Raw genomic sequence first — 55,629 nt, 5'->3', positions numbered from 1 at the left:
CGCTCGCACCTGCCGCTGGGCTGGCGCCTGAGCCCGCGCAAACACGCCGCCGGGCCCATAACCATAAAAGGAGAGATGCCATGGCGACTCTGATCGGCGAGCGTCACCGCCAGGCGATCTGGCGTGACTACCTGGAGCTGACCAAACCCAAGGTGGTGGTGCTGATGCTCATCACCTCGCTGGTGGGCATGTTCCTCGCCACTCGCGCCGGGGTGCCGTGGACGGTGCTGGTGTTCGGCAACCTGGGCATCGCCCTGTGCGCTGGCGCGGCGGCAGCGGTGAACCATGTGGTGGACCGGCGGATCGATGCAGTCATGGCGCGCACCCACAAACGGCCGCTGGCCGAAGGCCGGGTGTCGCCGGCGGCGGCGCTGGGTTTCGCCCTGCTGCTGGCCATCGCCGGGCAAGCCTTGCTGCTGGCGTTCACCAACCCGCTGACCGCCTGGCTGACCCTGGCGTCGTTGCTCGGTTATGCGGTGATCTACACCGGCTTCCTCAAGCGGGCGACCCCGCAGAACATCGTGATCGGCGGCCTGGCCGGGGCCGCGCCGCCGCTGTTGGGCTGGGTCGCGGCCACCGGCCATGTGACCGCCGAACCGCTGCTGCTGGTGCTGATCATCTTCGCCTGGACCCCGCCGCACTTCTGGGCGCTGGCCATTCACCGCAAGGAGGAATACGCCAAGGCCGACATCCCGATGCTGCCGGTGACCCACGGCGAGCACTACACCAAGGTGCATATCCTGCTCTACACCTGCGCCTTGCTGGCGGTCAGCCTGCTGCCTTATGCGATCCACATGAGCGGCATGCTCTACCTGATTTGTGCCCTGGGCCTGGGCGCGCGCTTTCTGCAATGGGCCTGGGTGCTGTACCGTGGCAGTCGGCCGCACGCGGCGATCAACACCTTCAAGTACTCTATTTATTACTTGTTCCTGCTGTTTATCGCGCTGCTCGTAGACCACTACCTATTGTTGAACCTATGACTCGAACTCAGAAAACCGTCTTTATTCTCGTGGCGCTGGTGGCCCTGGTGCTGGGGCTCACCGTCAACAAAGTGCTGACCGGCAAGAACCAGGGGGATCCGACCGCGTTGATCGACGCCGGGATCATCCTGCTGCCCCAGAGCCGCAACCTGCCGGATGTGAAGATGACCGACCAGGAAGGCCAGCCGGTGGTGCTCAATGAGCTCAAGGGCAAGTGGAGCCTGCTGTTCTTCGGCTACACCTTCTGCCCGGATATCTGCCCGACTACCCTGGCCCAGCTGCGCCAGATCAAGAGCGAGCTGCCCAAGGAGGCGGTGGATAACCTGCAGGTGGTGCTGGTCAGCGTCGACCCGAACCGCGACACGCCGCAGCAGCTGAAACAGTACCTGGGCTACTTCGACAAGGACTTCAAGGGCCTGACTGCGACCTCGGTGGCGGACGTGCAGAAGCTCGCCAACGCGGTGAGCATCCCGTTCATTCCAGCGGACACCAGCAAGCCCAACTACACCGTCGACCACAGCGGCAACCTGGCGGTGATCGGCCCGGACGGCACCCAGCGCGGCTTCATCCGCGCGCCGCTGAACAACCAGAAACTGGTGGCCCAGCTGCCGGTGATGTTGCAGCGCAAGTAACCCGGGACGCCTGAATCCTGTAGCCGCTGTCGCAGGCTGCGATAAGGCGCGTAGCGCCTTCCGAGGGCCTCAAGAGCACGTCTCCTGCGGAGCCGATTGCAGCCTGTGGCAGCGGCTACAGGGAACTCGGCAGGCAACTGAAACGAAACGGGGCGCCTCAAGGCGCCCCGTTTGTGTTTCTGCAACCGATCAGAACGCCGGTACCACGGCGCCTTTGTATTTCTCGAGAATGAATTGCTTCACCTCGGGGCTGTGCAGGGCGGCAACCAGTTTCTTCATGGCGTCCGAGTCCTTGTCGTCAGGACGGGCCACCAGGATGTTCACGTAAGGCGAGTCCTTGCCTTCGATCACCAGGGCGTCCTTGGATGGGTCCAGCTTGGCTTCCAGGGCGTAGTTGGTGTTGATCAGCGCCAGGTCGACCTGGGTCAGCACGCGCGGGATGGTCGCGGCTTCCAGCTCACGGAATTTCAGGTCCTTGCTGTTCTCGGTGATGTCTTTGACCGTGGACAGGATGTTGTTGGAGTCCTTGAGCTTGATCAGGCCGGCTTTGGCCAGCAGCAGCAAGGCACGGCCGCCGTTGGTGGCGTCGTTGGGGATCACCACGTTGGCGCCGCCCGGCAGTTCTTCGAGCTTCTTGAACTTGTTGGAGTAGGCGCCCAGCGGCTCCAGGTGCACGCCGGCAACGCTTACCAGGTGGGTGCCCTTGGCCTTGTTGAACTCATCCAGGTACGGCTGGTGCTGGAAGAAGTTGGCGTCCAGGCGCTTTTCCGCGACCTGCACGTTCGGCTGGATGTAGTCGGTGAAGACCTTGACCTTCAGGTCCACGCCTTCCTTGGCCAGCGCCGGCTTCACGAATTCGAGGATCTCGGCGTGAGGCACCGGAGTGGCGGCCACGGTCAGGGTGTCAGCGGCGTGCGCGGAGAACGCGGCAACGGCGGCGAAAGCGACGAGTAGTTTTTTCATCCAGCTAGCTCCTTGTGAGGCGCCCGGTGCCGGACGCCTGCCGGCCAGGGCCGACTTATTTTCGGGAAAAGTGCACCACCAGCTTGTCGCCGACGGTTTGCAGAACTTGAACCAGCACCAGCAACAGCACCACGGTGACCACCATCACATCGGTCTGGAAGCGCTGGTAACCGAAGCGGATCGCCAGGTCGCCGAGACCGCCCGCGCCTACCACGCCCGCCATGGCGGTGTAGGAAACAAGGGTAATCGCTGTCACGGTAATTGCCGCGAAAATACCCGGACGGGCTTCCGGCAGCAGGGCGTTGGTGATGATCTGCCGGGTGGTCGCGCCCATGGACTGGGTGGCTTCGATGATGCCGCGGTCCACTTCGCGCAGGGCGGTCTCCACCAGGCGAGCGAAGAACGGCGTGGCGCCGACCACCAGGGGCGGGATCGCGCCGGCGACACCCAGGGAAGTACCGGTGATCAGCACGGTGAACGGGATCATCACGATCAGCAGGATGATGAACGGCAGCGAGCGCAGGATGTTCACCAGCAGCGACAGCAGGGCGTAGAGGCTCTTCTGCTCCAGCAACTGGCGCGGGCTGCAGAGGAACAGCAGCACGCCCAGGGGCAGGCCCAGCAGCACGGTGAACAGCAGCGAGCCACCGAGCATCAGCAGGGTGTCGCCGGTGGCCAGCCAGATTTCGTACCAGTCGATATTGGCGAAGAAACTTGTCAGCAGTTCCATTAGCGCAGCACCTCCATGTGGACATCCGCCGCGGTGAAGTGGGCGAAGGCCGCCTCCATGTCACCGCCGGTGATAGCCAGGGTCAGTTGCCCGTAAGGGACGTCTTTGATGCGGTCGATACGGCCGGCGAGGATGCTGTAGTCCACCCCGGTTTCGCGGGCCACGGTGCCCAGCAGCGGCGCGTAGGTGGCATCGCCCTGGAAGGTCAGGCGCACGATGCGCCCTGGCACGTGGGCGAAGTCGTCGCGCTGTTCGCTTTCGTCGATCTGCTCGTCTTCCTGGACGAAACGCTTGGTGGTCGGGTGCTTGGGATGCAGGAACACCTCAGCCACCGACCCCTGCTCGACGATCACCCCGGCGTCCATCACTGCTACCTGGTCGCAGACGCGACGGATCACGTCCATTTCATGGGTGATCAGCACGATGGTCAGCTTCAGTTCACGGTTGATCTCGGCCAGCAGCTGCAGGACCGACGCGGTGGTCTGCGGGTCCAGGGCGCTGGTGGCTTCGTCGCACAGCAGGATCTTCGGCTTGGTCGCCAGGGCGCGGGCGATGCCGACGCGCTGCTTCTGCCCGCCGGACAGCTGGGCTGGGTATTTCTTGGCGTGATCGGAAAGACCGACGCGGGCCAGCAACTCGGCCACGCGCTGGTCGATCGCGCTGCGCGACAGCTCGCCGGCCAGGGTCAGCGGCAGCGCGACGTTGTCGGCCACGGTCTTGGAGGCCAGCAGGTTGAAGTGCTGGAAGATCATCCCGACCTGCTGGCGGAAGCGGCGCAGGCCGTTGGCGTCCAGGGCGGTGACTTCCTCGTCGTCGACGACGATCTTGCCACCACTGGGGTTTTCCAGGCGGTTGATCAGGCGCAGCAGGGTACTTTTGCCCGCGCCGGAATGGCCGATCAGGCCGAATACCTGGCCGTTCTCGACCTTCAGGCTGGTCGGATGCAGGGCGGGAATATCCTTACCGGCGACCCGGTAGGTTTTATGGACGTTTTGAAACTCGATCACGTAGCGAACCTTGTGGGGCGCGTTAGAAAAGGATCAGCGGTTAGCCGGGCGCGCATTTTAGCCTGTCCGTATAGAGGTTCTTAGCATTTATTTTGTATTCATCCTTCGATTTGGCAATAACGCGATCAAAGGTCATAAAAAAGGAACGGCGCCAAACCTCATCAGTCACTCAATAAGCCACTCGAAAAAAGCCAGGTGCCGTGCCTGGCGATTTTGACCGATGAAGCCCCGCCCCGCCGGGGCTTCGCCAACGAGGAGTTTTGCCTGATGAGCAGCAAGAAGCCAAGCGCACCGAAAAGCCAGATGGCCGGGACCGAGACCCTGGATCGCGGCAACACCAACAGCAAGCTGCACAGCCTGGAGACCTTCCGCTCCGACGCCACCGAACAGGCGTTGCGCACCAACCAGGGGGTCAAGGTCGCCGATAACCAGAACACCCTGAAGGCCGGCGCCCGCGGGCCCTCGCTGCTGGAAGACTTCATCATGCGGGAGAAGATCACGCACTTCGACCATGAGCGGATCCCGGAGCGTATCGTCCATGCCCGTGGCGTCGGTGCCCATGGCTACTTCCAGGCCTACGAGAATCATTCGGCCCTGACCAAGGCCGGCTTCCTGCGCGATCCGGGCAAGAAGACCCCGGTGTTCGTGCGTTTCTCCACGGTGCAGGGGCCGCGCGGCTCTGGCGACACCGTGCGCGACGTGCGCGGTTTTGCCGTGAAGTTCTTCACCGACGAAGGCAACTTCGACCTGGTGGGCAACAACATGCCGGTGTTCTTCATCCAGGACGCGATCAAGTTTCCCGACTTCGTCCATGCGGTCAAACCCGAGCCGCACAACGAGATCCCCACCGGTGGCTCGGCCCACGACACCTTCTGGGACTTCGTGTCGCTGCAGCCGGAATCGGCGCACATGGTGATCTGGGCCATGTCCGACCGGGCGATTCCGAAAAGCCTGCGCAGCATGCAGGGCTTTGGCGTGCACACCTTTCGTTTCATCAATGCCGAAGGCACCTCCAGCTTCGTCAAGTTCCACTGGCGGCCGACAGTGGGCACCTGTTCCCTGGTCTGGGACGAGGCGCAAAAGCTGGCGGGCAAGGACACCGACTTCCATCGCCGCGACCTGTGGGAGTCGATCGAGAGCGGCGATTACCCGGAGTGGGAACTGGGTGTGCAGGTGATCGTCGAGGAAAACGAGCACAAGTTCGATTTCGACATTCTCGACCCGACCAAGTTGATCCCCGAGGAGCTGGTGCCGATCACGCCCCTGGGCAAGATGGTGCTCAACCGCAACCCGGACAACTTCTTCGCCGAGACCGAGCAGGTTGCCTTCTGCCCGGGGCATATCGTGCCGGGCATCGACTTCTCCAACGACCCGCTGCTGCAGGGCCGGCTGTTCTCCTACACCGATACGCAAATCAGCCGCCTCGGCGGGCCGAACTTCCATGAGCTGCCGATCAACCGCCCGCTGGCGCCCTTCCACAACGGCCAGCGCGATGCCATGCACCGCACCACCATCGATAAGGGGCGGGCCTCCTACGAGCCCAATTCCATCGATGGTGGCTGGCCGAAAGAGACGCCGCCCGCGGCCGAGGATGGCGGTTTCGAGAGCTACAGCGAGCGCATCGACGCGCACAAGATCCGCCAGCGCAGCCCGTCCTTCAGCGACCACTTCTCCCAGGCGCGACTGTTCTTCAAGAGCATGAGCACGCATGAGCAGGAACACATCATCGCCGCCTACAGCTTCGAGCTGGGCAAGGTCGAGCGCGAGTGGATCCGTGCGCGCCAGGTCAACGAGATCCTGGCCAATATCGATCTCGAGCTGGCCAAGCGGGTCGCGCAGAACCTGGGCTTGCCGGTGCCCAAGCGCGGTACGGTCGACGTGCCTGAGCTGTCCCTCGATCACTCGCCGGCCCTGAGTCAGGCCAACCTGCTGTCGGGGGATATCAAGACCCGCAAAGTGGCGATCCTGGCGGCGAACGGGGTCGACGGCAAGGCGATCGACGCCTTGAAAAAGGCCCTGCAAGCCGAAGGCGCCCACGCCAGGTTGCTGGGCCCGACCTCCGCGCCCGTGACCACGGTGGATGGCAAGACCCTGCCGGTGGACGCTTCCATGGAAGGGCTACCGTCAGTGGCGTTCGACGCGGTGTTCGTGCCGGGTGGCGCCAAGTCGATACAGGCCTTGAGCGGCGATGGCGTGGCCCTGCATTACCTGCTCGAAGCCTACAAGCACCTCAAGGCGATTGCCTTGCAGGGCGAGGCCAAGCAGTTGCTGGATGTACTCAAGCTGGAAGTGGATGCGGGGTTGATCGTCGGCGGGGATGCCAAGGCGTTGAAGGCGTTCTTCAACGCGATTGCCCATCACCGGGTCTGGGAGCGGGAGCCGAAGGCCAAGGCGATTCCGGCCTGATGCTGCTGGCGCTTCTGTAGGAGCACAGCTTGCGTGCGAAAGGGTTTGGCACCGCGTTAGCGTTTATCGCGGGCAAGTCGGATCGCCGCCCGCTCGCTCCTACAGAGGTGGCGTTATTGGGGTTTGCGTGGCGTCAGCACCATCTGTGCCGGGATGTGGCGCAGGATCTGCCGCTCGATCTGCAGGTCGAACTCGCCGTCGAGCTTTTTCACCCGCTTGCTCAGCAGGGTCTTCAGCCAAGGGTAATCTTCGGTGCGTGGCGCCTGGATGCTCACGTCGCACTGGTAATTCACCACATCGGCGGCGATCGCATCGAGTTGCCGACGCAGTTGCTTGATATCGCTGAGGTTCAGCGCAATGGTGGTGCTCTCGGCGGCCGGGTCGATCAGCTTGGCTGGCGGCCGGGCTTCAGCGGCCTTGAGCGCGGCTTCGGCTTTTTCCAGCTCGGCTTTACGGGCCTGGGTGATGGCGCCATCGACGCCGCCGGTCAGGGCCGGTGCCTTGGGCATCAGCGCGCGGGCGCGGCTCAGGGCCGTAGCGGCGGCGTTGACATCACCCTTTTGCAACACGATCTGGCTGCGCTGCAGGTAGGCTTCGGCCAGCTGGCGCTGGTATTGCTCGAGCTGCGGGTCGTTGGGCGACTGGGCCTGCAAGGCGCTCAACTGGTCTTCGGCGGTGGCCAGTTCGCTGCTGGCGATATTTTGCTGCAGCTGTGCGATGGCCGTGGCCCGGGCGTCGGGCACTTCAGCCGGCGGCGTGCTCTGGCAGGCGCCCAGCAGCAGGGAAAATGCGACAAGGAGCAGATAACGGGAGGCGAACGGCTTCATTCCTGCGACTCTCTAATTGCGCAAAAAGCGAGCAAGTCTACACCCCTCGACGGGGCAGGACAAAACTCAGCAGAAACAATGCGGCCGCCGTGACCACGATCGACGGCCCCGCAGGGGTGTCCTTGAACCACGACAACGCCAGCCCGCCACAGACCGCGAGTATGCCCAGCAGGCTCGCGCCCAGCGCCATCTGCTCCGGGGAGCGGGCGTGACGTTGGGCCGCAGCCGCCGGGATGATCAGCAGCGAAGTGATCAGCAAGACCCCGACGATCTTCATCGCCACCGCGATCACCACCGCGATCAACAGCATCAGCGCCAGGCGCAGCGACGCCACCGGCAGGCCTTCGACCCTGGCCAGCTCCTCGTGCACGGTGATCGCCAGCAACGGTCGCCACAGGGCTACCAATAGCAGCAGGACCGCGGCGCTGCCGCCAAGAATCCACGCCAGGTCGCCGGGGCTGATCGCCAGCAGGTCGCCGAACAGATAGGCCATCAGGTCGATCCGCACGTCATGCATGAAGCTTAGTACCACCAGCCCGAGGGAGAGGGTGCTGGGGGCGAGAATCCCCAGCAACGTATCGGAAGCCAGCGGCTGGCGCTGTTGCAGGGTGACCAGCAGCACCGCCAGCAGCAGGCAGCCGACGGTCACCGCCACCGCCGGGCTGACATCCAGCAGAAAGCCCAGGGCCACGCCGAGCAAGGCGGCATGGGACAGGGTGTCGCCGAAATAGGCCATGCGCCGCCAGACCACGAACGATCCCAGGGGACCTGCCACCAGCGCCAGCGCCAGGCCTGCGAGCAGGGCGTACAACAGAAAATCAGCCATGCTTGCAGCTATCTCCGTGAACATGAACGTGGCCGGCCGCGGCCCCGGTGACTACCGAACCGTGCAGGTCGTGGGCGTGGTCGTGATGGTGGTGATAGATCGCCAGGCTTGGCGCGTTCTGGCCGAACAGCTCGACGAAGGCCGGGTCGCCGCTGACCTGTTCCGGGTGGCCGGAGCAGCACACGTGGCGATTGAGGCAGACCACCTGGTCGGTGGTGCTCATCACCAGGTGCAGGTCGTGGGAGACCATCAGCACGCCGCAACCGTGGCGGTCGCGCAAACGGGTGATCAGGCTGTACAGCTCGGCCTGGCCGGCGACGTCCACGCCTTGTACCGGCTCGTCCAGTACCAGCAATTCCGGCTCGCGCAGCAGGGCGCGGGCCAGCAGCACGCGCTGCATCTCGCCGCCGGAAATGCTCTGCACCGGGCTGTCGATCACCTGTTCGGCGCCAACTTCGTTCAGTGCGGCCAGGGCTGTCGCGCGGTCCACGCCGGGCACCAGGCGCAGGAAACGCAGCACCGACAGCGGTAATGTCGGGTCGACATGCAGCTTCTGCGGCATGTAGCCGACCCGCAGCTTCGGCTTGCGCCAGACGCTGCCGCTGTCCGGCTTGAGCAGGCCGAGCACGGCGCGCACCAGGGTGGTCTTGCCGGCGCCGTTGGGGCCGATCAGCGTGACGATCTGCCCAGGCTCGACGCTGAGCTGGATGTTGTCCAGCACGGTCTGCCCGGCAAAGGTCACCGCGACCTGGTCGAGGCGAATCAAGGCATTGCTCATCAAGCCCCCTGGCAACCCGAGCAGAGGCCGACCACTTCGACGGTCTGGCCTTCGACGACGAAGCCGACATCGCGCGCGCTGCTGATGATCGCGTCGCTGATGGATTTCTGTTCAAGCTCGATGGCGGCGTGGCAGGCGCGGCAGATCAGGAACTGGCCCTGGTGCGCGTGTTCCGGGTGATTGCAGCCGACGAAGGCGTTGAGCGAGGCGATGCGATGTACCAAGCCGTTTTCCAGGAGGAAATCCAGGGCGCGGTACACGGTTGGCGGCGCGGCGCGGCGACCGTCCTGTTCGCTGAGCACGGCGAGGATGTCGTAGGCACCCAGCGGCTTGTGGCTTTGCCAGACCAGTTCCAGCACCCGCCGACGCAGGGCGGTCAGGCGCAGGCCTTGGCGGGCGCACAGGGCATCGGCCTCGGACAGTGCGCTGTGTACGCAGTGAGAGTGGTCGTGGGGGCGACTGGCAAGGGGGGTTTTAGGCATGAGCGGCGACGATAATGGTGAGAGACGTTATTATGTTACCCGTTCTCGCCTCTTCGAGTGGTCATCGTGTCCCGACTTTTTGCCTTTTTTGTCGCTATTACCGCCAGTTTGTTCGTGATCAGCTCGGCCCAGGCCGAAGTCCGGGTCCTGACCAGCATCAAACCCCTGCAATTGATCGCCGCCGCCGTCCAGGACGGCATCGCCGTGCCCGAGGTCCTGCTGCCGCCGGGCGCATCGCCGCACAACTATGCGCTGCGTCCTTCCGATGTGCGCAAGGTGCAGTCGGTGGATTTGCTGTACTGGATCGGCCCGGACATGGAGAGCTTCCTGCCGCGGGTCCTCAAGGGCCGCACGCTGCCAGCGCTGGCGGTGCAGGACCTGCCAGGCCTGAAACTCCGCCATTTCGCCGAAGATAACCACTCGCACGCTGAAGAAGCCGACGAACATGACCACGATCATCGTCCAGGCAGCCTCGATGCGCACCTGTGGCTGTCGCCGGTCAACGCGCGGATCATCGCCGACCGCATGGCGCTCGACCTGAGTGCCGCGGACCCGGCCAACGCCGCGCGTTACCAGAGCAACGCCAAGGCCTTCGACCAGCGCCTGGATGCCCTGGACGCCCGTTTGAAAGCCCGCCTGGCCCCGATCTCCGGCAAGCCTTATTTCGTCTTCCATGAAGCCTTCGATTACTTCGAAGACGCTTATGGGCTCAAGCATGCGGGCGTGTTCAGCGTGGCGGCCGAAGTGCAGCCGGGCGCCCAGCACGTAGCGGCGATGCGCGCGCGCTTGCAGCAGGTCGGCAAGACCTGTGTCTTCAGCGAGCCGCCATTGCGCCCACGCCTGGCCGAAACCCTGGTGGCGGGTTTGCCGGTGAAGCTGGCGGAACTCGATGCGCTGGGCGGCTACACCCCGGCCACGGCGCAGGGTTATGAGCAGGTGCTGGAGAAGCTGGGCAACGATCTGGCGGGTTGCCTGGAATCGTTGTAAAGACGGCTGACGCTATCGCGGGCAAGCCGCGCTCCTACAAGAGAACGTAGGGGCGGGCTTGCCCGCGAGGCTTTCAGAGGGCGAACGGCAATGGCGCGCTGACCTGCTGACGCTGGGCCAGGCGCAGCTGGAACTCCATCGGATCGTGAATCAGCACGTCCTGTCCGGCAAAGGACTCGGCGGCGATCAGGCGCGACAGCCAGAAGCGCACGCAGGCCACCCGCAGCATGGTTGGCCACAGCTCGGCCTCGGCGGCGGTGAACGGACGCAGGGCCGCGTAGGCACCCAGCAGGGCCCGGGCGCGCGAGCCGTCGAGTAGGCCGTCGGCGTCGGAACACCAGTCGTTCAGGGCAATCGCCACGTCATACAGCATCGGCCCGGAGCAGGCGTTGTAGAAGTCGATCAGCCCGGTCAGGTGCGTGCCTTCGAACATCGCGTTGTCGCGGAACAGGTCGGCGTGGATGTTGGCCCGAGGCAGCGCGAGGATCTTCACCTTCTGCTCGTCGATTTCATCCAGGGCCCGCTGCAGCAGGTCCCGCGCCTGCGGGTCGAGATGGGACAGCATCTGCGAGCCTTCTTCCTGCATCCAGTCCAGGCCACGATCGGTCTTGCGCTTGATCATGTTGTCCTTGGTCGCCAGGTGTAGATGAGCCAGCAGCTCGCCGACCTGCGCGCAATGCTGGGCATTGGCTTCCTTGATGTGCTTGCCGGCCAGGCGCGGCTGCAGCAGCGCCGGCTTGCCGGCCAGCTCGCGCAGGGCCACGCCGTCGGTGGTGCGAAGGGCGTAAGGCACCGGCAGGTCGGCGTCGTGCAGCACGTCCAGCAGTTCGATGAAGAACGGCATTTCCTGGACCGGGCCTCGCTCGACCAGGGTCAGGACGAATTCGCCCTGTTCCAGGCTGATGAAGAAGTTGGTGTTTTCGCTACCAGCGGCAATCCCCTGGAAGTCAAGCAGGCGGCCGAGCCCGTAAGGGGCGAGAAAGGTTTCCAGCTCGGGCCGAGCCAGGGGAGTAAACACAGACATGGTTAAAAACTGCCAGTACGGGCGCCGCTGTCGAGCCAGCGCCGGTTGAAGTTAGGAGTGGTTTACCACTCGAAAATTTTCCATGCCGGAATCAGCATATCCGGCTGGTCAGAACGAATGAAATTGCCATCGGAACCGTCGGCGCGCACCAGAAAGTAGGGTTTGCCGACCTTCGGTGTGACCTTGATGGCGTACAGGAAACCGTTCTGGCGGTACTCCTGGATGGTCTTGTCGCCTTCCGTGCGAATGGTTACTTCCGGATCCGCCGATGGCGCATCCTCCGCCGCAATCACGGCCATCGGCGCGATTGCAATCAGGCTGGCCAGCAGCAAGCGATTTAGTGTGCGCATGATAACCTTGTCCCTTTGTCGTCAACGGTCCCGCTATTCTAGCGCCGGACCCGCCGAAAAGGTTGATCCTGCTCATGAGCCAAGCCCCCCTCGTCCTGGTGGACGGTTCGTCCTACCTGTACCGCGCCTTCCACGCGCTGCCCCCGCTGACCACTTCCAAAGGCATGCCGACCGGTGCGGTCAAGGGCGTGCTGAACATGCTCAAGAGTCTGCGCAAGCAGTACCCGGACAGCCCGTTCGCCGTGGTGTTCGACGCCAAGGGCGGGACCTTCCGCGATGACATGTACGCCGAGTACAAGGCCAATCGCCCGAGCATGCCCGACGACATGCGGGTGCAGATCGAACCGCTGCACGCCAGCGTGATCGCCCTGGGCTTTCCGCTGCTGTGCGTCGAGGGCGTCGAGGCGGACGACGTGATCGGCACCCTGGCCCGCAGCAGCGCGGCGGCCGACCGGCCGGTGGTGATCTCCACCGGCGACAAGGACATGGCGCAGTTGGTGGATGGGCACATTACGCTGGTCAACACCATGTCCGGTAGCAGCATGGACGTGGAGGGCGTGAAGGAGAAATTCGGCGTCGCTCCCGAGCAGATCATCGATTACCTGGCGCTGATGGGCGACTCCTCCGACAACATTCCGGGTGTGCCGGGCATCGGCCCGAAGACTGCTTCCGGCCTGTTGGTGGGGGTGAACGGTGGCCTGAACGAGCTGTATGCACAGCTCGATATCGTCCCGAGCCTGCCGATTCGCGGGGCCAAGACCCTGCCGGCCAAGCTCGAAGAGCACAAAGAGATGGCTTTCCTCTCCTATCAGCTGGCGACGATCAAGGTCGATGTGCCGCTGGATGTCGGCCTGGACGACCTGCACCTGGGCGAACCGGATCGCGACAAACTGGTCGAGCTGTACAGCCTGCTGGAGTTCAAGAGCTGGCTCGACGAGCTGCAGCGCGATGCCAAGCGCCTGGAGTTGAGTGTCGCCGCCTCTGAACCGGTGGCCGACTTGTTGACTCAGGCCGAGATCGAAGTGCCGGTGGTTGTCGAAGCCCGGTACGAAACCATCCTCGATCAGGCGCGTTTCGATGTCTGGCTGGAAAAACTGAAGAACGCCAAACTGTTCGCCTTCGATACCGAAACCACCGGCATCGACGCCCAGCAGGCGCAGCTCGTGGGGCTGTCCTTCGCCGCGCAGGCCAACGAAGCGGCTTATATTCCGCTGACTCACTCCTACCTTGACGTGCCGGAACAACTAGATCGCGACACCGTCCTGCGCGCCCTGAAGCCGATTCTCGAAGACCCGAACAAACTCAAGGTCGGCCAGCATGCCAAGTTCGACATGAATATCCTGGCCAACTGCGCCATAGGCGGCGATCAGGCCAACGGCATCACGGTGCGCGGGGTCGCCTTCGACACCATGCTCGAGTCCTACGTGCTCAACTCCACCGCCACCCGGCATGACATGGACAGCCTGGCGGAGAAATACCTGGGCCATACCACCGTGAGTTTCCAGGACATCGCCGGCAAGGGCGCCAAGCAGCTGACCTTCGACCAGATTGCTCTTGAGCAGGCCGGACCTTATGCGGCGGAAGACGCCGATGTGACCCTGCGCCTGCATCAGGTCTTGCATGAAAAACTGGCCGCGATCCCGAGCCTGGCCAGCGTGCTCAGCGATATTGAAATGCCCGTGGTGCCGGTGCTGGCGCGGATCGAGCGCCAGGGTGCCTTGGTGGACGCCGACCTGCTGGGCGTGCAGAGTATCGAACTGGGCGACAAGATGGTGGCGCTGGAGCGTGAAGCCTTCGAGATCGCTGGCGAAGAGTTCAACCTGGGTTCGCCCAAGCAACTGGGAGTCATCCTCTACGACAAGCTCGGCCTGCCGGTGCTGAAGAAGACTGCCAAAGGCCAGCCGTCCACCGCTGAAGAAGTGCTGGCCAAGTTGGCCGAGGACGACTACCCGCTGCCCAAGGTGCTGATGCAGTACCGCTCCATGAGCAAGCTCAAGAGCACCTACACCGACCGCCTGCCGGAGCAGATCAACCCGCGTACCGGGCGAATCCACACCTCCTATCACCAGGCAGTCGCGTCTACCGGGCGTTTGTCTTCCAGCGATCCGAACCTGCAGAACATCCCGGTGCGTACCGCCGAAGGCCGGCGCATCCGCCAGGCCTTCATCGCGCCGCCTGGCTACAAGCTGCTGGCGGCGGACTATTCGCAGATCGAACTGCGGATCATGGCGCACCTGTCCCGCGACGAAGGGCTGCTGAATGCCTTCCGCAACAACCTCGACGTGCACGCGGCCACCGCGGCCGAAGTGTTCAAGGTCGAGCTCAAGGACGTCAGTTCCGATCAGCGCCGCAGCGCCAAGGCGATCAACTTCGGCCTGATCTATGGCATGGGCGCGCAGAAGCTCGGCAAGGATATCGGCGTCGATACCAAGACTGCCAAGGCCTATATCGACACCTACTTCGCCCGCTACCCCGGCGTGCGCGAATACATGGACCGCACCCGCGCCCAGGCCGCGGAACAGGGTTATGTGGAAACCCTGTTCGGCCGCCGCCTGTACTTGCCGGAGATCAACTCCAACAAGCCGCAGGAACGCGCCGGCGCCGAACGTACGGCGATCAACGCACCGATGCAGGGCACGGCGGCCGACATCATCAAGAAGGCCATGGTGGCGGTAGACAACTGGCTGACGGCCTCAGGCCTGGATGCCAAGGTCATCCTGCAAGTGCACGACGAACTGGTGCTGGAAGTGCGCGAAGACCTGGTGGACAAGGTGAGCGAGGAGATTCGCGGCTACATGAGCAATGCCGCGACCCTGGATGTGCCGCTGCTGGTCGAAGTCGGGGTGGGCAGTAACTGGGATGAGGCGCACTGAGGCGAGAAGGCAGTACTTTGGCCGCGGCATAGTGCCGCGGCGAAGGCTAGCGAAGAGCTATTAGTGCGGAAAATTTCATCGACTATTGCCAATAGTTTTTGAAACCTCCCGGAACTTAATCAGTGAAAGCCCACTCAGAGTAACTGAATGGCTGGTGAAGCCCTTCGATGCTCCTATGTTGTGTTAAGTGTTGGCAGATATCTGGACCCCGCCCTAGCGGTCCGGAACTTGGACCCCGAACTTCCCCTCCCCATACGAAGTCCGGGGTTTTTTTTGCCCCAAAACTGCCTGTGGCGCGATCATGCTGCGTTAAAAACTGGCGGGAAATGCTCATTTAGGCCCCTAAAGTCGAATGCGACCCCAGCCGTTCCCGCCAGTTTTTGCCTTGCCTGATCACACCACAGGCAGTTTTGCGTATGTCTTTCAGGCCTCGGTTTCGGCGCCTTTGTCCGCCAGTTCCATCCAGCCCGCCAGTACAGTGTAGGCCTCTTCCAGGCCCATGCGTTTTGGTGCCGAAAACAGCTGGATGGTGACGTTATCGCCCCAGCCCTTACGGATTTGCGACTGCACCTTGAGCAGGGTGTTCTTGGCCGCGCCGTAGGTCAGTTTGTCGGCCTTGGTCAGCAGGATGTGCATCGGCATGCCGCTGGCAACGGCCCAGTCGAGCATCAGCAGGTCGAAGTCGGTCATCGGATGGCGGATGTCCATCATCAGAATCAACCCTTTCAGGCTCTCGCGGCTGCCCAGGTAGGCTTCCAGGTGACGCTGCCAGTGTTGCTTGAGCGGGATCGGTACTTTCGCGTAACCGTAACCCGGCAGGTCGACCAGACGGCGATCGTCGTCTAGCTTGAAGAAGTTCAACAGCTGCGTGCGGCCCGGAGTTTTCGAGGTGCGTGCCAGGCTGGCATGGGTCAGGGTATTCAGGGCGCTGGATTTGCCAGCGTTGGAACGCCCGGCGAAGGCCACTTCGAAGCCTTCGTCGTCGGGGCATTGATCGACTTTGGCGGCGCTGAGCATGAAAGTGGACTGTTGGCACAGACCAAGAATGGGATTTTTGAGTTGCATGGGATTTCCGATAGGGGCGGTGCCGAGAATGGACGCGGCGAGCGGTGTCGTTTCCGTTTCAGTAGCGCCAGTATATAATGCCGCAGATTTTGTGTGCGCTTTGTCCCAGCGTAGGATGAAGTTCACGAGAGCGATAGACCTTGATTGCGCATTAGAACGCAGCACGCTCTCAACCCTGAAAAGGTCGTTTTATGACGAAATGGCTGCTGGCTGCCGGCGTCCTGATACCGCTTTACAGCGCTCAGGCTACACAGGATCCGGAAGCTGTGTACAACCGTGTTTGTGGGGCTTGTCATTCCGGCCAACTACCAACGGCTCCCCGCAAGGGGGACCAGGGAGCTTGGGCGCCGAGGCTGGCGCAAGGTATGGAGACGCTGGTGCAACACGTGACCCAGGGTTTCAAGGCGATGCCGCCGCGTGGTTTGTGCATGGACTGCAGTGCCGAGGATTACCGAGCCATCATCCTTTGGATGAGCGAGTGATCCCGGTCCATAACTCTTAACCCTTAGCCGTAGTTGGATTAGCTGATGAACAAATTACTCGTGAGTCTGCTGTTGACCTTGGGCATCACAGGTGTCGCCCATGCTGCAGGCGACGCTGCTGCCGGTCAGGCGAAAGCCGCTGTATGTGGTGCTTGCCATGGTCCGGATGGGAACAGCATGGCGCCTAACTTTCCAAAGCTGGCGGGTCAGGGTGAGCGTTACCTGAACAAGCAGTTGCACGACATCAAGTCCGGCAAGCGCCAGGTGTTGGAAATGACCGGCCTGCTGACCAACCTGAGCGATCAGGACCTGGCCGACCTCTCCGCCTACTTCGCCAGCCAGAAAGGCAGCGTCGGCGCGGCAGACCCGAAAGTCGTGGCTCGCGGTGAAGAGTTGTTCCGTGGCGGCAAGCTGGATCAAGGCATGCCTTCCTGCACCGGTTGCCACTCGCCAAATGGCACGGGTAACGCCGCTGCCGGCTTCCCGCACCTGGGTGGCCAGCATGCTCAGTACGTAGCCAAGCAGTTGACCGACTTCCGCGAAGGCAACCGCACCAACGACGGCGACACCATGATCATGCGCAGCATCGCCGCCAAGCTGAGCAACAAGGACATCGAAGCGGTATCCAGCTACATCCAGGGCCTGCACTGAGGCCGGCGATCATGTTGCGAAAGGGTCTATCTTGCGCAACGTTAATGATCGATTAATCTGTCGATGAAAGCATAAAGGGTGGCTCAGGCCGCCCTTTTTTATGGCGTCTGCCGCTACACTAGCGAACTCAAGCCCTGCCATGACCTGTCTGCGAACAGGCCGCGCGAGGCGACCTTACTTGTTCAGGAGTAAAGCATGCGTAATCTGATTCTCAGCGCCGCTCTCGTCACCGCCAGCCTGTTTGGCATGACTGCTCAAGCCGCCGAGCCCCTTGAAGCCGGTAAACAATATGTAGAGCTGAGCAGCGCCGTTCCGGTTGCGGTGCCTGGCAAGATCGAAGTGGTCGAGCTGTTCTGGTATGGCTGCCCGCACTGCTACGCCTTCGAGCCGACCATCAACCCATGGGCTGAAAAACTGCCGGCCGACGTCAACTTCGTGCGCATCCCTGCCATGTTCGGCGGTATCTGGAACGTTCACGGCCAACTGTTCATCACCCTGGAAGCCATGGGTGTCGAGCACAAGGTCCACAAAGCAGTATTTGAAGCCATCCATGGCGGCAAGAAACTCGCCACTCCTGAAGAGATGGCCGAGTTCCTGGCCGGCGAAGGCGTCGACAAGGACAAATTCCTGAGCACCTACAATTCGTTCGCCGTCAAAGGCAAGGTCGAGGACGCGAAGAAGAAGGCCCAGGCCTATCAGATCTCTGGCGTACCGACCATGGTCGTCAACGGCAAGTACCGTTTCGACCTGGGCACCGCCGGTGGTCCTGAAGGTGCCCTGAGCGTCGCCGACCAGCTGATCGCCAAAGAGCGGGCGGCCAAGTAAGCGAGCCCCTGCCATGCGACGTTGGGGTACGGAACGTATCGTTGGCCTGCATGATCCGCGGGTCAACGAGCACCATGTGGCGTCCTCCGGCCTGCCGGCAGACAGCCGTCTGCGGCTGCTCAGTTTCAATATCCAGGTCGGTATCAGTACCGAACGTTATCGGCATTACCTGACCCGTGGCTGGCAGCACCTGCTGCCGCACAACGGGCGCGCCGACAACCTGCAAAAGATCGGCGATCTGCTGGGCGACTTCGATCTGGTCGCCCTGCAGGAAGCCGATGGCGGCAGCCTGCGCTCGGGCTACGTCAATCAGGTCGAGCATCTGGCCCAACTCGGCGCCTTCCCCTACTGGTACCAACAGCTCAATCGCAACCTTGGCCGCCTGGCCCAGCACAGCAATGGCGTGCTCAGCCGCCTGCGTCCCTGGGCGATCGAAGATCATCCGCTGCCCGGCCCCAAGGGGCGTGGTGCGATCCTCGTGCGCTTCGGCGATGGTCCCGAGGCGTTGGTGGTGGTGATGATGCACCTGGCCCTGGGCGCCCGTACGCGTACCCGACAACTGGCCTATATCCGCGAGATGATCGGCGGCTACAAGCATCAGGTGCTGATGGGCGACATGAATACCCACGCCAGCGATCTGCTGGAACATTCGCCGTTGCGCGACCTTGGTCTGCTGGCGCCGCAATTGGAAGCGACTTTCCCCAGCTGGCGCCCGCAACGCTGTCTTGATCATATTTTGCTCAGCCCCAGCCTGACGCTGGAGCGGGTCGAAGTCCTGGCCCAACCGATTTCCGATCACCTGCCGGTCGCGGTAGAGATTCGTCTGCCGGGTTCGCTCACGGCCGATGCATTGCCCGCGCTGAGTCCTGCCCCTCGCGGAACCCATGAATGAGCGACGACGCCCAGCGCTGGAAAGAGAAGTACCTCAAAAGTATCGAACAACAGGAAAAACTCGAGCGACGCTGGAATGCCCGCCTCGACCTGCTTCGCCGTGGCCTGGTGCGCAGCACGCTGGCGGCTGAAGGTACTGATCGCGCTGTCGATCAGTGCATGAAGGAAATGCGCGAGGTGGTACGCACCGACGATATGGACGCGGCCTTGGCGGCCCTGTTGCCGCGCCTGGAAAAAGCCGTGCTGGACTCCGAGCAGCGCCGCGAGACCCGCATCGAGCAAATGAGCACGGCCCTGACCTCGCTGGTCAGCCAGTTGCAGAAGCTGCCGTTGCCTCGCGAGGTGAGTCGTCCGCTGAAAAACTTCGCCAAGCAACTGGATGGTCGTGTCGGCCAAGCCCGGGAAATTCCACTGTTGCTGGGTGAGTTGAGCGGCCTGCAAGGCAAGGCGCTGAGCCAGCTGGAGAACCCCGCGGAGCCGTCCCGCCCAGGTTTGCTGCAGCGCCTGTTTGGTGGTCGTGACGCTGACGAAGCGCCTGGCCTGTCCACGGCCGAAATGCCTGCGGTGGTGGCGAGCCCGGTTGCGGTACAGCCACTGGCAACGGCTGAAAGCGCTGCGGTTGAAACGCCCCCGCTTCGTGTCGAAGTCGCGCCCGCACGGCCGTCCGAAGCCGCTGTGTCTGCGCCTGTGGTCGAGGAGCTCGCTGCTGTCAGCCAGCCGCCCGAGCCACAACCGCAAGCACTGCCCGAGGTAACCACGGCTGCCCAGGTCGAAGCCTTTGTACCGCCGGTGCTGGAGTCAGAGAAACCCATCGCCGTCGAGCCGGCCCCGCCGATGCTGGATTCACAGGAATCGCCGTCGCCAGCCGCGCCTGAACCCATTGAAGTGTCGCCGGCCGTGCAGCCTTCGACTGTCGAAGCTGCGGTTGCTCTTTCCAACCCGGATGAATTGATCGTTGCCGCACTCGCCGAGGCGGCCCCGGCGCCTGTGCTGCTCGATCGCTTGCCGTTGCCGGCGGCCATGGCCGAGGCACTGGCGGCGATCGACCCGCAGCAGGCCGAGCAGGATGTGCTGTATGCCCTGCCCGACACGCCGGAACCCTCCTACAGTTCGGTGGCCAAGCACATCGAACATACCCTGCTCGGCCTTCTGGATGACCTGAGCTTGCCAGAACGTCATCGGCCGCAAGCCGAGTCCATGCGCGATCGCTTGCAACATGGGTTGAACTGGTACGAATTGCTGCCGATCCTCGACGATCTGGCGGTATTGATGCTGGCGATCACCGACAGCGGCCAGCATGAGTTCGAGGCGTATCTCAAGCGACTCAACGAGCGCCTGGAATCCTTCCAGAGCAACCTGCAGGCCGCCAGCGAGGGCCATGCCGACAGCAGTTCGGCGGCGCGGGAGATGGACACGCAGATTCGCGAGCGGGTCGATGGCCTGCAAAGCAGCGTTCAGGAAGCGGCGGATCTGGACGATCTCAAGCAGGTGCTGGAAAGCCATCTGGAAGGCCTGCTTGGCACCATGGACCATCACCAGAAGCAGCGTGACGAACGCGAAAAGGAAGTGGCTGCGCGCCTGCAAAGCCTGGCCGAGCGGGTGTCGAGCATGGAGCAGGAAGCCCAGGGCTACCGCGAGCACCTGGAAGAACAGCGGCAGAAAGCGCTGATCGATCCCCTCACCGGCCTGCCCAATCGGGCGGCCTGGAGCGAGCGTCTGGAGCATGAAGTGGCGCAGTGGCAGCAGCACGGCAACACCTTGTTGCTGGCGATGCTCGACCTCGACCACTTCAAGCGGATCAACGACAATTACGGTCACCTGGCCGGCGACAAGGTGCTGAAGATCATCGCCGGCGTGCTGCGCAAGCGCCTGCGCGGCAACGATTTCATCGCCCGTTTCGGCGGTGAAGAGTTCGTCCTGCTGATACCCGATACCACCTGGCCGGTCGGGGCGCGCCTGGCGGAAACCTTGCGGGCGGCCATCGAAGCCTGTCCGTTTCACTTCAAGGGCGAGCGGGTGACCATCACCATGTCCATCGGCATGAGTGCTTTCAAACCGGGAGAACGCAGCGATCTGGTGCTCAAGAGAGCCGATCAGGCGCTCTATCGGGCCAAGGAGGCGGGGCGCAACCGGGTGGAACTGGGCTGACGCATAATTTGTTCCATTTTGTATAAACCGGTGTTTTCGCCGGTTTTCCGCAAAGGCAGTACGTTACACTGTTGCATTATTTTCTCCAGCGTACTGCCTTCCGCCATGAAAGTTCTTGTCCTCGCTTTGTCCCTTCTGTTGCTGGCCGGTTGCGCCAGCGGTCCGCGTTTCGATACCAGCCACCCTTCGGTCAACTTCGATGAGCGGGTGCAGTTCGTGGTGGTGCATTACACCTCGGCCTCGATGGAGCGCTCCCTGCAACTGCTGACCCATGGCCAGGTCAGCAGCCACTACCTGATCGGCGACGACAAGGCGGCGACCATCTACAAACTGGTGGACGAGCAATACCGCGCCTGGCACGCCGGCGAGAGCCAGTGGCAAGGCCGTACCTGGCTGAACTCCAGTTCCATCGGGATCGAGATCGTCAACCCGGGCTTTCGCGACCTGCCCACCGGGCGTGTCTGGTATCCCTACAGCGAAGCGCAGGTCCAGAGCCTGATCGTGCTGCTCAAGGACATCAGCAAGCGCAACAACATCGCGCCACAGCACATCATCGGCCACAGTGATATCGCTCCCCTGCGCAAGCTCGACCCGGGTCCGTTGTTCCCCTGGAAGCGTCTGGCCGAAGCCGGGTTGGGCCGGTGGCCGAACGCCCAGGCGGTGGCGCGCCAGCAGGCGTTCTTTGCCGCGCAGTTGCCGAGCATCGCCTGGTTCCAGCAAGGCCTGGCGCGCCTGGGTTATGAGACGCCGCAGACCGGCGAACTGGATGTGGCGACCCGTCATGTGCTGGCCGCGTTCCAGATGCATTACCGGCCGTCGCGTTTCGACGGCCAGCCGGATGCAGAAAGCGCTGCGATCCTGCAGGTGCTCAACCAGACAAAATAATGACGCCCGCCCGACGGTCAGGGTTTTTTCTCAATCAGTAGCTATAACTCATTGGTAACCCTCGGATATCCAATGATGCCGGCCGCTCGCGAACCCCTACGCAGTTGGTTCTATCGCCCCTGGCTGTTGGCGATGTGTGCGGCTGTGTTGAGTGCGGCCCTGCTGCTGGCGGCGAGCCTGGGCATTGCGATGCACGAGGCGCAACTGCGCGAAAGCGAGCAGATGAATGCCCAGGGCCAGCGTTTTCTCGAACGCCTGGAGCAATTGTTCGGTCAGTTGCGTGAAGGCCTGGATGTACTCGAGGCGCAGCCCCTGCGCGAATGCAGCCCCGAGATGGTCGTGACCCTGCAGCAGATCAGCTTCAGTTACCGCTTCATTTATGAAGCGGCCTATATCGATGCCGCCCAGGCCTGCACCAACTGGCCGCTCCAGGACAACCTGGCCGTGATGCGGCCGCCGGATATCCGCGGCCCGACCTACAGCTATTGGCTGAACACTTCTACCGAGCCCAATGAAAACCGCGCGGCGCTGATGCTCGGGCGCGGTAACTTTCGCGTGGCGACGTCTCGCGGGCACCTGACCGATATGGTCGACCTGCCCGCCAACAGCAGCCTGATGGTGGTTCTCGACCATGGCTTGCGGGCCATTCCGGTGCTGGGGCCGGCGCTGGACTGGCCGCCGACCGAACCGTGGCCGCCCATGGGACGCAGCCCGTTGCTGGTGACCCAGGACCAATTGATCTACCGGATGCCCACCAGCAATCCGGAGTATCAGATGGTGCTCGTCACCCCCCGCACCAACATGCGCCGAGAAGTCTTCGAGGGGTGGTGGTGGCTGCTGCCCAGCAGCCTGGTGCTGGCGGTCTTCATCGGCGGCCTGGCCTTTCAACTGGCCGGGCAGCGCCAATCCCTGGGCGCCGAATTGCAGGGGGCGCTGCGCCGCGGCGAGCTGCAGGTGCTGTATCAACCCATCTTCGATCTGCGAACGCGCCAGTGTGTCGGCGCCGAGGCCCTGCTGCGCTGGCGTCGTCCGGACGGCACCCTGACCAGCCCGGAGCTGTTCATTCCCATGGCGGAGAACACCGGGCAGATCCGCCCGATCACCGATTTTGTCCTGCAACGCCTGCTCGAACAGTTGGGGCATCTGTTGCGGGCCAACCCGCAGCTGTACATCTCGGTCAACCTGGCGGCCTGCGATGTCATGGTGCCGCGGATCGGCAAAGTGATGGCGCGCCTGTTGGCGCTGCATCGGGTGGCAGCGCGGCAGATCGCCTTCGAAGTCACCGAGCGCGGGCTGATCGATGTGGTGGTCGCCCGGCATAACCTGCAAGCCTTGCGGGACGTTGGCCATCAGGTGCTGATCGACGACTTCGGCACGGGTTATTGCAGCCTGGCATACCTGCAGACCCTGCCGGTGGATTACCTGAAGATCGACAAGGCGTTCATCGATGCCCTGGGGCATGACGCCGCCAGCAGCGGCGTCGCCCCGCACATCATTCGCATGGCCCATGCCCTGCAGCTCAAGGTGATTGCCGAGGGCATCGAGTTCGAGGATCAGGCGTTGCTGCTGAGCAGCGAGGGCGTGCGTTTTGGCCAGGGCTGGCTGTTCGCCCATGCGCTGAGCGCGGTGCAGTTCATCGACCTGATTACCCGCGGGCGCCGCCTGGGGCCGCGGCGCCTGGATGACGGGGCCTAGCCCCTAGAGGGGCAAGGCCAGATAGAACTGGGTTCCCTGCCCGGGCCGTGAATAGACGCCCATGCGCCCACCGTGCAGTTGCACGATTTCCTTGCACAGCGCCAGGCCCAGGCCGGCCCCGCCTTTCTTGCGTCCGACCTGGACGAAGGGTTCGAAAATCCGCCCCTGTTGCCCGTAGGCGATGCCTTCGCCGTTGTCTTCGACGCTGATGATCACCCGCTCGCCATGCCTACGGGCCTGCAAGCGGATCAAGCCACCCTTGGCGGTATGCCGCAGGGCATTGTCGATCAGGTTGTCCAGCACCCGCTCCAGTTGCATGCGGTCAGCGTGCAGCCGCGGCAACGGCGCCTGGAGCTCCACCCGCAGCTCGATGCCCTGCGCCGTGGCTGCGCCGATGAAGCGGTTGCGCGCCTGCTCCAGCAGCTCTTCCAGGGTGCAAGGCGCCAGGGTGAGTTTCTGCAGGCCGTTTTGATAACGCGAGAAGTTCAGCAGGTCGTTGATCAGTTGCATCAGGCGCTGCATTTCTTCGTTGACGGTGTTCAGCAGGTCGGCTTCGCGGGACTCTTCAGGGAAGCGCAGACGTTCCTGCAACAGGCCGAACGCCATGTGCATGCCGGTGACCGGGGTGCGCAATTCATGGGAGGCACGCAATACGAACTCGCTGCGCACACGCTCGAAGGCTCGCTGCTCGGTGACGTCGTGCAGCACCATCACCGCGCCGAGGATATGCCCCTGGGGATGGCTGACCGGGGTCAGGCTGTACGTCAGCAGGCGCGATTCGCCATCGACCTCGACGCTGAGGTCTTCCGGCGCCCGTTCCAGGGTGCCGCCGCGCAATACCAGTTGCAGTTGCTCGTCCAGTTCCGGTCGCTGCAGGGCACTGCCCAGCCCTTGTCCGAGGCGCTCCTCGTCCCAGCCCAGCTGACGTTGGGCTACCGGGTTGAGGTGTTCCAGGTGACCCTGGCGGTCGATCATCAGCAAACCGTCGTCGATGCTGTCGAGCACCGATTGCAGGCGCTGCTGGCCGGCGAGCAGTTCGTCGACATTGGTGGCCTGATGCTCGCGCAGGGCTTGGGCCATGATCCCGAAGCGCCGGGTCAGCAAGTTCATCTCGGCAGCCGCAGACAGGGGCAGGGTCACGTCGAAGTTGCCCTGGCCGATATTGTCGGCGGCCTTGGCCAGCGCTTCGATGGGGCCGCCAAAGCGCCGGGCGATGCCGTGGGCGGTGATGAAGCCGATGATCAGCACGGCCAGCCCGACCAGGCCAAGCAGTCCGGCGATCAGCAAGGCGCGATTGCGGGCCTGGTGTTCGATGTCATTGATGTTGTCCAGGGCCTGCTTGTGTTCGCCGATCAAGCCATTGCGCAGGGTATTGAAGCGGTGGGTCAGTTCGGTATTGCCATTGACCCCTGCCGAGCTCCCGTCGGCGCGCTCGAAGGCTTCGAAGAAACGCTGGTAATCGTCGCGTGCCTGGGTGAAGCCGTTACGCACATTGTTTTGCCGTTCATGCTCGATGCCCTGCTCGAGCAGGGCCAGGTATTCCTGCCTGGAGTCGTCCAGCGCCGTCCGGTCAGGGTTGTGGTTGAGCATGATGAGCAGTTGGTCGCCCAGGGTCTGTCGTAGCTTGAGCCCCAGGTCCAGGGTAATGAAGTTGTTGCGGATCAGCGCTTCCTGGGTCTTGGCCATCTGCATCACGCTGACCAGCCCGAGCAGCAGGCCAAGCAGCGCCACGGTGATCAGCGCCGAGATGCTCAGAAACAGTCTCGTGCGCAGTTTCATCGCTAACTTCATGAGGGGCGGCTCACAGGTTGTACTGTTTGCGTTTGCGGTACAGCGTCGAGGCGTCGATGCCGAGCGTCTTGGCGGCCTGGTCGAGGGTATCGCTGGTGGCCAGCACGGCGCCGATATGGGCTTTCTCCAGCTCGTCCAGGCTCAAGGCCGCGCCGATGCGCGGGGTGTTGTTGGTCGGTTGCTCGGCCATGCCCAGGTGGCTGATCTCCACCTTTTCCTGGGGACAGATGATGCTGGCGCGTTCCACCACGTTGCGCAGCTCGCGGATATTGCCCGGCCAGCGGTAATTGAGCAGCGCTTCGCGGGCATCAATGCTGAAGCCACGGGCGGGACGGGCGTATTCCTTGACGAAGCGCGCCAGGAAACGGTCGGCCAGGGTCAGGATATCTTCGCTGCGTTCGCGCAGCGGCGGCAGGTGCAGGGTGATCACGTTCAGGCGGTACAGCAGGTCTTCACGGAAGCGTCCGTCGCGCACCATGTCCTCGAGGTTGAGGTTGGTCGCGGCGAGGATGCGCACGTCGGCGCGGCGGGTCACCGGGTCGCCGACCCGCTCATATTCCTTGTCCTGGATGAACCGCAGCAACTTGGGTTGCAGGGTCAGCGGGAAGTCGCCGATCTCGTCGAGGAACAGCGTGCCGCCGTCAGCCTGGTTGACCCGGCCAAGGGTGCTTTCGCTGGCGCCGGTGAAGGCTCCGCGGCTGTGACCGAACAGCTCGCTCTCCATCAGCTCGGCGTTCAGCGAGGGGCAGTTGATGGTGACGCAGGATTTCCTGGCGCGCTTGCTCCAACCATGAATGGCCCGGGCCAGCTCGCCCTTGCCGGTACCGGACTCGCCGAGGATCAGGATGTTGGCGTCGGTGCCGGCGACCTGGCGGGCGGTTTCCAGCACCACTTTCATCGCCGGACTGTGCGAGTCCAGGCCGTCCTTGGGTTTGCGTACTTCGCCTTCGAGGGCCTCCAGGCGCGCCGAGAGCTGGCGGACTTCCAGCTGCTTGGCGGTCGCCAGGCGCAGTTGATCGGGGCTGCAGGGCTTGACCAGATAGTCGGCGGCGCCGGCCTGGATGGCGTCCACCGCGGTGTCGACGGCCGAATGGGCGGTGACGATGACCACCCGCATCCAGGGGGCCTGGATGCGCATCTGGGCCAGTACGTCCAGGCCGTTGTCCTCGCCCAGGCGCAGGTCGAGGAAACACAGGTCGAACACCTGGCGTTGCAGCAAGGCATCGGCCTGAGCGGCGCTATTGGCCGTGGCGACGGTGTAGCCCTCGTCTTCCAGGCAGTAACGGAAGGTACGAAGGATCGCGGACTCATCATCTACCAGAAGAATGCGGCCTTGATTTTCCGGTGCTGATTCCATGTCCGAGGCTCCTGAAGTGAGTGATCTTATTTAGTCCCGGAAAAATCGGGCAAGTTGCATGGTTAATTCTGATCGATTTCCAGGCGTGCAGATTAGTTATCTCCGGGGTCTATTGCTAATAGATTGAAAACAATAGGTTTTTTATTGATTTCAGGTCTTGCCCGCAGTCCTTTCCCGATTTCGCCACTGTACTCCATGCATTTTCAACTGCGCTTTTTTCCTCAAGTACCGGGCCGATCGTGCAATTCGCACGGCATCCAGGGCGGCATCGTGCAGGATGGCGTATGGCAAACCTCTCAATATGAATGCAAGTCATTGTTTTTATTTGGTTTGCTCTAATCGTGAAAGCTGGCATGCAGGCTGCAACAACCTGATCAGGCTCGGTTGAACAAGCCGCAGGCACAGCAACAAGCGTTGAGAACAATGACCCCCATGGGAGGAGCTTCCGGATGAAACGCCAACGTCTCGCCCCATTGTCTGTTTCGTCCCTGCATCTGCAGCAGGGATTGTTCGCCAGCCTGGCATTGCTGGTGACTTTGATTGGCGGTCAGCAGTTTTCACGTTGGGAGCAAAGCCAGCAGCAAGAAGCTGTGAGGTTGCCGGTTTCTCATCCCACTCAAACCCACTTCAGTGCAGTCAGCACTCGGTTTGCCGATTCCGCCCCGATACTTCTGATGGACGTCGACCAGGCTCAGCCTGCCACCGACACGGCTTATCAGGAGCGCTGGGTGTTCTAGGCAGGACAGTCGGTGCGCAACGGCGGGCCGGCTAGGCAGTACCTCTAAATAGAAGCGTAAGGAGAATGACCATGTTGAGCTGGGCAATCACATTCCTGATCATTGCCATCATCGCCGCGGTACTGGGCTTTGGTGGTATCGCGGGCACCGCCACGGGTATCGCCAAGATTCTCTTTGTCGTTTTCCTGGTGATGTTCATCGCTTCCTTCTTCTTTGGCCGTCGTGGTCGAGGTTGAACATGAGCGTTTCTTTGAAAACATTGGCCGCCGCCCTGTTGCTGGGCGGCGCGGCCACGGCGATGGCGGCCAACGACGGTCAGACCCGGGTCAACGAGTTGTTGAACAGTGACCCGCAATACCGTGAAACCTGGCAGGAAGTCGTCGAAAAGGAAGAGCGCCTGCCGGAATGGGTGATGAACCTGTCCGGTGACGCGCAGCAGATGAATGCGGTGGAAGAAGACGGCGACAAGTACCTGGTCGGTCCGCTTTGCGAAACCCGCGATACCTGTCGCAACCAGCGCCTGATCGTGGCGTTCAGTTTCGACAAGAAAGACGCCTACGCCATGTTGGTCGAAGTGCCGGCGGGCCTGCCCGCTGACAAGTCGCCGACCCGCCATGCCGAATACCGCTTTCTCGGCAAGCCGGACGCTGGCATGCAGGGCTTGCTCAAGGAACAGCTGAAAAAGGACCCGAACTGGTACTGAGTTGGCTGTTCGAAGGTTCGACCATGGAAAGCAAGCGCCCACCCGGGCCTTGCTTTCTGTTGCACCGCCCCGAGGAGGGGCCGCGCATGACCAGGGGCCGGGACGTTCTGATCGAAACCGGATCGGAGTGACCTAGGGGTACAGGGAGTGCCTCCGCGAGGGCCGGGTCAGGAAAAACTGCGGCGCAAGTTCGCCAGCCGCTCAGGCTTGACGACTTGCGTCGTGTTTGAATGCCACAAACCTTTGTGGCAGAGCGGTGGCCTGCTTTTTCAGACGGGGGACGCGGCAACCATTCCCAGATGTGTGGCCTAACCGTTTCACGGTGTTTCCTTGCGACCGTACATCGAGAAACTTTTGGCTTTTTCCAGATGAGATTTCTGGTTCTAACGTAAGAACTTTCCCTTCTTTCGAAGGTCATTTCGAACCCACTCAAAAACGCTGAATGCCGCCTGAAATGGCCGTTTCACGGCAGATGGTCAGGCCGAAATGTCGCATTCGAACCGGTTGGGACGCCCGTTTCGTTTAGAAAAACTCATGCCGATTCGGCATAGGGTAGGCGTTTACGGCATTAGACGCGCCCCCCTTGCGTCGGAATAGTTGCGCCTTTTTTCGCCTGCAGAGAGCCGTAAATGCTCGCTCGGGGTGACCTTATACGGGGGCCGATGCACAGACTTTTCCGCCATTGAGCGTTCCAGTTCGCGCATCAGCCCGAGTCCAACTGAAGTAAGGGTAATGATATGAAGAAGGCAAAACTAAGCCTCGCCTGGCAGATCCTCATCGGTCTGGTGCTGGGGATTGCAATTGGTGCGCTGCTCAACCATTTCAGTGCCGAAAAAGCCTGGTGGATCAGCAACGTCCTGCAACCTGCGGGCGATATCTTTATCCGCTTGATCAAGATGATCGTGATCCCGATCGTGATCTCCTCGCTGATCGTCGGTATCGCCGGCGTGGGCGACGCGAAGAAACTCGGGCGTATTGGCCTGAAGACCATCATCTACTTCGAAATCGTCACCACCATCGCGATCCTGGTCGGCCTGGTGCTGGCCAACGTGTTCCACCCGGGCGCCGGCATCGACATGAGCACCCTGGGTACCGTGGATATTTCCAAGTACCAGGCGACCGCCGCCGAGGTACAGCATGAACACGCGTTCATCGAAACCATCCTCAACCTGATCCCATCGAACATCTTCGCGGCCATGGCCCGCGGCGAGATGCTGCCGATCATCTTCTTCTCGGTGCTGTTCGGCCTCGGTCTGTCGAGCCTGCAGGCCGACCTGCGCGAGCCGCTGGTGAAGATGTTCCAGGGCGTCTCGGAAAGCATGTTCAAAGTCACCCACATGATCATGAACTACGCGCCGATCGGCGTATTCGCCCTGATCGCAGTGACCGTGGCCAACTTCGGTTTCGCCTCCCTGCTGCCGCTGGCCAAGCTGGTGATCCTGGTTTATGTGGCCATCGCCTTCTTCGCCTTCGTGGTCCTGGGCCTGATCGCTCGCCTGTTCGGCTTCTCGGTGATCAAGCTGATGCGCATCTTCAAGGATGAGCTGGTGCTGGCCTACTCCACCGCCAGTTCGGAAACCGTGCTGCCGCGGGTGATCGAGAAGATGGAAGCCTACGGTGCGCCGAAAGCCATCTGCAGCTTCGTGGTACCGACCGGTTACTCGTTCAACCTCGACGGTTCGACCCTGTACCAGAGCATCGCGGCGATCTTCATTGCCCAGCTGTACGGCATCGACCTGTCGATCAGCCAGCAACTGCTGCTGGTCCTGACCCTGATGGTCACCTCCAAAGGCATCGCCGGCGTACCGGGCGTGTCCTTCGTGGTGCTGCTGGCGACCCTGGGCAGCGTGGGCATTCCGCTGGAAGGCCTGGCCTTCATCGCCGGTGTCGACCGCATCATGGACATGGCCCGTACCGCGCTGAACGTGATCGGCAACGCCCTGGCGGTCCTGGTCATCGCGCGTTGGGAGGGCATGTACGACGACGCCAAGGGCCAGCGCTACTGGAATTCCCTGCCGCACTGGCGCAGCAAGGAGCCGCTGCCGGCCGGTGAAGTCACCAAAGGCTGACAGCTGTAGCCGTGATCATCGACAAACCCCGGTCAATCCGGGGTTTGTCGTTTCTGTCTGCACCGCTATCATTCGCCGCATCTTTTGGGGGAATAACTGATGCTCAATGGCCTGTGGCTTGGCTTCTTCATCGTGGCGGCCGTTTCAGCGCTGGCGCAGTGGCTGGTCGGCGGTAACGCCGGGATCTTCGCGGCGATGGTGGAAAGCATCTTCGCCATGGCCAAGCTGTCGGTGGAAGTGATGGTGCTGCTGTTCGGCACCCTGACCTTGTGGCTGGGCTTTTTGCGGATCGCCGAAAAGGCCGGGATCGTCGACTGGCTGGCCAAGGCCCTGGGCCCGCTGTTCACCCGCCTGATGCCGGAAGTGCCGCCCGGCCACCCGGCCATCGGCCTGATCACCCTGAACTTCGCGGCCAATGGCCTGGGGCTGGACAACGCCGCCACGCCGATCGGCCTCAAGGCCATGCGCGCCTTGCAGGACCTCAACCCCAACGCGACCACGGCGAGCAACGCGCAGATCCTGTTCCTGGTGCTGAACGCCTCGTCCCTGACCCTGCTGCCAGTGACCATCTTCATGTACCGCGCCCAGCAAGGCGCCGCCGACCCGACCCTGGTGTTCCTGCCGATCCTGCTGGCCACCAGCGCCTCGACCCTGGTCGGCCTGCTGTCGGTCGCGGTGATGCAGCGCTTGCGCCTGTGGGACCCAGTGGTGCTGGCCTACCTGATTCCCGGCGCCCTGGCCCTGGGTGGCTTCATGGCCTTGCTCGCCACGCTGTCGGCCACCGCGCTGGCGTCGCTGTCGTCGATCCTGGGCAACCTGACCCTGTTCGGCCTGATCATGTTGTTCCTGGTGATTGGCGCGCTGCGCAAGGTCAAGGTCTACGAGGCCTTCGTCGAGGGCGCCAAGGAAGGTTTCGACGTCGCCAAGAACCTGCTGCCGTATCTGGTGGCCATGCTCTGCGCGGTGGGCGTGCTGCGCGCCTCCGGCGCCCTGGACTTCGGCCTGGACGGCATCCGGTATCTGGTGGAATGGGCTGGCTGGGACACACGCTTCGTCGATGCCCTGCCGACGGCCCTGGTCAAACCCTTCTCCGGCAGCGCCGCGCGGGCCATGTTGATCGAAACTATGCAGACCCAGGGCGTGGACAGTTTCCCGGCGTTGGCCGCGGCGACGATCCAGGGCAGCACCGAGACCACTTTCTATGTGCTGGCGGTGTACTTCGGCTCGGTCGGTATCCAGCGGGCGCGCCATGCCGTCGGCTGCGCCCTGCTGGCCGAGCTGGCCGGCGTGGTGGCGGCGATTGCGGTGTGCTACTGGTTCTTCGGTTAAGGCTCGGAACGATTCTCGGATAAGCCTCGCGCCTACCAGGAGCATCCTGTAGGCGCGAGGCTTGCCCGCGATGAGGCCATCAACGCCTGACCAGCTGACTGCCCTGCTTCACCGTCCACTCCACCACCTGCCGGTTCAAGGCATCCCCGGCCTGGCCAAACCCGGCGACCACCGCCGGCACCTTGGTATCGTTCAGCGGCTGGCGCACTTCGAAGCGCTGGCTGGCCAGGATCTTCTGGTCGTAGCCGCGCACCAGGCGCGCATCCAGGCGGATCACCACCGCCACCGCCTTGCCCTGGTATTCGCTCTGGAATGCCTGCAGGTTGCCGCCCAGTTCGAGGTCGGTCTGCACATCGCTGTCGTCGGTGCCCAGCAACTGCACCCGGCCATCGGCGAGGAACCCATCCAGCAGCCGATTGCGCAGCAGCACCGGCGCCGGATCGCTCCAGCGCGCGTCCTTGTAGCTGCTGATCACATCGCCTTGGGGGATCACAGCGATTCTCGCGCTGTTCAAGGCGTCGCTCGCCAGGGGTTTGGTCAGGCGCAGGGACCAGGGCTGCACGTGGCCCTGAGGCCGGGCTGTGGCGCTCTGGGCCGTGGGCAGGCGATAGATATCCACCGGGTCGGCCTGGGGCAGGATCGAGCAGGCGCCGCTCAAGGCGAATCCGGCGGCCAGGGCCAGCCGGCCGAATGGGCGATAGGCACGCTTCATGGCGTGAACTCCTTGTTCTTGTCACTGCCCAGCAGGTAGCCGCTGGGGTTGGCTTCCAGGCGACGCGAAATGGCCCGCAGCGAGCTCAGGGTATCGCGCAGCTCGCGCACGGCCGGCGCCAGGCCATTGAGGCCCTGGATGCCGTTGTTCAGCGAGTCCTGGTTGTCGGTTAGCAGTTTGTTGAGGGTGGCGCTGCTCTGTTCCAGCGATTGCATGGCCAGCTCGGCGCTGCCGAACATCTGCTTGCCTTGCTCGTTGAGCAGGCCGTTGGCGTTGCGCATCAGCGCGGTGGTCTGTTCCAGGGTGGCGCTGGCCTGCTTGCCGATGGACGCCAGTTGCTGCATGGCCAGGCGCACGTCGCCGCGCTGTTCGGCGATGGCCCCGGTGGTCTGCTCCAGGTGTTCGAGGGTGTTGCCGATGCGCTCGACGTTCTCTGGCGAGAACATGCTGTTGGCGTTGTGCAGCAGCAGGTTGACGCTGGTCATCAGGTCTTCGCTGTTGTTCAGCAGGCGGGCGATCGGCGATGGCGAAGCGACGATCACCGGCAGTTTGCCGTCCTTGCCCAGAAGCGGCTGGCTTTGTGGAGTACCGCCACTGAGCTGAATGATCGAGGTCCCGGTGATGCCGGTCAGGGTCAGCTTGGCCTGGGTGTCTTCCTTGATCGGGGTTTCGCCGCTCAGGCGGATCCGCGCCAGGACCCGGCGCGGGTCGTTCGGGTCCAGGCGCAGGCTGACCACATCGCCGACCTTGATCCCGCTGTACTGCACGGCGCTGCCTTTGGACAGGCCGCTGACGGCCTCGTTGAAGATGATCTCGTAGTCCTTGAACTCCGTGTCGACGCTGGACTTGGCCAGCCACAGGCCGAACAGCAGGGCGCCGACCACCACAATCACGGTGAACAGGCCGATCAGGACATGATGGGCTCGGGTTTCCATGTCATACCTCGTTGAGCTGTGTAGCGGCCTGATACGCCGCGCGGCCGCGAGGGCCATGGAAGTACTCGTGAATCCAGGCGTCGTCGGTCTCGGCGACCTGGTCGATGGCATCCGCCACCAGCACCTTTTTCTGTGCCAGCACCGCCACCCGGTCGGTGATGGTGTACAGCGTGTCCAGGTCGTGGGTGACCAGGAACACGCTCAGGCCCAGGGCGTCACGCAGGGTCAGGATCAATTGGTCGAAAGCCGCGGCGCCGATCGGATCGAGACCGGCGGTGGGTTCGTCGAGAAACAGGATGTCCGGGTCCAGGGCCAGCGCCCGGGCCAGGGCGGCACGCTTGATCATGCCGCCGGACAGCGAGGCCGGGTATTTGTCGGCCGCCGACAACGGCAACCCGGCCAGCGCCAGTTTCACCGCCGCCAGGTGCTCGGCGTCGGCGCGGCTCAGGCCGGCATGCTCGATCAGCGGCAGGGCGACGTTTTCGGTCACGGTCAGCGACGAAAACAGCGCGCCCTTCTGGAACAGCACGCCGAAGCGCCGTTCGATCAGCGAGCGCTCATGTTCCGCCAGGCTCGGCAGGTTCTGGCCGAAGACCCGTACCGAACCTGCGCTGGGCTGGCGCAGGCCGATGATGCTGCGCAGCAGCACCGACTTGCCGCTGCCTGAACCGCCGACCACCGCGAGGATCTCGCCCTTGTACAGGTCCAGGTCGAGGTTTTCGTGCACGCTCTGCGGGCCGAAGCGATTGCACAGGCCGCGGACTTCGATCACCGCCTCGGCGGGCGGACGGGTTGAACGGTTCACCAGCCCATCTCCATGAAGAACAGCGCGGCGACGGCATCGAGGACGATCACCACGAAGATCGATTGCACCACGCTGGAGGTGGTGTGGGCGCCTACGGACTCGGCGCTGCCGCTGACCTTGAAGCCTTCCAGGCAGCCGATGGCGGCGATCAGGAAGGCGAAGATCGGCGCCTTGACCATGCCCACCAGGAAGTGCTGCACGCCGATGTCCGATTGCAGCAAGGCGAGGAACATCGCCGGCGAGATATCCAGCGACAGCGCACAGACCACCCCGCCGCCGACAATCCCCGAGAGCATCGCCAGGAAGGTCAGCATCGGCAGCGCCACCAGCAGCGCCAGGACCCGGGGCAGCACCAGCAGCTCCATCGGGTCCAGGCCCAGGGTGCGGATGGCGTCGATTTCCTCGTTGGCCTTCATCGAGCCGATTTGCGCGGTGAAGGCGCTCGCGGTCCGCCCGGCCATGAGGATCGCGGTGAGCAGCACACCGAACTCACGCAGGAAGGAGAACGCCACCAGGTCCACGGTAAAGATGCTGGCGCCGAAACTCTGCAGCACCGTGGCGCCGAGGAAGGCCACCACGGCGCCCACCAGAAAGGTCAGCAAGGCGACGATGGGCGCGGCGTCGAGGCCGGTCTGCTCGATATGCGCGACCATCGGCGTGATGCGCCAGCGCTTGGGGCGCAGCAGGCCGCGGGCCAGGGTTTCGAGGATCAGGCCGACAAAACCCAGCAGCTTCAGGGTGTCCTGCCAGATGGCGTCGACCGCCTTGCCGATCCGGGTCAGCAACTGGATACCGACTGATATTTCCGGCTCCTTGAGCGGTACGCAGAAGTCGGTCAGCGAGCAGTAGACAGTCTGCAGCAGCGCGCGGTCGGCCGAAGACAAGGTACAGTCGGGGTGTTCGGTGGACTGGCCGAGACGCTCGGAGCCCAGCAGTTCGACCAGCAGCGAGGCGCCCGCGGTATCCAGGGCGCCGAGGCCGTTGAGGTCGATGTGGGTGCTGGCGTCGTACTGTCCGGTGAGCTTTTCGCAGAGGTGCTTGAGCTCGGTGTAATGGACGAGCGTCCAGTCCCCCGCGACTCGCAACCGCGAGGGGGAACTCGACGTATCCAGTTGGGCACTGCCGGCCGTCGTGCTCTGGGTCATAAGCTCCGTGCTTGTATGGTTTTTACGCAGTGCTACGTAATACCACGATCGAGACGACTTTGCCTTGTACTAAGGTGCTGAGTCTTGCCCGTTGGTGCCGGTGATCTTGAAGCGCAGCACGCCGATCACCTGCCCGTCTTCGGTCAGCACCCGGACCTGCCAGCTGCCGGTCGGATCGCCGGGGAAGTTCTGCTTGTGCGACCAGGCGCGGTAGCCCTCCTTGCGCCCGCCGTGGATGTCCAGGGCCACTCGGTCGACCTCTTTACCGTTGAATTGCCAGACGTGATAAATGCGCTCGTCCAGCCCGCGCGGCGCATTGATCGCGGTGTAGGCATACAGCCCGGCGCTGCGCACGTCGTTGGCGCTGACCTCCTTGAGGCTGGCGCCGGGGGTGCGGTCCTGCAACTGGGTGCTGATGGCTTCCTCGGCGATCCACAAGGTCGCCGGCGGAACCCAGGAGCGCAGCAGCCAGCCAGTGCCGCCGATGGCCAGGGTCATGCCCAGCAGCATCAGCGCGCCGCGCAGGTTGCGGATCGGGAAGATCGACGCGAGGCTGGGGAACGACAACAGCATGGCGATGCCCAGGGCCAGCTTGAAGCTCTGCGCGGTGGTCAGGTGCAGGATGATCGGCAGCGCGGTCAGCAACGCGGCGAACAGCGTCAGGGTGTGCAGGGCGAGGAACAGCCAGCGGCGTGGGGCCAGCCATTTGTAGTACAGCGGGTCGATGATCGAGACCAGCGCCGAGGCGCCCAGCAGGCCGGTGAATACCAGCTGCCCGCTGTTCCAGGCGGTGGTGATGAAGAAGAACGGCAGGACGAAAAACAGGCTTTCCTGGTGAATCATCTGCGTTGCGTAACGCAGCAGCGGCTGGGGGATTTCCCGCTTGAAGATCTTGGTGAACAGCTGGGTCAGGCTGTTTTCCAGCATCAGCCAGATCCAGCTCACCAGCATGATCACGGCGATCCAGGTGGCCAGGCCCTGTTGGCGGTCCACCAGGATGAAACTGCCGACACCGGAAATGAAACCGCCGAGCGCAATGACCCCTGGGTAGCGCTTCATCAGTTCCAGGATGCGCTGCATGTAATGAGTCAGGTTTGGCATTCGGCGATCACACTAGAAAAAATCCCCGACAGAATAACGGTTTAGCATGACAAAAGACGCATCAGGCACGGATTCGTTTGCGATAAGCCCGCCAGCCGAACAGCGCCAGAACAATCAATAGCAGTGCGCCGAGGATCAGCCCGCTCAAGGCCGCATAGCTCAGCAGCGGTTTTTCGATCCGCAGGTAGCCGGGCTGTTCCAGCAGTTGGCGCATGGCCTGGTTGGCCTGCTTCAGGCTGACGGCTTGCAGGCGCTTGGCCGGGTCGCTGAAACGCCCGTCCGCATAGTCGCTCAAGGCGCCCCAGTAGTAGTCCGCCAGGGCGCTATTGCCCTGTACCGCCCAGGCCTGGCGAGCAATGGCGGCCTGTTGCAGACGGGCGAAGGTGGCCGGCTCCAGGCCGTCCTTGAGCAGTTGCGCCTTGAGCTCGTCGATCGCTTGCCGGGCCTCGGGGACGTCCGCGCGCTCCAGGTCGGCATTCAGGCTGAGAAAGCCGACGCCGCCGAACACCTCGCGTTCGCTGTTCGGCCCGTAGGACAGCTCATGCTGCAGGCGCAGTTTCTGGTACAGCGCCCAGTCCAGGTAATCCTTGAGCAGATCGAAGGTTTCATCGTGCTGCCGGTCGAGGGTCGGTTCGGGGAACAGCCAGTGCAGCTTGGCGCTGTCGCCGACCCAGCCGTGGATCAGGCTGCGCTCGGCGGCGGCCGTTTGTTGAATGTCCGGCAGGCCCTGGTGCTCGCTGGGCTCCACCGGCTCCAGCGCGCCGTAGCTGCGTTCCAGGTAGGCCGGCAACAGGCGGTCAAGGTCGCCGACGACGATCAGGGTCATGTTGTTCGGCGCGTACCAGTCCTTGCGCAACTGCTCCAGCTGTTCTAGGGTCAGCTGATCGACCTCGGCCCGTTCGGCGCACTTCAGGCCCAGCTCCACCGCCAGCTGGTTACTGGCGGTGTGGCCCAGGTCCTGGCGGTCCAGCCAGCGTTGCAGGTGCGAGTAGTGCCCGCCGTCCTCGCGCTCGACCACCCGTTTCGCCGTTTGCAAGGCAGTGTCGTCGAGTTCGGTGCGGGTCAAGAGGGCCAGCAGCAGGTCCAGCACCTTGCGCTGGTTTTTCGCTGGGGCCTCGATGACGAAGGTGGTGTCGGCATTGCTGGTGTAGGCATTCCACTCGCCGCCCAGGGCTTGCATGCGTTCCTCCAGCCCACCCTCGCCGCTGGCGTCGATGCCGCTGAACAGCAGGTGTTCGAGCACATGCGGCAGTTCCTTGTCGGCGCAGCCGAAGTCGTCCAGCCCTACCCCGACCACCAGGCGAATCGCCACGTGGCCGCGCACGTTGCCCGGCTTGAGCAGCAACTGCAGGCCGTTGGGCAGCATGTAGCCCTCGACCTGGAAGCGATCCAGGGCAAACGAATGGGCTGATCCGAGCAGCAGACAGGCGAATAACAGGCAACGCATAACGGGCTTCCTTACGACGGGCGTAAGTTCTACAGACTTCGGGTAACTGTGGACGTTCAGGGTGAATGGGTGATGTCAGCCATATCGTCCACGGCAAGCGCGCCGGTTTCGGAGGAACCCAGCACCACGTAGGCGCTGCCGCAGAACAGCGAATTCAAGCGCTTCATATCGGCGATCAGTTCCAGATGCAGCGAGCTGGTCTCGATGCTCTGGACGATTTTACGTTGCAGACGGCTGACATGGGCATGGGCCAGGCGACGTTCTTGAGCGCGAAAGCGGCGTTTTTCCCGCAGCAGCTGGCGCGCGCTTTCCGGATCGGCGCTGAGAAACACCGAAAGCCCCAGGCGCAGGTTGGCGATCAGCTGTTCATGCAGGCCGGCCAGTTCTTCCAGGCCGACTTCGGAAAAGGAGCGACGCTGCGCAGTCTTCTGCTGCTGGACCTTGCGCAGCATGCGTTCGATCAGGTCGCTGGCCAGTTTCAGGTTGATCGCCAGTTCGATGATCTCGGCCCAGCGCCGGCTGTCCTGTTCGCCCAGGTCTTCCCGGGGCATCTGCGCCAGGTAGAGTTTGATCGCGTTATAGAGCACTTCGACATCGTCGTTGAGGTTGCGCATTTCCTGGGTGATCGCGGTCTGCTTGCCGTGCAGCACATCGCGCACGGCTTCGAGCATGGTTTCGACCAGGTCGCCGATGCGCAGGGTTTCCCGCGCCGCGTTGGCCAGGGCCAGGCTAGGGGTGGCCAGGGCGGTCGGATCGAGGTGGCGAGGCTTGGCCCGGCCATTGGTTTCCGGGCGCTCCGGCAGCAACCAGGTGCAGACCTTGGCCATCGGCCCGACCGTCGGCAGCAGTACTAGGCAACGCAGGGTGTTGTAGAGCAAGTGGAAACCGATCACCACCTCTTGCGGGCTGAAGTCCAGGCTGTCCATCCAGTGGGCGAGCGGGTCGAGCACCGGAATGATCAGCACCAGGCCGATCAGCTTGTACAGCAGGCTGCCCAGCGCCACCTGGCGGCCGGCGGCGTTCTGCATGTTGGTGCTGAGGAAAGCCAGCACCCCGCTGCCGATGTTGGCGCCGATCACCAGGCCGATGGCCACCGGCAGGCTGATCACACCGGCGCCGGCCAGGGTCGCGGTGAGCAGCACGGCCGCCAGGCTGGAGTAGGAAATCATGGCGAACAGCGCGCCCATCAGGGCGTCGAGCAGGATGTCGCCGGTCAGCGAGGCGAACAGGACTTTCACGCCCTGGGCATGGGTGATGGGCGCGGCGGCTTCGACGATCAATTGCAGCGCCAGGATGATCAGCCCCAGGCCGATCCCTACCCGCCCGAGCTGGCCGGCGCGGGTCTGTTTGCGCGATAGGAAGAAGATCACCCCGAGAAAGATCAGCAGCGGCGACAGCCAGGACAGGTCGAAGGTCAGTACCCGGGCCATCAGCGCGGTGCCGACGTCGGCGCCGAGCATGGTCGCCAGGGCGGGTGTCAGGGCCATCAGCCCCTGGCCGACGAACGAGGTGACCAGCATCGCCGTGGCGTTGCTGCTCTGGACCATGGCGGTGACCAGGATCCCGGCGATGAAAGCCAACGGACGCTTGGCCATGTTCTGGCCGATCAGGTGGCGCAGGTTCGAGCCATAGACCCGCAGGATGCCGGTGCGGACGATATGCGTGCCCCAGATCAGCAAGGCCACGGCGGACAGCAAATTGAGCAGGGTGAGCATAACGGCCCCCTGTGGTGAATAGCGCCCCAGAGGGGCAAGTTAACGGTGCCGCGCGTTGTTCTACGTTCTGTACTTAAGCTGTAGTTGGCTAACGGTCTGTGCGCCAGCATCGCATAGCTGATGCGGCGATTGAAACAAAACTGCCATAAAGAAAACGACTTTCTGCAGGCGTGAAAAAGGGGCTCGAAAGCCCCTTTTCCTGCTGCGCTCTCGGGTTATTGACCCGGGATGTCCTTGCGCAGTTTCACCGGGTCCTGCTGCTTTTTCTTTTTCGCGATGGCGGTGCGCATCTTGATGTTGATCGCCTCCACCGCCAGCGAGAAGGCCATGGCGAAGTAGACGTAGCCTTTTGGCACGTGCACTTCGAACGCCTCGGCGATCAGTACGGTACCGACCACCAGCAGGAACGACAGCGCCAGCATTTTCAACGACGGGTGCTTGTCGATGAACTCGCTGATGGTGCCCGAAGCCAGCATCATCACCAGCACCGCGACGATGATCGCCGCGACCATGACCGGTACATGGGAGACCATGCCGACGGCGGTGATCACCGAGTCCAGGGAGAACACGATGTCGATGATCGCGATCTGGATGATGGTGTAGAGGAAGTTGCCGCCCTTGCCGCCTGGCTCTTCCGCGGTTTCGTCCTCGCCTTCCAGGGAGTGGTACATCTCCTGGGAGCTCTTCCAGAGCAGGAACAGGCCACCGAAGAACAGGATCAGGTCACGCCCGGAAATACCCTGGCCGAAGACCACGAACAGGTCGGCGGTCAGGCGCATGACCCAGGTGATCGACAGCAACAGGAGGATCCGCGTGATCATGGCCAGCGCCAGACCGAAAATCCGGGTCCGTGCCTGCATGTGCTTGGGCATGCGGCTGACCAGGATCGAGATCATGATGATGTTATCGATACCCAGGACGATTTCCAGGGCGGTCAGGGTAAAGAAGGCAACCCAGATTTCCGGGTTGGTCAGCCATTCCATGTGTATTCCTTTGAGCGAGTGTTGTACCGCGCCAGTCGAGATTTCCGAGAACGAAGTCTAGCGGCCGGCGCGGTGAGTCAATTGCTTTTTATAGAGTGCTGAACAGCGGAAAAATCCCCATCAGCAAGGCGGCGAACATTATGCACAGGCAAACCAGCACTGCCCACTTGAGGGTGAAGCGCTGGTGATCGCCGAACTCGATACCGGCCAGGGCTACCAGCAGGTAGGTGGATGGTACCAGCGGGCTCAGCAAGTGCACGGGTTGGCCGACGATCGAGGCACGTGCCATTTCCACCGCGGTGATGCCGTAGTGACTGGCGGCCTCGGCGAGGACTGGCAACACACCGTAATAGAAGGCGTCGTTGGACATGAAGAAGGTGAACGGCATGCTCACCAGCGCGGTGATTACCGCCAGGTACGGGCCCAGTGCATCCGGAATCACCGCCAGCAGGCTCTTGGACATGGCATCGACCATGCCGGTACCGGACAGGATGCCGGTGAAGATACCGGCGGCGAAGATCAGCCCGACCACCGCCAGCACGCTGCCGGCATGGGCCGCGACGCGATCCTTCTGCTGTTGCAGGCACGGGTAGTTGACGATCATCGCGATACTGAAGGCCACCATGAACAGCACAGGCAGCGGCAACAGGCCGGCGATCAGTGCGCACATCAGGGCGAAGGTCAGGGCGCCGTTGAACCAGATCAGCTTCGGACGACGAGCATCCGGGAACTGCGAAACGCTGATTTCGCTGTGGTCGATCTCGTCGCCCTGCAGGTGCAGTTCACCCAGGCGCGCACGTTCGCGCTTGCCGTACATGTAGGCGATCGCCAGGATCGCCACAACGCCGGCCAGCATTGCCGGGATCATCGGCACGAAGATGTCCGACGGGTCGACATGCAGCGCACTGGCGGCACGGGCGGTCGGGCCGCCCCAGGGGGTCATGTTCATCACGCCGCCGGCCAGGATGATCAGGCCGGCCATGATCCGCGGGCTCATGCCGATGCGGCTGTACAGCGGCAGCATGGCCGCCACGCAGATCATGTAGGTGGTGGCGCCGTCGCCGTCCAGGGACACCACCAGCGCGAGCACGGCGGTACCGACCGAGACTTTGAGCGGGTCACCCTTGACCAGCTTGAGGATCTTGCGCACGGCCGGGTCGAACAGGCCGGAGTCGATCATCAGGGCGAAATACAGGATGGCGAACATCAGCATCACGCCGGTCGGCGCCAGCTTGGTGATGCCTTCGAGCATCATCGGGCCGATCTTCGGGGCGAAGCCGCCGAACAGCGCGAACAGGATAGGAACGATGATCAGGGCGATCAGCGCGGACAGGCGCTTGGTCATGATCAGGAACATGAAGGTGATGACCATGGCGAAGCCAAGGAAAGTCAGCATGGGAATACTCCAGGCGTAGCGCGGCTAGGGAATGGCGAACCGGATGGGGTCAGCGCAGAGCGGGAAGCGCGGGACGGGCTGGAGGAAGCGGGACGAAAAGGCGGGTACGAACGGACATCAGAATCACCATTGTTGTTGTTAATTGGGCCTGGAGGCGCAAAAACGCCCATTGGCCAACCGGTCTGTTGCCGGTAGTGGAGGCGATCCTAATCGCGGAAGCTTTCAGCTACCTTTCGTTGTAGAAAGCAATGAGTGGATGCGTCGCGAGCCGACGTGCGGTCAAAAAACAACCAGATCGGCCCGTTGGCCGAGTTTTCCGGAACAGTCGCTGGGAGGTCCTCGTATGAGCCTGTTGCACACCGGCGGTTGCCACTGCGGCCAGCTGCGTTATCAGTTCAGCGGGCCATTGTGCGATATCGCCCATTGCCATTGTTCGATCTGCCGGCGGGTCAGCGGCGGCCTGGTGACTACCTGGATCACCCTGCCCCGCCAGGCTTTCCAATGGCTGGCCGGGACGCCGGCCCGCTACGACTCTTCGCCCGGTTGTGCGCGGTATTTCTGCCCGAACTGCGGAGCGCATCTGGCGCTGGTCACCCAATTGAGCCCGGACAGCATCGATGTGACCATCGCCACCCTGGACCATCCGGAGCTGGCGCCGGCCGAGCGGCATATCTGGACCGACAGCCGTTTGCCCTGGTTGCATCTGGATGAGCAGTTGCCGGGAGAGGCCGAGGAGACGTTGTAAGGTTGTGGGATCGCTTCGCAGGCAAGCCTCGTTCCTGCGCATTCTCGTAGGAGCGAGGCTTGCCCGCGAAGCTTTTGACGTCAGGGCAGTTCCAGCCCGCCCGCCGCCTTGTGCAAGGCCCGCAGATGTTCGCCGAGCTGTTTCAGGTTGGCCTCGTTGGCGGCGATTTCGGCAGCGCGGCTCGGCTCCAGCAACGCGCGCACTTCCTTGTCCAGATCGCCGGTCAGGGCCTGCAGCTGTTTCTGGCGCAGGCTGCTTTCCGCTTCCAGGCGTTGCCATTCGCTCGGCTGCGGCAAGCCATAACCGCTGCTACCGAGCAGTTCGGCCGGGCGACTGAGGAAGCCACTGTTGGCGAGGATTTCCTGCAGGGTCTTGTTGGCCTTGTCCATACCGCCGTTCTGCAGCTCGCGAGCCCCCAGATAACGTTGCTTGACCTCATCCTGGGCCAGCAGCAGCTGGCGCCGGAAGCTCGCCTGTTCGAGCAGCAGCAAGGCGGCGCTGGTGCGCAGGTCCGCCTGGTCGAACCACTGGCGACGCTGCGCGGCACTCAGGGACAGCCAGTCTTCCACGCTGTTCTGTTTGATCGGCAGGTGCTTTTTCAACACCTCGAACATCGCCTGGTAGCGGTCGCGGAAGGAGTCGAAGCGATACCCCAGGCGCAAGGCTTCGCGAGGATCGTCCAATACGCTGGTGTCGGCCAGGCCGCGGCCCTTGAGCACTTCCAGCAGGCCGTTGGGCATGATGCTGTCGAGCCCGGTGAGCTGGGCATTGTTGCTGCCGCTGCGCAGCAGCTTCAGGCTTTCCACGGCGCAGTTGTTGGACAGGAAGTAATAGTTGCCGTCGTAGCTCCAGTGCATCTCGGCGGCACGCTCGACCACTTCTTCGATCTCGTTGCGCGACAGGTTCAGCGGCACCGAAGCCAGGCTGCGCAGCTCGGTCTTGGTGTATTCATCGATGACCTGGGCCAATGGCAGGATAAACAGGCGGGACGGGTATTTGCCGACCAGGCCGTCCCAGCTCGACAGCTGCACGTCACCGACAAAGGCGCGGTAGGACAGCACCAGGTGCTGCTCGAGGTCCAGCCGGCAATCCGGCCCGCGCGGCCGGCCAGGTGCGCAGATCACCAGGCGCAACATGCTGTGCCCCCAGCGGCTGACCCAGTTCTGGTTGGCTTCGGCCAGCAGGTAATCCACGGCATAGACCCGCTCCGGGTCGACCTTGCCCAGCGGCTGCTTGGCGAAGTCGTTGCCGGCATTGAGGAAGGCGAAGGACTGGGCGCAGGTGTCCTTGGCCTTCGGTGCCCAGCCGAAGTGTTCCTGGTAATAACGGTACAGCGCCGGTCGGCGGCAGGCGTAGCTCGGGTCCAGGAGGAAGTACTCCATGTTCACCGCGACGAACTCTTTGGGGTTGGTCGTTTCGTAGATGTCCGGGCTGCGGGCGACCTGGCGGTTGTACTGCTCGCGTTCGCCGCGGCGGCCAACGTACTGCGGCCAGCCGGCGAGGTCGAGCAGGCGCGGGTCGTCGCTGAGGGTGAAACGGCGCGCGGTCTGGCCACGGCACTGGTCCGGCAGCCCGATCAGGCCCGAGGCGCTGTTCTGGCGGCTGCAGCGCTGGATCAGCGTGCGTTCGGCACCCGACCACAGGCGCGAACGGTCATAAATATGGGTGAGCTCATGCAGCACGGTGGCGAGCATTTCCCGGCGCACGGTGCCATGGGGGCGATGGGTCTTCTGGGTGGCCGCGCTACCGTCGGTGAGGCTGGCCAGCAGTTTGCGATTCAGGTCGAGTTCGTCGACCAGCGATGCCTGGCCGTAGGCGTTGTGAGGCATGTCGTCGGTCCAGCCGACATCGATGCGACGGTCCAGTTGTTCGATGAAGCGCGGCGGCAGCGCTTGCATCGCTTCATCCAGCAGCGCCTGGCTGGCGTGCTGCTGCTCCGGGCTCAAGCCTTCGGTCTTGAGCCGCAGTTGCAGGCCGGCCTGGGCGCTGTTGCCCAGGAGTAACAGCGCTGCGCCCAGCAGCCAGGCGGCGAGCGGCCTCACAGTGCGAGGATGGCTTCGGCGAGCACCTGATCACTGGCGCCGCGGGCTTGCGGCACACGGTTACGCAAGGTATCGAAGGCGGCTTCCAGTTGGGCGCCACGAATATCGCCGTCGCTGGCGACGAAGCTGGCGGCGTCGTCATGGGCGGCACGTACGATTTTCGAGTCGCGGATGGAGGTGGTGGTGTCTGAGGTGAAATCGATGGTACGACCAAAGGCTCGAACGATGATGTTACTGGTGGCTACCAGGGTTTGCGCCTGGGCCACATCAGCCAACAGCAACAGGCCAAGGGTGGCAGCAATCAGCGGGCTACGCATGGAACGACTCCGGGATGACAGGGATAGTTATTGGACGAGAATTGCCTGCGCCAGTTCAAGGTCGCCGACATGAAGTTGTGGCTGGGTTTTACGCAGGTATTTCAGGGCTGATTCCAGCCGGGCTCCGCGCAGGTGGCCGTCAGTGGCAATGAACGCCGCGGCATCATCCTGGGCCGCCAGTACGCGTTTGTTGTCGAAAGGCGCGGAGGTCACTTTGCTGGTGGCGTAGCCCGTGATGACCAGGCCTTGTGTGCTCAGGTCGAAAGCAGCGGCCGAGCCAGTCCAACACAGGACAATCAACGAAGGGACGGTAAGCAAGGATCTGAAAAAACGCATGAGTCTCGACAGCTGAAAAACCAGCAGCAAGGCTAGCGCAATGCCCGGGCGAGAGCCAGCGTCCAGGGTTTCGGGTGCGTTGGCGCACCCGTCACCGGAGCGGAAGTCAGATCGTCAGGATGGCCTGAGCGAGCTGGGCGTCAGTAGCGCTCAGTTGTGGCAACTGCTGGCGGATGTGGTCAAACGCGCTTTCCAGCTTCGCACCGCGAATGGCGCCTTCGGTAGCGACAAAACTGGCGGCGTCGTCACGAGCGGCGCGCACGATTTTGTTGTCACGGAACGAGGATGTGACGTCGGAAGTCGCATCGGAAGTGGCCTTGAGTGCGCCGACTACCGCATCGGTGGTAACGATAAAGCTGGAGGCGTGGGCGTTGGAGGCCAAGGCCAGCAAGGCAGCAGCGCTGAGCAGGCGAAGACGGGACATAGGTAAAACTCCTTGATAACAGATAGGGTGGTGCTGAGTGGGCACCGGGTAGTCACTGTGGGGCAGATGAATCAGACGCCCCTTCAGGAAAATCGCTACACGCTACCGGATATTAGGCTCACCCCATCTGTTCGAATAGCCCTCTTCATGCTGTCCTGGTGCGAACTAGCGCCAGAAGGGTTTGTCCAGTTCGGCCATGCGGTCGCTGTGGCTGATGCCTACATCGGACAATTGCTGATCGTTGAGCCCTGCCAGCACTCGACGTGTTCGGGCGTTCTGCTGCATCTGGCACAAGGCGCGGTACAAGCGTTTCCACACGCTTATCTGAGGATGGGAAAAGCTGAGAGGTGCGATACGTCCTGGTATGTGGTTCATGGTGCGGTCCTTTCGGCAGGCCGAAGTCAGGGACTTGGGACACCATGTTGCTATTCATACAGGCATGCATACAGATACACCGGTATAAAATTGTACTGGTTCAGTTTTGTTTATATTTAAACTGTATCTGCCGAGCCATACCCTTTCTGTACCGGCGGCTTCCGGCATTGCCAGGCCTTAAACGACAAAACCCGTCGCGGTTGCCCGCGACGGGTTTTGTTTTTTCAATTCGGGGTGCTGGCGGTGGACCCGGTGGGTCAGAGCCAGCGACGCTAACTTAGCGCCAGAACGGCTTGCTCAGCTCTTCGTAGCGTTGAGCTTCGCTGATACCTGCGTCAGCCAGCAGGCGCGAATCCAGACGAGCCAGTTGGTGGCGGCTGGAGATGCGGCGCTGCCACAGCATCAGGTTGGCGAGAACGCGCAGAGGCATGGAAGCCTGGGTTTTTGCAGCTTTGTCTTCGAAGAACAGTTCGGAACTGAGTGTACGTTCCATGGTGTGCATCCTTCCGCTTGTGGCGGGATTAGGTAGTGGTTTAACTGGTGCCCATGATCCTCCTCTCGCGCCAGTCTCTCTAGATACAGTTCATCTGTATTGTGAGGGACCAGTTAACTGTTTATAGGTGCTGTACTGTTCGGAAATGATGCAACTGTACCTGTCAGCACCATTTAGGTGCGTTTCAAGGTGTTTTCTCGAAAAAGGTAGGGTTTTGAGGGGGGAAAGTACCGGTACAGCAGTACAGTTTTTGACAAGTGTTTAAGGGTTGTCGATGAGCTGACGCAACTGTGCTTGCGTCAGCCATCGACTGTACCCATCACACAGCGAGCATGCGCCCGGTTTCTTCCAGGTTCATGTGCCAGCGCAGAGCATCGCGCAGGACGTGTGGTGTGTGACCGCCCAGGGCGCAGGCGGCGGTGAAGTAGTCATTCAGCGCCTGGCGATAGTCCGGGTGTACACAGTTGTCGATGATTACCCGTGCCCGCTCCCGTGGCGCCAGGCCACGCAGGTCGGCCAGGCCGATCTCGGTCACCAGGATGTCGACGTCATGCTCGGTGTGGTCGACGTGGCTGACCATCGGCACCACGCTGGAAATCGCCCCGCTTTTGGCAATGGACTTGGTGACGAAGATCGCCAGGTGCGCGTTGCGCGCGAAGTCCCCCGAACCACCGATGCCGTTCATCATCCGCGTGCCGCAGACGTGGGTGGAGTTGACGTTGCCGTAGATGTCGAACTCCAGGGCGGTATTGATGCCGATGATGCCCAGGCGACGCACCACTTCCGGGTGGTTGGAGATCTCCTGCGGGCGCAGTACCAGCTTGTCCTTGTAACGCTCCAGGTTGCCGAACACATCGGCGTTGCGGCGGCTCGACAGGGTGATCGAGCTGCCTGAGGCGAAGCTCAGCTTGCCGGCGTCGATCAGGTCGAAAGTCGAGTCCTGCAGCACTTCGGAGTACATGGTCAGGTCTTCGAACGGCGACTCGATCAGGCCGCACATCACCGCGTTGGCGATATTGCCGATGCCTGCCTGCAGCGGGCCGAGCTTGTTGCTCATGCGGCCAGCGTCCACTTCCTGCTTGAAGAAGTTGATCAGGTGATTGGCGATGCCCTGGGTTTCGCTGTCAGGGGTCGAGACGGTGGATGGCGAGTCCGCCTGGTTGGTGATGACGATCGCGACGATCTTCTCCGCCGGGATCGGGATGGCGGTGCTGCCAATACGGTCGTCGACCTTCACCAGCGGGATGGGCGTGCGGGTCGGCCGGTAGGTCGGGATATAGATGTCGTGCAGGCCTTCCAGGTTCGGGTTGTGCGCCAGGTTGATCTCGACGATCACGTGCTTGGCGAAGATTGCGAAACTGGCGGAGTTGCCCACCGAGGTGGTCGGCACGATATGGCCCTGCTCGGTGATCGCCACGGCTTCGATGACAGCGATGTCCGGCAGCTTGAGCTGCTGGTTGCGCAACTGTTCCACGGTTTCCGACAGGTGCTGGTCGATGAACATCACCTCGCCGGCATTGATCGCCTTGCGCAGGGTGCTGTCGACCTGGAACGGCATGCGTCGAGCCAGGACACCGGCCTCGGTGAGTTGCTTGTCGAGGTCATTGCCCAGGCTGGCGCCGGTCATCAGGCTGATTTTCAGTGGGGTTACCTTGGCGCGCTCGGCCAACGCATGGGGCACGGCCTTGGCTTCGCCGGCGCGGGTGAAACCGCTCATGCCGACGGTCATGCCGTCCTGAATCAGAGCGGCAGCGTCGGCGGCGCTCATCACCTTATCCAACAACGAAGGCAAGCGGATACGATCACGGTACATGGATTGTTATCTCGGGCAGCGGAAGCAAGATGCGCAGTCTAGTGATTTCAAAAAAATTCGTCCCGCTACCAAGGTCGAATGAAAGGCCGCGATTTAGAGCCTTTTGTCGGGTTTGTGCGGGAAATAAAAAACCCCAGCCTACTAAAGGCTGAGGTCTTGGGTGTTGCGCTGGAGCAGGTTTTACTCGACGGCTTTGACCATGTCTTCGATGACTTTCTTGGCGTCGCCGAACACCATCATGGTCTTGTCCAGGTAGAACAGTTCGTTGTCCAGGCCGGCATAGCCGCTGGCCATCGAACGCTTGTTGACGATGATGGTCTTGGCCTTGAACGCCTCGAGAATCGGCATGCCGGCGATCGGCGATTTCGGATCGTTCTTCGCCGCCGGGTTGACCACGTCGTTGGCGCCGAGCACCAGCACCACGTCAGCCTGGCCGAACTCGGAGTTGATGTCTTCCATCTCGAACACCTGGTCGTACGGCACTTCGGCCTCGGCCAGCAGCACGTTCATGTGGCCGGGCATGCGCCCTGCTACCGGGTGGATCGCGTACTTCACGGTCACGCCATGGTGAGTCAGTTTCTCGGTCAGCTCTTTCAACGCGTGCTGTGCCCGGGCGACCGCCAGGCCGTAACCCGGAACGATGATCACGGTGTCGGCGTTGGTCAGCAGGAAGGTCGCGTCGTCGGCCGAACCGGACTTCACCGGGCGGGCCTCTTGCGCGCCCGCCGGGCCGCCAGCGTCGGCAGTGTTGCCGAAGCCGCCAAGCAGTACGTTGAAGAACGAACGGTTCATCGCCTTGCACATGATGTACGACAGGATCGCACCGGACGAGCCCACCAGGGAGCCGGCGATGATCAGCATCGAGTTGTTCAGCGAGAAGCCGATCCCCGCCGCTGCCCAGCCCGAGTAGCTGTTGAGCATCGACACCACCACCGGCATGTCGGCGCCGCCGATCGGGATGATGATCAGCACGCCCAGCACGAAGGCCAGGACCAGCATCAGGGCGAAGGCGCCGAGGTTGCCGGTGAGCATGAAGGTCACGCCCAGGCCCAGGGTTGCCAGGCCGAGAACCAGGTTCAGCTTGTGTTGGCCGCCGAACTGTACCGGTGCGCCCTGGAACAGGCGGAACTTGTACTTGCCCGACAGCTTGCCGAAGGCGATCACCGAACCGGAGAAGGTGATGGCACCGATGGCCGCACCGAGGAACAGTTCCAGGCGGTTACCGGCCGGAATCGCATCACCCAGCTGCTTGACGATGCCCAGGGACTGCGGCTCCACCACGGCGGCAATGGCAATGAACACCGCCGCCAGACCGATCATGCTGTGCATGAAGGCCACCAGCTCCGGCATCTTGGTCATTTCCACGCGCTTGGCCATGATCGAACCGGCGGTGCCGCCGATCAGCAGGCCGACGATCACGTAGCCGATGCCAACGGTCGCCAGCTCCGCGCCGAGCTTGAATACCAGGCCGACGGTGGTGACGATCGCCAGGGCCATGCCGAGCATGCCGAACAGGTTGCCGCGACGCGAGGAGGTCGGGTGCGACAGGCCTTTGAGGGCCTGGATAAAGCAGATCGACGCGATCAGGTAGAGCGTCGTTACCAGATTCATGCTCATTACTTGGGCGCCTCTTCTTTTACGGCTTTCGGGGCTTTTTTCTTGAACATCTCAAGCATGCGGCGGGTTACCAGGAAGCCGCCGAACACGTTGACCGCGGCCAGGGCCACGGCCAGCGTGCCCATGGTCTTGCCCAGCGGCGTCACGGTCAGGGCGGCGGCCAGCATGGCGCCGACGATCACGATCGCCGAAATGGCGTTGGTCACCGCCATCAGCGGCGTGTGCAGTGCGGGCGTAACGTTCCAGACCACGTGATAACCGACATAAATCGCCAGCACGAAGATGATCAGGTTGTAGATACCGGGGGAGATAAGCTCTTCCATCGTCTGAATCCCTGCTTAGGCGTTTTTACGGATGACTTGGCCGTCGCGGCACATCAGGCACGCGGCGACGATGTCGTCTTCTAGGTTGACCTCGAACTGACCTTCTTTGGTGAAGACGAGCTTCAGGAAGTCCAGCAGGTTGCGGGCGTACAGCGCCGAGGCGTCGGCAGCGACAGCGCCGGCCAGGTTGGTCGGGCCGACGATGGTCACGCCATTCTCGACCACCACCTGATCCGCCACGGTCAGCGGGCAGTTGCCGCCCTGGGCCGCGGCGAGGTCGACGACCACCGATCCCGGCTTCATCTGGGCCACGGTTTCGGCGCTCAGCAGTACTGGCGCCTTGCGGCCTGGAATCAGGGCGGTGGTGATCACGATGTCGGCCTGCTTGGCGCGTTCGTGCACGGCCTGGGCCTGGCGCTGCATCCAGCTGGCAGGCATCGGGCGTGCGTAGCCACCGACACCGACGGCGCATTCACGCTCCTCATCGGTCTCGTAAGGCACGTCGACGAACTTGGCCCCCAGGGATTCGATCTGTTCCTTGACCGCCGGACGCACGTCCGAGGCCTCGATCACGGCGCCCAGGCGCTTGGCGGTGGCGATGGCCTGCAGGCCGGCAACGCCGGCACCGAGAATCAGTACGCGAGCGGCTTTCACGGTGCCCGCGGCGGTCATCAGCATCGGCATGAAGCGCGGGTAATAGTGGGCAGCCAGCAGCACTGCCTTGTAACCGGCGATGTTGGCTTGCGAGGACAGCACATCCAGGCTCTGAGCCCGCGAGGTACGCGGCGCTGCTTCCAGGGCGAAGGCGGTGATGCCGCGCTCGGCCATCTTGGCAATGGTTTCATTGCTGAACGGATTGAGCATGCCCACCAGGACGGTGCCGCTCTTGATCAGGGCCAGTTCGCTGTCGCTGGGAGCCACGACCTTGAGAATCAGCTCCGCGCCGAATGCATCGTTGGCGCTGCCAATGGTTGCACCTGCCGCTTCATAGGCACTGTCGACAACACTGGCGTTGATGCCGGCGCCGCTCTGCACAGTGACTTTATGACCCTGGCCGATCAGTTTCTTGATGGTTTCCGGGGTTGCAGCAACCCGTGTTTCACCCGTTTGGGTCTCGAGAGGAACACCAATGTGCACGTCAAATCTCCTGCGTGATCTTATTGCTTTCGATCTTTTTTAGAAGGCCAGCGCACTACGGATGGTGCAGCTGGGGCGGCCGATCAGCACGATCCCGCCAGAATCAAGGCGGGGCGCGGCATTTTGCAGGCGAACATTACGCCCTTCAAGGGATTATGAGGGGTGACGGAAAATTAACTACAAGTCACCCCGTGACCGAATGTCGCAAGGGTAGGGCTCAATCCCTTGCAAGCCGTGCCTTGTAAGGATTTCGACGGAAAATAAAACATTTTTCACATTGCTCATGTGAATGGGCGTTTATGGCCCTAAAAAAGCCCTACAAGCCGCGTGGTTAGGCACTTATAGGACGGTTGTTCCGCTTATCGATACAGTCTGCCTAAATGCGACATTTAGTTATATCCGTAGTGTTTTGTTTTTTCTGACTACGAAGTCAGCTTGTCGCCCTGCCCTGCTATTTCTCAAGGCTGTAGCCTTGTGCCTGTTCCACCAGCCAATCACGAAAAGCCCGTAAAGACGCTGATTCCACCTTGCGCTCGGGAATCATCAGGTAATACGCCTTGATGCTCGCCAGTGCTTCGGGGTTGGCAATCACCAGGCGCTTTTCCCTCAGCTCTCGTTGAATAAGGAATGGCGGGATCAGGGCTATACCCATGTCGTGCATGGCGGCTTGCGCCAGCATGGAGAATAGTTCGTAACGCGGGCCTGTCATGTCTCGCGGGATATTCAGGTGCTGTGAGTTGAACCATTGCCGCCAGGCATAGGGGCGCGTGGTCTGCTGCAGCAGCGGCAACTCGGCGATTTCTTCAGCGCTTAGCCGGGTGCGATTGCCCAGGGTTTCGGGGCTGCATACCGGCATCGGGTTTTCTCCCATCAGGCGATGGGATTGGGTACCCGACCAGTCGGCATCGCCAAAGTAAATCGCGGCGTCGAAGTCGGTATCGGCGAACAGGAAAGGCCGGGTGCGGTTGGTCAGGTTGACCGTGACTTCCGGGTGTCGCTGCTGAAAATCCTTGAGTCGGGGTAATAGCCATTGGGTGCCAAAGGTCGGGACCACTGCCAGCTCGATGACGTTGGCGCCCTGCTGGCCCATGACGGACAGCGTGTCGCGTTCCACTGCGTCCAGTTGAGTCGCCACGCGGCGGCTGTAGGAGAGCCCCGCCTCGGTCAGCTTGACGCCGCGTCGGGACCGGCGGAACAGCTCGACTCCGAGAAACTCTTCCAGGCTGGCGATCTGTCGGCAAATTGCACCTTGGGTCAGCGAAAGCTCCTGCGCTGCCTTGGTAAAGCTCTCGTGACGGGCGGCAGCTTCGAAGCTGATGAGGGCGGCAGTGCTGGGGATCTTTCTGCGCATGTACGGCAATCTCACTAATGGAATCGCTAAAAGCCGCTTTCGGCTGTTACGGAGTGAGAAATTAGCACAACAGTATGCGAAATCCTCGTTTGCCGCGCCCGCAAAGCCGGCCTAGGATCAGTCCACGAACGTTGACCTACTTCACGAGGACTCACTCATGGGCGGTAAAGCAAGCTTCAACTGGATCGATCCCCTTCTGCTGGATCAACAGCTCACTGAAGAGGAGCGCATGGTGCGCGACAGTGCCGAGCAATTCGCTCAAGGCAAGCTGGCGCCGCGTGTGCTCGAAGCTTTCCGTCATGAAAAGACCGACCCGGCGATCTTCCGCGAAATGGGCGAAGTCGGCCTGCTGGGTGCCACCATTCCCGAACAGTACGGCGGCAGCGGTCTGAACTATGTCTGCTACGGCTTGATTGCCCGCGAAGTGGAGCGTGTTGACTCCGGCTACCGCTCGATGATGAGCGTGCAGTCCTCCCTGGTGATGGTGCCGATCAATGAATTTGGTACCGAAGCCCAGAAGCAGAAGTATTTGCCGAAGCTGGCCTCCGGCGAGTGGATCGGCTGCTTTGGTCTGACCGAGCCTAACCATGGCTCCGATCCGGGCGCGATGATTTCCCGTGCCCGTAAGGTCGATGGCGGTTACAGCCTGACTGGTAGCAAGATGTGGATCACCAACAGCCCGATTGCTGACGTGTTCGTGGTCTGGGCCAAGGACGATGCTGGGGATATCCGCGGCTTCGTACTGGAGAAAGGTTGGAAAGGTCTGAGTGCTCCAGCGATTCACGGTAAGGTCGGGCTGCGCGCTTCCATCACCGGCGAAATCGTCATGGACAACGTCTTTGTGCCGGAAGAGAACATCTTCCCGGATGTACGGGGTCTGAAAGGTCCGTTCACCTGCCTGAACTCTGCCCGCTACGGTATTTCCTGGGGCGCCCTGGGTGCGGCCGAATTCTGCTGGCACACCGCTCGCCAATACACGTTGGACCGTCAACAATTCGGCCGCCCGCTGGCGGCTACCCAACTGATCCAGAAAAAACTGGCGGACATGCAGACCGAGATCACCCTCGCCCTTCAAGGTTGCCTGCGTCTGGGCCGGATGAAGGATGAAGGTACGGCGGCGGTGGAAATCACCTCGATCATGAAGCGCAATTCCTGCGGCAAGTCGTTGGACATCGCTCGCATGGCCCGTGACATGCTGGGCGGTAACGGCATCTCCGACGAGTTCGGCATTGCCCGTCACCTGGTCAACCTGGAGGTGGTGAACACCTACGAAGGGACTCATGACGTCCATGCGCTGATCCTGGGGCGCGCACAGACCGGCATCCAGGCGTTCTACTGATAGGAGAACGGCCATGGGCGCGTTATCTCATTTGCGGGTGCTGGACTTGTCGCGAGTGCTGGCCGGGCCTTGGGCCGGTCAGATCCTGGCGGACCTGGGGGCCGAGGTGATCAAGGTCGAGCGTCCGGGTAATGGTGACGATACGCGCGCCTGGGGGCCGCCTTTCCTCAAGGACGCTTATGGTGAGAACACTACGGAGGCTGCCTATTACCTGTCGGCCAACCGAAACAAGCAATCGGTGACTATCGACTTCACTCGGCCGGAAGGTCAGCGCCTGGTGCGCGAGTTGGCGGCCAAGTCCGACATTCTGATCGAGAACTTCAAGGTTGGCGGTCTGGCGGCCTATGGGTTGGACTATCAGTCGCTGAAGGCGCTCAACCCTAATCTGATCTATTGCTCCATTACCGGCTTTGGCCAGACCGGGCCTTATGCCAAGCGTGCCGGCTACGACTTCATGATCCAGGGGCTGGGCGGGCTGATGAGCCTGACCGGGCGTCCCGAGGGTGATGAGGGCGCCGGGCCGGTGAAAGTCGGCGTGGCATTGACGGATATCCTGACGGGGTTGTACTCGACTGTGGCGATTCTTGCCGCATTGGCGCACCGGCAGCATGACGGCGGTGGGCAGCACATTGATATGGCGTTGCTGGATGTACAGGTTGCGTGTCTGGCCAACCAGGCGATGAACTACCTGACCACCGGAGTCGCTCCCAAGCGCCTGGGTAATGCTCACCCGAATATCGTGCCTTATCAGGACTTTCCCACGGCGGATGGCGATTTCATCCTTACCGTGGGGAATGACGGGCAGTTCCGCAAGTTTGCCGAGGTGGCGGGCCAGCCGCAGTGGGCGGACGATCCGCGCTTTGCGACTAATAAGCTGCGGGTTGCCAATCGGGCGGTGCTGATTCCATTGATCCGTCAGGCCACGGTGTTCAAGACCACCGCTGAGTGGGTTGCCCAGTTGGAGCAGGCGGGGGTGCCTTGCGGCCCTATCAACGATCTGGCGCAGATGTTCGAGGACCCGCAGGTCAAAGCACGCGGGTTGGCGATCGAGCTGCCTCATGCGTTGGCGGGGTTGGTGCCTCAGGTAGCGAGTCCGATCCGTCTCTCCGAGACGCCGGTCGAGTACCGTCATGCGCCTCCTCTATTAGGAGAGCATACCGCCCAGGTTCTGCAGCGAGTGCTGGGGCTTGAGCTTGAGTCCGTGGATGCCTTGCGAGCCTCGGGTGTGGTGTGAATGCGCTCTGCTATATAGAGAGCATCTGATCCCTTCTATATAAGAGGCCTGAAAACACCCCTTTTGGGGTGTTTTAAGGTTTATTCATAGTAAAAGCAAATTAGGGGTTGACGGCAGATTCTGGACGTCTATAATTCGCCCCACTTCCGGCGCAGTCGAAACGGAAAACTCCTTGAGATTCAACGAGTTACGCGGTTTTCGACAGCGGTTACGCTTCAGTTCATCGAAGCCCGAAGGAGTTGATTCGGCAGTCAGTTTTCGCCGAGTTAACGATTCGATCTTCTCGGTCGAAAGCGGAGAAAAAGAGGTGTTGACAGCAGCGTGTAACGCTGTAGAATTCGCCTCCCGCTG

54 protein-coding genes (1 of these 54 only partly in view) are annotated in these 55,629 nt (G+C 62.4%); 21 read left to right on the top strand and 33 right to left on the bottom strand.

The genetic code is table 11. The annotated features are described in order from the left end of the window. The 3 genes in view from AC07Y9_RS08130 to AC07Y9_RS08120 are tightly spaced (each overlapping or abutting the next) and all read left to right on the top strand, a layout consistent with a single transcriptional unit that may run on beyond the window. A protein-coding gene (locus AC07Y9_RS08130) for a COX15/CtaA family protein (protein ID WP_007924313.1) crosses the window boundary here: on the top strand, window positions 1–93 show its 3' end. The gene continues 987 nt to the left of window position 1, outside the view; the window shows 93 of its 1,080 coding nt (coding positions 988–1,080); the start codon falls outside the window, past its left edge; it ends in the stop codon at window positions 91–93. After that, window positions 81–980, top strand: coding sequence for a heme o synthase (cyoE, locus tag AC07Y9_RS08125; RefSeq protein ID WP_007924310.1), 900 nt, complete (start codon window positions 81–83; stop codon window positions 978–980). Before AC07Y9_RS08130 ends, cyoE begins: the two co-directional genes overlap by 13 nt. After that, window positions 977–1,612, top strand: a complete 636-nt coding sequence (locus AC07Y9_RS08120; RefSeq protein ID WP_009041520.1) for an SCO family protein — start codon at window positions 977–979, stop codon at window positions 1,610–1,612. The genes cyoE and AC07Y9_RS08120 overlap by 4 nt, the downstream gene beginning before the upstream one ends. A gap of 189 nt (window positions 1,613–1,801) precedes the next feature. On the opposite strand, the gene AC07Y9_RS08115 is transcribed toward AC07Y9_RS08120, so the two are convergent. Genes AC07Y9_RS08115 through AC07Y9_RS08105 form a run of 3 tightly spaced genes read right to left on the bottom strand, consistent with a single transcriptional unit; the run spans window position 1,802 to window position 4,312 of the window. After that, window positions 1,802–2,575: a MetQ/NlpA family ABC transporter substrate-binding protein gene (locus AC07Y9_RS08115; protein ID WP_007924308.1), complete on the bottom strand. Its 774-nt coding sequence runs from the start codon at window positions 2,573–2,575 to the stop codon at window positions 1,802–1,804. Between the two features lie 55 nt (window positions 2,576–2,630). After that, a complete protein-coding gene (locus tag AC07Y9_RS08110) occupies window positions 2,631–3,305 on the bottom strand; it encodes a methionine ABC transporter permease (protein WP_007924307.1) in 675 nt (224 codons plus the stop codon). Further along, complete coding sequence (locus tag AC07Y9_RS08105; protein WP_007924306.1) at window positions 3,305–4,312, bottom strand: methionine ABC transporter ATP-binding protein; 1,008 nt, start codon at window positions 4,310–4,312, stop codon at window positions 3,305–3,307. The genes AC07Y9_RS08110 and AC07Y9_RS08105 overlap by 1 nt, the downstream gene beginning before the upstream one ends. A gap of 213 nt (window positions 4,313–4,525) precedes the next feature. Between AC07Y9_RS08105 and katE the strand changes: the two genes are divergently transcribed. Beyond that, a complete protein-coding gene (katE, locus tag AC07Y9_RS08100) occupies window positions 4,526–6,718 on the top strand; it encodes a catalase HPII (RefSeq protein WP_256580866.1) in 2,193 nt (730 codons plus the stop codon). Window positions 6,719–6,831: 113 nt separating this feature from the next. On the opposite strand, the gene AC07Y9_RS08095 is transcribed toward katE, so the two are convergent. From AC07Y9_RS08095 to zur, 4 genes are read right to left on the bottom strand one after another with little or no spacing between them, the layout of a single operon-like run. Continuing rightward, on the bottom strand, window positions 6,832–7,545 hold the full coding sequence (locus AC07Y9_RS08095) for a PA5502 family lipoprotein (protein ID WP_009041523.1): 714 nt from the start codon (window positions 7,543–7,545) through the stop codon (window positions 6,832–6,834). A 37-nt stretch (window positions 7,546–7,582) separates the two neighbouring features. Continuing rightward, window positions 7,583–8,371 (bottom strand): zinc ABC transporter permease subunit ZnuB, encoded by a 789-nt coding sequence (gene znuB, locus AC07Y9_RS08090; RefSeq protein ID WP_007924303.1) that lies wholly within the window; start codon window positions 8,369–8,371, stop codon window positions 7,583–7,585. After that, complete coding sequence (znuC, locus tag AC07Y9_RS08085; RefSeq protein ID WP_007924302.1) at window positions 8,364–9,149, bottom strand: zinc ABC transporter ATP-binding protein ZnuC; 786 nt, start codon at window positions 9,147–9,149, stop codon at window positions 8,364–8,366. The genes znuB and znuC overlap by 8 nt, the downstream gene beginning before the upstream one ends. After that, window positions 9,149–9,631, bottom strand: a complete 483-nt coding sequence (zur, locus tag AC07Y9_RS08080; protein ID WP_102678765.1) for a zinc uptake transcriptional repressor Zur — start codon at window positions 9,629–9,631, stop codon at window positions 9,149–9,151. The genes znuC and zur overlap by 1 nt, the downstream gene beginning before the upstream one ends. A gap of 57 nt (window positions 9,632–9,688) precedes the next feature. Here zur and AC07Y9_RS08075 point away from each other — a divergent pair, with 57 nt between their 5' ends. Further along, window positions 9,689–10,618: a zinc ABC transporter substrate-binding protein gene (locus tag AC07Y9_RS08075; protein ID WP_102678766.1), complete on the top strand. Its 930-nt coding sequence runs from the start codon at window positions 9,689–9,691 to the stop codon at window positions 10,616–10,618. 73 nt (window positions 10,619–10,691) lie between these two features. Here AC07Y9_RS08075 and AC07Y9_RS08070 read toward each other — a convergent pair whose 3' ends face one another. Both AC07Y9_RS08070 and AC07Y9_RS08065 read right to left on the bottom strand, forming a co-directional pair. Then, entirely contained in the window at window positions 10,692–11,642 is a 951-nt protein-coding gene (locus AC07Y9_RS08070; RefSeq protein WP_053263253.1) for a homoserine kinase, read from the bottom strand. A gap of 62 nt (window positions 11,643–11,704) precedes the next feature. Continuing rightward, window positions 11,705–11,992 carry a DUF2782 domain-containing protein gene (locus AC07Y9_RS08065; RefSeq protein WP_007924295.1) on the bottom strand — a complete coding sequence of 96 codons (288 nt, stop codon included), beginning with the start codon at window positions 11,990–11,992 and terminating at the stop codon, window positions 11,705–11,707. A 74-nt stretch (window positions 11,993–12,066) separates the two neighbouring features. On the opposite strand from AC07Y9_RS08065, the gene polA reads away from it, so the two are divergent. Further along, window positions 12,067–14,865 (top strand): DNA polymerase I, encoded by a 2,799-nt coding sequence (gene polA, locus AC07Y9_RS08060; RefSeq protein WP_102678767.1) that lies wholly within the window; start codon window positions 12,067–12,069, stop codon window positions 14,863–14,865. A 423-nt stretch (window positions 14,866–15,288) separates the two neighbouring features. Here the strand turns inward: polA and yihA are convergent, their stop codons facing one another. Then, the gene (yihA, locus tag AC07Y9_RS08055; protein ID WP_007924293.1) at window positions 15,289–15,930 is read right to left on the bottom strand and encodes a ribosome biogenesis GTP-binding protein YihA/YsxC; all 642 of its coding nucleotides are present in this window, start codon (window positions 15,928–15,930) and stop codon (window positions 15,289–15,291) included. A 191-nt stretch (window positions 15,931–16,121) separates the two neighbouring features. On the opposite strand from yihA, the gene AC07Y9_RS08050 reads away from it, so the two are divergent. From AC07Y9_RS08050 to AC07Y9_RS08020, 7 genes are all read left to right on the top strand, one after another. Next, window positions 16,122–16,412: a c-type cytochrome gene (locus AC07Y9_RS08050; RefSeq protein ID WP_009041528.1), complete on the top strand. Its 291-nt coding sequence runs from the start codon at window positions 16,122–16,124 to the stop codon at window positions 16,410–16,412. A gap of 45 nt (window positions 16,413–16,457) precedes the next feature. Then, on the top strand, window positions 16,458–17,063 hold the full coding sequence (locus AC07Y9_RS08045; RefSeq protein WP_009041529.1) for a c-type cytochrome: 606 nt from the start codon (window positions 16,458–16,460) through the stop codon (window positions 17,061–17,063). Window positions 17,064–17,258: 195 nt separating this feature from the next. Beyond that, window positions 17,259–17,888 carry a thiol:disulfide interchange protein DsbA/DsbL gene (locus AC07Y9_RS08040; protein WP_007924291.1) on the top strand — a complete coding sequence of 210 codons (630 nt, stop codon included), beginning with the start codon at window positions 17,259–17,261 and terminating at the stop codon, window positions 17,886–17,888. Window positions 17,889–17,901: 13 nt separating this feature from the next. Beyond that, window positions 17,902–18,780, top strand: a complete 879-nt coding sequence (locus AC07Y9_RS08035) for an endonuclease/exonuclease/phosphatase family protein (RefSeq protein ID WP_007924290.1) — start codon at window positions 17,902–17,904, stop codon at window positions 18,778–18,780. After that, window positions 18,777–20,927, top strand: a complete 2,151-nt coding sequence (locus AC07Y9_RS08030; protein WP_102678768.1) for a GGDEF domain-containing protein — start codon at window positions 18,777–18,779, stop codon at window positions 20,925–20,927. The genes AC07Y9_RS08035 and AC07Y9_RS08030 overlap by 4 nt, the downstream gene beginning before the upstream one ends. A gap of 105 nt (window positions 20,928–21,032) precedes the next feature. Further along, window positions 21,033–21,812, top strand: coding sequence for an N-acetylmuramoyl-L-alanine amidase (locus AC07Y9_RS08025; protein WP_007924286.1), 780 nt, complete (start codon window positions 21,033–21,035; stop codon window positions 21,810–21,812). 72 nt (window positions 21,813–21,884) lie between these two features. Continuing rightward, window positions 21,885–23,507: an EAL domain-containing protein gene (locus tag AC07Y9_RS08020; RefSeq protein WP_102678769.1), complete on the top strand. Its 1,623-nt coding sequence runs from the start codon at window positions 21,885–21,887 to the stop codon at window positions 23,505–23,507. Between the two features lie 3 nt (window positions 23,508–23,510). On the opposite strand, the gene AC07Y9_RS08015 is transcribed toward AC07Y9_RS08020, so the two are convergent. Together AC07Y9_RS08015 and algB are read right to left on the bottom strand one after the other, a co-directional pair. Further along, the gene (locus tag AC07Y9_RS08015) at window positions 23,511–25,298 is read right to left on the bottom strand and encodes a KinB sensor domain-containing domain (RefSeq protein ID WP_102678770.1); all 1,788 of its coding nucleotides are present in this window, start codon (window positions 25,296–25,298) and stop codon (window positions 23,511–23,513) included. Window positions 25,299–25,308: 10 nt separating this feature from the next. Next, the gene (algB, locus tag AC07Y9_RS08010) at window positions 25,309–26,655 is read right to left on the bottom strand and encodes a sigma-54-dependent response regulator transcription factor AlgB (protein ID WP_102678771.1); all 1,347 of its coding nucleotides are present in this window, start codon (window positions 26,653–26,655) and stop codon (window positions 25,309–25,311) included. Window positions 26,656–27,104: 449 nt separating this feature from the next. Between algB and AC07Y9_RS08005 the strand changes: the two genes are divergently transcribed. From AC07Y9_RS08005 to AC07Y9_RS07985, 5 genes are all read left to right on the top strand, one after another. Further along, window positions 27,105–27,392: a hypothetical protein gene (locus AC07Y9_RS08005; protein WP_087092808.1), complete on the top strand. Its 288-nt coding sequence runs from the start codon at window positions 27,105–27,107 to the stop codon at window positions 27,390–27,392. Between the two features lie 71 nt (window positions 27,393–27,463). After that, window positions 27,464–27,628, top strand: coding sequence for a DUF1328 domain-containing protein (locus AC07Y9_RS08000; protein WP_003177151.1), 165 nt, complete (start codon window positions 27,464–27,466; stop codon window positions 27,626–27,628). Window positions 27,629–27,630: 2 nt separating this feature from the next. Beyond that, the gene (locus AC07Y9_RS07995; protein ID WP_007924277.1) at window positions 27,631–28,095 is read left to right on the top strand and encodes an inhibitor of vertebrate lysozyme family protein; all 465 of its coding nucleotides are present in this window, start codon (window positions 27,631–27,633) and stop codon (window positions 28,093–28,095) included. 737 nt (window positions 28,096–28,832) lie between these two features. Next, a complete protein-coding gene (gene gltP, locus AC07Y9_RS07990; RefSeq protein ID WP_007924276.1) occupies window positions 28,833–30,164 on the top strand; it encodes a glutamate/aspartate:proton symporter GltP in 1,332 nt (443 codons plus the stop codon). A 99-nt stretch (window positions 30,165–30,263) separates the two neighbouring features. Continuing rightward, window positions 30,264–31,493 (top strand): nucleoside recognition domain-containing protein, encoded by a 1,230-nt coding sequence (locus AC07Y9_RS07985; protein WP_053263260.1) that lies wholly within the window; start codon window positions 30,264–30,266, stop codon window positions 31,491–31,493. A gap of 79 nt (window positions 31,494–31,572) precedes the next feature. On the opposite strand, the gene AC07Y9_RS07980 is transcribed toward AC07Y9_RS07985, so the two are convergent. The 9 genes from AC07Y9_RS07980 to AC07Y9_RS07940 all read right to left on the bottom strand — a co-directional run bounded on the left by AC07Y9_RS07980 (window position 31,573) and on the right by AC07Y9_RS07940 (window position 41,732). Further along, entirely contained in the window at window positions 31,573–32,205 is a 633-nt protein-coding gene (locus AC07Y9_RS07980; protein ID WP_102678772.1) for an ABC-type transport auxiliary lipoprotein family protein, read from the bottom strand. Next, window positions 32,202–33,140, bottom strand: a complete 939-nt coding sequence (locus tag AC07Y9_RS07975; protein ID WP_053263262.1) for an MlaD family protein — start codon at window positions 33,138–33,140, stop codon at window positions 32,202–32,204. Before AC07Y9_RS07975 ends, AC07Y9_RS07980 begins: the two co-directional genes overlap by 4 nt. A 1-nt stretch (window position 33,141) precedes the next feature. Continuing rightward, the gene (locus AC07Y9_RS07970; protein ID WP_009041542.1) at window positions 33,142–33,945 is read right to left on the bottom strand and encodes an ABC transporter ATP-binding protein; all 804 of its coding nucleotides are present in this window, start codon (window positions 33,943–33,945) and stop codon (window positions 33,142–33,144) included. Beyond that, window positions 33,942–35,090, bottom strand: a complete 1,149-nt coding sequence (locus AC07Y9_RS07965; RefSeq protein WP_102678773.1) for an ABC transporter permease — start codon at window positions 35,088–35,090, stop codon at window positions 33,942–33,944. The genes AC07Y9_RS07970 and AC07Y9_RS07965 overlap by 4 nt, the downstream gene beginning before the upstream one ends. Window positions 35,091–35,159: 69 nt before the next feature. Next, window positions 35,160–36,191 carry a DUF5924 family protein gene (locus tag AC07Y9_RS07960; protein WP_007924268.1) on the bottom strand — a complete coding sequence of 344 codons (1,032 nt, stop codon included), beginning with the start codon at window positions 36,189–36,191 and terminating at the stop codon, window positions 35,160–35,162. 61 nt (window positions 36,192–36,252) lie between these two features. Then, window positions 36,253–37,638 carry a M16 family metallopeptidase gene (locus tag AC07Y9_RS07955; RefSeq protein WP_087092805.1) on the bottom strand — a complete coding sequence of 462 codons (1,386 nt, stop codon included), beginning with the start codon at window positions 37,636–37,638 and terminating at the stop codon, window positions 36,253–36,255. 56 nt (window positions 37,639–37,694) lie between these two features. Further along, complete coding sequence (locus AC07Y9_RS07950; RefSeq protein ID WP_009041545.1) at window positions 37,695–39,353, bottom strand: Na/Pi cotransporter family protein; 1,659 nt, start codon at window positions 39,351–39,353, stop codon at window positions 37,695–37,697. Window positions 39,354–39,568: 215 nt separating this feature from the next. Further along, entirely contained in the window at window positions 39,569–40,336 is a 768-nt protein-coding gene (locus AC07Y9_RS07945; protein WP_007924262.1) for a TerC family protein, read from the bottom strand. An 88-nt stretch (window positions 40,337–40,424) separates the two neighbouring features. After that, on the bottom strand, window positions 40,425–41,732 hold the full coding sequence (locus tag AC07Y9_RS07940; protein ID WP_007924260.1) for a CitMHS family transporter: 1,308 nt from the start codon (window positions 41,730–41,732) through the stop codon (window positions 40,425–40,427). A 343-nt stretch (window positions 41,733–42,075) separates the two neighbouring features. Between AC07Y9_RS07940 and AC07Y9_RS07935 the strand changes: the two genes are divergently transcribed. Beyond that, window positions 42,076–42,477 (top strand): GFA family protein, encoded by a 402-nt coding sequence (locus tag AC07Y9_RS07935; protein WP_053263266.1) that lies wholly within the window; start codon window positions 42,076–42,078, stop codon window positions 42,475–42,477. Between the two features lie 80 nt (window positions 42,478–42,557). On the opposite strand, the gene AC07Y9_RS07930 is transcribed toward AC07Y9_RS07935, so the two are convergent. The 11 genes from AC07Y9_RS07930 to AC07Y9_RS07880 form a co-directional block, all read right to left on the bottom strand. Beyond that, a complete protein-coding gene (locus AC07Y9_RS07930; RefSeq protein ID WP_087092804.1) occupies window positions 42,558–44,519 on the bottom strand; it encodes a DUF7844 domain-containing protein in 1,962 nt (653 codons plus the stop codon). After that, window positions 44,516–44,836: a DUF2388 domain-containing protein gene (locus tag AC07Y9_RS07925; protein ID WP_007924254.1), complete on the bottom strand. Its 321-nt coding sequence runs from the start codon at window positions 44,834–44,836 to the stop codon at window positions 44,516–44,518. The genes AC07Y9_RS07930 and AC07Y9_RS07925 overlap by 4 nt, the downstream gene beginning before the upstream one ends. A gap of 27 nt (window positions 44,837–44,863) precedes the next feature. Then, window positions 44,864–45,172, bottom strand: a complete 309-nt coding sequence (locus AC07Y9_RS07920) for a DUF2388 domain-containing protein (RefSeq protein WP_053263282.1) — start codon at window positions 45,170–45,172, stop codon at window positions 44,864–44,866. A 106-nt stretch (window positions 45,173–45,278) separates the two neighbouring features. Further along, on the bottom strand, window positions 45,279–45,596 hold the full coding sequence (locus AC07Y9_RS07915) for a DUF2388 domain-containing protein (protein ID WP_102678774.1): 318 nt from the start codon (window positions 45,594–45,596) through the stop codon (window positions 45,279–45,281). Window positions 45,597–45,761: 165 nt separating this feature from the next. Then, window positions 45,762–45,971 (bottom strand): DUF1127 domain-containing protein, encoded by a 210-nt coding sequence (locus AC07Y9_RS07910; protein ID WP_007924249.1) that lies wholly within the window; start codon window positions 45,969–45,971, stop codon window positions 45,762–45,764. A 277-nt stretch (window positions 45,972–46,248) separates the two neighbouring features. Further along, on the bottom strand, window positions 46,249–46,464 hold the full coding sequence (locus tag AC07Y9_RS07905; RefSeq protein ID WP_009041553.1) for a DUF1127 domain-containing protein: 216 nt from the start codon (window positions 46,462–46,464) through the stop codon (window positions 46,249–46,251). A 319-nt stretch (window positions 46,465–46,783) separates the two neighbouring features. Continuing rightward, window positions 46,784–48,277 (bottom strand): succinyl-CoA:acetate CoA-transferase ScpC, encoded by a 1,494-nt coding sequence (scpC, locus tag AC07Y9_RS07900; RefSeq protein ID WP_102678775.1) that lies wholly within the window; start codon window positions 48,275–48,277, stop codon window positions 46,784–46,786. Between the two features lie 180 nt (window positions 48,278–48,457). Next, window positions 48,458–49,894, bottom strand: a complete 1,437-nt coding sequence (locus AC07Y9_RS07895) for an NAD(P)(+) transhydrogenase (Re/Si-specific) subunit beta (RefSeq protein ID WP_102678776.1) — start codon at window positions 49,892–49,894, stop codon at window positions 48,458–48,460. Then, window positions 49,894–50,217 (bottom strand): NAD(P) transhydrogenase subunit alpha part 2, encoded by a 324-nt coding sequence (locus tag AC07Y9_RS07890; RefSeq protein ID WP_003187010.1) that lies wholly within the window; start codon window positions 50,215–50,217, stop codon window positions 49,894–49,896. Before AC07Y9_RS07890 ends, AC07Y9_RS07895 begins: the two co-directional genes overlap by 1 nt. Before the next feature lie 15 nt (window positions 50,218–50,232). Beyond that, a complete protein-coding gene (locus tag AC07Y9_RS07885; RefSeq protein ID WP_007924238.1) occupies window positions 50,233–51,354 on the bottom strand; it encodes a Re/Si-specific NAD(P)(+) transhydrogenase subunit alpha in 1,122 nt (373 codons plus the stop codon). A 451-nt stretch (window positions 51,355–51,805) separates the two neighbouring features. Beyond that, a complete protein-coding gene (locus AC07Y9_RS07880; protein WP_102678777.1) occupies window positions 51,806–52,705 on the bottom strand; it encodes a LysR family transcriptional regulator in 900 nt (299 codons plus the stop codon). A gap of 157 nt (window positions 52,706–52,862) precedes the next feature. On the opposite strand from AC07Y9_RS07880, the gene AC07Y9_RS07875 reads away from it, so the two are divergent. Together AC07Y9_RS07875 and AC07Y9_RS07870 are read left to right on the top strand one after the other, a co-directional pair. Then, window positions 52,863–54,044 (top strand): acyl-CoA dehydrogenase, encoded by a 1,182-nt coding sequence (locus AC07Y9_RS07875; protein ID WP_007924234.1) that lies wholly within the window; start codon window positions 52,863–52,865, stop codon window positions 54,042–54,044. Window positions 54,045–54,057: 13 nt separating this feature from the next. Continuing rightward, window positions 54,058–55,278: a CaiB/BaiF CoA transferase family protein gene (locus AC07Y9_RS07870; RefSeq protein WP_102678778.1), complete on the top strand. Its 1,221-nt coding sequence runs from the start codon at window positions 54,058–54,060 to the stop codon at window positions 55,276–55,278. 84 nt (window positions 55,279–55,362) lie between these two features. Here AC07Y9_RS07870 and AC07Y9_RS07865 read toward each other — a convergent pair. After that, window positions 55,363–55,629, bottom strand: a 267-nt coding sequence (locus AC07Y9_RS07865; protein ID WP_218277444.1) for a hypothetical protein, incomplete at its 5' end; no start/stop codon positions are given.

The organism is Pseudomonas sp. GW456-L12 (assembly GCF_059424045.1).
The sequence above is the reverse complement of the archived record's forward strand: the minus strand, read 5'-3'. Positions and strand labels throughout refer to the sequence as shown.

Bases quoted from the DNA above. Each gene is read 5' to 3' on its own strand.
- cyoE (WP_007924310.1), top strand. From the start codon at position 81: ATGGCGACTCTGATCGGCGAGCGTCACCGCCAGGCGATCTGGCGTGAC.
- AC07Y9_RS08120 (WP_009041520.1), top strand. From the start codon at position 977: ATGACTCGAACTCAGAAAACCGTCTTTATTCTCGTGGCGCTGGTGGCC.
- AC07Y9_RS08115 (WP_007924308.1), bottom strand. From the start codon at position 2,575: ATGAAAAAACTACTCGTCGCTTTCGCCGCCGTTGCCGCGTTCTCCGCG.
- AC07Y9_RS08110 (WP_007924307.1), bottom strand. From the start codon at position 3,305: ATGGAACTGCTGACAAGTTTCTTCGCCAATATCGACTGGTACGAAATC.
- AC07Y9_RS08095 (WP_009041523.1), bottom strand. From the start codon at position 7,545: ATGAAGCCGTTCGCCTCCCGTTATCTGCTCCTTGTCGCATTTTCCCTG.
- znuB (WP_007924303.1), bottom strand. From the start codon at position 8,371: ATGGCTGATTTTCTGTTGTACGCCCTGCTCGCAGGCCTGGCGCTGGCG.
- znuC (WP_007924302.1), bottom strand. From the start codon at position 9,149: ATGAGCAATGCCTTGATTCGCCTCGACCAGGTCGCGGTGACCTTTGCC.
- zur (WP_102678765.1), bottom strand. From the start codon at position 9,631: ATGCCTAAAACCCCCCTTGCCAGTCGCCCCCACGACCACTCTCACTGC.
- AC07Y9_RS08070 (WP_053263253.1), bottom strand. From the start codon at position 11,642: ATGTCTGTGTTTACTCCCCTGGCTCGGCCCGAGCTGGAAACCTTTCTC.
- AC07Y9_RS08065 (WP_007924295.1), bottom strand. From the start codon at position 11,992: ATGCGCACACTAAATCGCTTGCTGCTGGCCAGCCTGATTGCAATCGCG.
- polA (WP_102678767.1), top strand. From the start codon at position 12,067: ATGAGCCAAGCCCCCCTCGTCCTGGTGGACGGTTCGTCCTACCTGTAC.
- yihA (WP_007924293.1), bottom strand. From the start codon at position 15,930: ATGCAACTCAAAAATCCCATTCTTGGTCTGTGCCAACAGTCCACTTTC.
- AC07Y9_RS08050 (WP_009041528.1), top strand. From the start codon at position 16,122: ATGACGAAATGGCTGCTGGCTGCCGGCGTCCTGATACCGCTTTACAGC.
- AC07Y9_RS08045 (WP_009041529.1), top strand. From the start codon at position 16,458: ATGAACAAATTACTCGTGAGTCTGCTGTTGACCTTGGGCATCACAGGT.
- AC07Y9_RS08040 (WP_007924291.1), top strand. From the start codon at position 17,259: ATGCGTAATCTGATTCTCAGCGCCGCTCTCGTCACCGCCAGCCTGTTT.
- AC07Y9_RS08035 (WP_007924290.1), top strand. From the start codon at position 17,902: ATGCGACGTTGGGGTACGGAACGTATCGTTGGCCTGCATGATCCGCGG.
- AC07Y9_RS08030 (WP_102678768.1), top strand. From the start codon at position 18,777: ATGAGCGACGACGCCCAGCGCTGGAAAGAGAAGTACCTCAAAAGTATC.
- AC07Y9_RS08025 (WP_007924286.1), top strand. From the start codon at position 21,033: ATGAAAGTTCTTGTCCTCGCTTTGTCCCTTCTGTTGCTGGCCGGTTGC.
- AC07Y9_RS08020 (WP_102678769.1), top strand. From the start codon at position 21,885: ATGATGCCGGCCGCTCGCGAACCCCTACGCAGTTGGTTCTATCGCCCC.
- AC07Y9_RS08015 (WP_102678770.1), bottom strand. From the start codon at position 25,298: ATGAAGTTAGCGATGAAACTGCGCACGAGACTGTTTCTGAGCATCTCG.
- algB (WP_102678771.1), bottom strand. From the start codon at position 26,655: ATGGAATCAGCACCGGAAAATCAAGGCCGCATTCTTCTGGTAGATGAT.
- AC07Y9_RS08005 (WP_087092808.1), top strand. From the start codon at position 27,105: ATGAAACGCCAACGTCTCGCCCCATTGTCTGTTTCGTCCCTGCATCTG.
- AC07Y9_RS08000 (WP_003177151.1), top strand. From the start codon at position 27,464: ATGTTGAGCTGGGCAATCACATTCCTGATCATTGCCATCATCGCCGCG.
- AC07Y9_RS07995 (WP_007924277.1), top strand. From the start codon at position 27,631: ATGAGCGTTTCTTTGAAAACATTGGCCGCCGCCCTGTTGCTGGGCGGC.
- gltP (WP_007924276.1), top strand. From the start codon at position 28,833: ATGAAGAAGGCAAAACTAAGCCTCGCCTGGCAGATCCTCATCGGTCTG.
- AC07Y9_RS07985 (WP_053263260.1), top strand. From the start codon at position 30,264: ATGCTCAATGGCCTGTGGCTTGGCTTCTTCATCGTGGCGGCCGTTTCA.
- AC07Y9_RS07980 (WP_102678772.1), bottom strand. From the start codon at position 32,205: ATGAAGCGTGCCTATCGCCCATTCGGCCGGCTGGCCCTGGCCGCCGGA.
- AC07Y9_RS07975 (WP_053263262.1), bottom strand. From the start codon at position 33,140: ATGGAAACCCGAGCCCATCATGTCCTGATCGGCCTGTTCACCGTGATT.
- AC07Y9_RS07965 (WP_102678773.1), bottom strand. From the start codon at position 35,090: ATGACCCAGAGCACGACGGCCGGCAGTGCCCAACTGGATACGTCGAGT.
- AC07Y9_RS07960 (WP_007924268.1), bottom strand. From the start codon at position 36,191: ATGCCAAACCTGACTCATTACATGCAGCGCATCCTGGAACTGATGAAG.
- AC07Y9_RS07955 (WP_087092805.1), bottom strand. From the start codon at position 37,638: ATGCGTTGCCTGTTATTCGCCTGTCTGCTGCTCGGATCAGCCCATTCG.
- AC07Y9_RS07950 (WP_009041545.1), bottom strand. From the start codon at position 39,353: ATGCTCACCCTGCTCAATTTGCTGTCCGCCGTGGCCTTGCTGATCTGG.
- AC07Y9_RS07945 (WP_007924262.1), bottom strand. From the start codon at position 40,336: ATGGAATGGCTGACCAACCCGGAAATCTGGGTTGCCTTCTTTACCCTG.
- AC07Y9_RS07940 (WP_007924260.1), bottom strand. From the start codon at position 41,732: ATGCTGACTTTCCTTGGCTTCGCCATGGTCATCACCTTCATGTTCCTG.
- AC07Y9_RS07935 (WP_053263266.1), top strand. From the start codon at position 42,076: ATGAGCCTGTTGCACACCGGCGGTTGCCACTGCGGCCAGCTGCGTTAT.
- AC07Y9_RS07925 (WP_007924254.1), bottom strand. From the start codon at position 44,836: ATGCGTAGCCCGCTGATTGCTGCCACCCTTGGCCTGTTGCTGTTGGCT.
- AC07Y9_RS07920 (WP_053263282.1), bottom strand. From the start codon at position 45,172: ATGCGTTTTTTCAGATCCTTGCTTACCGTCCCTTCGTTGATTGTCCTG.
- AC07Y9_RS07915 (WP_102678774.1), bottom strand. From the start codon at position 45,596: ATGTCCCGTCTTCGCCTGCTCAGCGCTGCTGCCTTGCTGGCCTTGGCC.
- AC07Y9_RS07910 (WP_007924249.1), bottom strand. From the start codon at position 45,971: ATGAACCACATACCAGGACGTATCGCACCTCTCAGCTTTTCCCATCCT.
- AC07Y9_RS07905 (WP_009041553.1), bottom strand. From the start codon at position 46,464: ATGGAACGTACACTCAGTTCCGAACTGTTCTTCGAAGACAAAGCTGCA.
- scpC (WP_102678775.1), bottom strand. From the start codon at position 48,277: ATGTACCGTGATCGTATCCGCTTGCCTTCGTTGTTGGATAAGGTGATG.
- AC07Y9_RS07895 (WP_102678776.1), bottom strand. From the start codon at position 49,894: ATGAGCATGAATCTGGTAACGACGCTCTACCTGATCGCGTCGATCTGC.
- AC07Y9_RS07890 (WP_003187010.1), bottom strand. From the start codon at position 50,217: ATGGAAGAGCTTATCTCCCCCGGTATCTACAACCTGATCATCTTCGTG.
- AC07Y9_RS07880 (WP_102678777.1), bottom strand. From the start codon at position 52,705: ATGCGCAGAAAGATCCCCAGCACTGCCGCCCTCATCAGCTTCGAAGCT.
- AC07Y9_RS07875 (WP_007924234.1), top strand. From the start codon at position 52,863: ATGGGCGGTAAAGCAAGCTTCAACTGGATCGATCCCCTTCTGCTGGAT.
- AC07Y9_RS07870 (WP_102678778.1), top strand. From the start codon at position 54,058: ATGGGCGCGTTATCTCATTTGCGGGTGCTGGACTTGTCGCGAGTGCTG.